Source organism: Thauera sp. JM12B12 (assembly GCF_039614725.1).
Classification (GTDB): domain Bacteria; phylum Pseudomonadota; class Gammaproteobacteria; order Burkholderiales; family Rhodocyclaceae; genus Thauera.
The window spans coordinates 4,035,826-4,088,805 of sequence record NZ_CP154859.1 but is presented as its reverse complement, the minus strand read 5'-3'; the positions used below and the strand labels follow the sequence as shown (position 1 = coordinate 4,088,805).

Below are 52,980 nucleotides of genomic sequence, written 5' to 3'. Positions count from 1 at the left end.
GCAGGGCGCCTTCTATGCCCTGCTCGGACGCGCCTCCGTGCTCAAGGTGTCTGCAGCCAAGCGCAGCGCCTGCAACGACTGCATGGACTGCTTCGCCGTCTGTCCCGAGCCGCAGGTGATCCGACCTGCACTCAAGGCGGTGGGCCAGGACCATCCACTCATTCTCGATGCTGATTGCACCACCTGCGGACGCTGTGTGGATGTATGCGGCAAGGACGTTTTCCGTATTACGACCCGATTCAACAGGAGCGAGTCATGAAAAAACAAACCCGCAATCTCGTGATCGCGCTCGTCGCCGCACTCGGCATCGGCGCCGCACTGCCCGATGTCGCGGAGGCCCAGAGCGTCCGCAGTATCCGTGGCGCCGACGTCGCCGACCCGGAACTGGCGGTCGGCAACTTCAAGCCCATCCCGGACCAGGCGCCCCTGCCGCGCGACTACGTGCAGCAACCGCCACTGGTGCCGCACAAGGTCGATGGTTACGAGGTCTCGATCAACTTCAACAAGTGCATGGACTGCCACTCCTGGACGCGCTACCGCGAGACCGGTGCAACCAAGGTCAGCGTCACCCACTTCAAGGATCGCGAGGGGAGCGAGCTTTCCAACATCTCGCCGCGGCGCTACTTCTGCCTGCAGTGCCATGTGCCGCAGACCGATGCCCGCCCGCTGGTCGAAAACCAGTTCCAGCGCGCCCAGGGCCTGCGCTGAGGACGTCTGAACGGGGTATGAAATGACCGACAACAAAAAGAGTCTGATGCAGCGCATCCGTGGCGCCGGTTGGGGCGCGGTGGTGCTGCTGTTCGCGGCCGGTGTGGTGTTCTGGGGTGGCTTCAACTGGGCCCTGGAGATGACCAACACGGAGAAGTTCTGCATCTCCTGCCACGAGATGCAGGAGAACGTCTTCAAGGAGTACCGCAACACCATCCACTACCAGAACCGCACCGGCGTGCGCGCGACCTGCCCGGATTGCCACGTGCCCAAGGAGTGGGGCCCCAAGATGATCCGCAAGGTCAAGGCCTCGCGCGAGCTCTACGGCAAGGTCATGGGCACGATCGACACACCGGAGAAGTTCAACCAGGAGCGCCTGCGCCTGGCCGAGAACGAGTGGCGCCGGATGAAGGCGAACAACTCTCAGGAGTGCCGCAACTGCCACAACTACGAGTACTTCGACTACTCGGTGCAGGGCCGTCGCTCCAACCAGATGCACCAGGCCGGCTTCGCCGAGGGCAAGACCTGCATCGACTGCCACAAGGGCATCGCCCACTCGCTGCCGCCCGTGGTCCAGAACATCGGTGCCGAGCGCAGCGGCGTGGCGCCGGAGATGCTGCATCCGCGGCCGCCTGCCGCCCAGCAGTAATCCGCGCGCTCCTCAGGGCCGCACCGGGTGCGCATGCGCACGGTGCGGCCCGGTTCGCCCTGCGCCCCGGGCGATGGGGCGCCTCACTCGGCCAGCCCTTTCGCGCCGTGCCGGGATGGCGCTCACTGCCGTGGCTGTGGTTCAATCCGTCCCCATGCTCGAAGTCCGACAACTCGCCTGCCTGAAGGGCGATCGCCTGCTTTTCCGCGACCTCGCCTTCCGCCTGCCGGCAGGTGAGCTGTTGCGCGTGGCCGGTCCCAACGGCGTTGGCAAGACCAGCCTGTTGCGGCTGGTCACCGGCCTGGCCATGCCCGAGGCGGGCGAGGTGCAGTGGCGCGGGCACTCCATCCGCCGCGAGCGCGAGGCCTTCCATGGCGAGTTGCTATATCTCGGCCACGCTGCCGCGCTCAATGACCTTCTCACGCCGCTCGAGAACCTGCGCTTCGCGTGTTCGGCTGCGGGCGATGAGGTCGATGCGCAGCGCTGCGTCGATGCGCTCGTGCGCATCGGTCTCGCCAACCAGCTCGACCTGCCTGCGCGCGTGCTGTCGCAGGGACAACGCCGCCGCGTCGGTCTGGCGCGCCTGTTCCTGTCCGCCAACCGGCCGCTGTGGGTGCTCGACGAGCCCTTCACCGCGCTCGATGTGCATGCGGTCGCCGACCTTGCCGCGACCCTCTCCGATCACTGCGATGCAGGCGGAATGGTCATGCTGACCACGCACCAGGACGCACCCTTCCGGCGTCCGCCCGCGGTGCTCGACGTCGGGGCCTTCGCATGCTGAGCACCTTCTTCGCGGTGCTGCGGCGCGACCTGTTGCTCGCCTGGCGTGGCCGAGCCGACGTGCTGGTGACGCTGGCCTTCTTCATCATCGTCGTGTGCCTGTTCCCGTTCGGGGTCGGCGCCGAGCCCAACCAGTTGCGTGCGATCGCGCCCGGCGTGCTGTGGGTCGCCGCCTTGCTGGCCTGCCTGCTGTCGCTGCACCGCCTGTTTGCCCAGGACTACGCGGACGGAACTCTCGAGCAACTCCTGCTGTCCAGGGAGCCGGCAGCACTGTGGGTGATGGCCAAGGTGCTCGCGTTCTGGATCAGCACCGGATTGCCGGTGGTGGCGGTGGCGCCGGCCATGGCGCTGCTGCTTGACCTGGAGCAAGGCGGTCTGCCGGTGCTGATACTAAGTTTGGCGCTCGGGACGCCGATCCTGGCATTGCTGGGCGCGGTGGGCGCAGCGCTCACGCTGGGTTTGCGTGGCGGCGGGATGTTGCTGGCGCTGCTCGTCCTGCCGCTGTTCGTTCCGGTGCTGATCTTCGGCGCAGGGGCGGTGGAGGCGGAGCTGTCCGGCTCCGGGGCGGTTGCGCACCTGCTGCTGCTGGGTGGTGGCCTGGCAGGGGCGATCGCGCTGGCGCCGGTGGCCTGTGCGGCGGCACTGAGAATTTCGACCGACTGAGTTTCGACCGATTGACAATGGTTTCGCGCCCGCGGCCCGGGTGCGGCGCAACGTAGATACGAACCTTCAAAGCATGACGAATCCCGAACGCGGTCGCAGCCTGTTGAGGTTTGCCTCGCCGCAGCATTTCTACCCCCTAGCAGGCCGTCTTGCTCCCTGGTTCGCCGCCATCGCCATCGTCCTCACCGTCATCGGCCTGTGGCTCGGATTCTTCGTTGCGCCCACCGACGCGACGCAGGGCCAGGTGTATCGGGTGATCTTCATCCACGTGCCGGCGGCATGGATGTCGATGTTCATCTACCTGGTGATGGCGTTCTGGTCGGCTGTCGGCCTGGTCATGAACACCCGGCTGTCCTTCGTGATGAGTCAGGCGCTCGCGCCCACCGGGGCGATGTTCTGCTTCGTCGCGCTGTGGACCGGCGCGCTGTGGGGCAAACCCACCTGGGGCGCCTACTGGGTGTGGGATGCGCGCCTCACCTCGCAGCTTCTGCTGCTCTTCCTCTACTTCGGTTTCATCGCGCTCACCCGGGCGATCGAGGACCCGCGCCGCGCCGATCGCGCGGGGGCGATCATCGCGCTGGTCGGCGCGGTCAATGTGCCGATCATCTATTTCTCGGTGCAGTGGTGGAACACCCTGCACCAGGGCGCCTCGGTGAGCCTCACCAAGGCGCCGTCGATGGCCGCGACCATGCTCGCCGGCATGCTGGTGATGGCCTTCGCGTCCTGGGCCTACACGCTGGCGGTGGTGTTCTGGCGGGTGCGGCCGATGATCCTCGAGCGCGAGCGCCACACCGAGTGGGTCGCCGCCGAGCTCGAGCGCAGCGCGCCGGCTGCGATGAGCAATCTCGGAGGTCGTGCCTGATGTCGCAATGGGAGAGCTGGTCCGCGTTCTGGGACATGGGAGGCGCAGCCTTCTTCGTCTGGGGCAGCTACGGCGTCACGTTCGCCCTGATCGCGCTGGAACTCGCGCTCGTGTTCCAGCGTCGGAAGGACACCGTTCGCCGTCTGCTGCGCTGGCGGCGAGCGGTCGGCAAGGATTCGAGCAAGCGTACAGGCGATGGCTTCGCGCCCGCCATGGAGTCGGAACAATGAAAGCCCGTAGCAAGCGTCTGATGCTGGTCGGCGGCGGGGTGGCCCTGCTGTTCGCCGCGGTGGCACTGGTGTTGAGCGCCTTCCAGCAGAACCTGGTGTTCTTCCACACGCCGACCGAGGTCTCGGAGGGCAAGGCGCCCACCGGCAAGACCTTCCGCATCGGCGGCATGGTCGAGGATGGCTCGATCCAGCGTGAGGCGGACGGGATCACCGTGCGTTTCGCGATCACCGACACCGCCAAGGTGATCCCGGTCACCTACAGCGGCACGCTGCCCGACCTCTTCAAGGAGGGCAAGGGCGCCGTGGTGCAGGGCAAGCTCGAGGGCGGCGTGTTCCGCGCCACCGAGGTGCTCGCCAAGCACGACGAGAACTACATGCCGCCGGAAGCCGCCCACGCCGTGGAGCAGGCGCAGAAGGCCGCACAGACGGTGAGCCAGTGACATGATCCCCGAACTCGGACACTTCGCCCTCATCCTCGCCCTCGTGCTGTCGCTGGTGCAGGCGGTGGTACCGCTCATCGGCGCCCAGCGCAACAGCATGGCGCTGATGGCGGTCGGCCGGCCCGCGGCGCAGGGGCAGTTCTTCTTCATCCTCTTCAGCTACGTGTGCCTGACCTGGGCCTTCGTCACCAGCGACTTCTCGGTGCAGCTCGCGGCCTCGAACTCGCACAGCGCGACGCCGCTGATGTACAAGATCACCGGCGTCTGGGGCAACCACGAAGGCTCGCTGCTGCTGTGGGCGATGTCGCTGTCGCTGTGGACGGTCGCGGTGACGGTGTTCTCGCGCCATCTGCCCGACGCCTTCCTCGCCCGCGTGCTCGGCGTCCTGGGTCTCGTCAGTGCCGGATTCATCTCCTTCACGCTGGTCACCTCGAACCCCTTCGAGCGCCTGCTGCCGGGCGTGGGCGAAGGCCGCGACCTCAATCCGCTGCTGCAGGACCCGGGGATGATCATCCACCCGCCGCTGCTCTACATGGGCTACGTCGGGTTCTCGGTCGCCTTCGCATTCGCGATCGCTGCGCTGCTCTCCGGGCGCCTCGACGCCGCCTGGGCGCGCTGGTCGCGGCCGTGGACCACGATCGCCTGGGTGTTCCTCACCGCGGGCATCGCGGTCGGCTCGGGCTGGGCCTACTACGAACTCGGCTGGGGCGGCTGGTGGTTCTGGGACCCGGTCGAGAACGCCTCCTTCATGCCGTGGCTGCTCGGCACCGCGCTGATCCATTCGCTCGCCGTCACCGAGAAGCGCGGCGCCTTCCGCAGCTGGACGGTGCTGCTGGCGATCGGCGCCTTCTCGCTGTCGCTGCTCGGCACCTTCCTCGTGCGCTCGGGCGTGATCACCAGTGTGCACGCCTTCGCCACCGACCCCAAGCGTGGCCTCTACATCCTCGCCCTGCTGGTGATCGTGATCGGCTTCTCGCTGCTGCTGTACGCGATGCGCGCCAACAAGCTGATGGGTGGCGGCAGCTTTGCCTTCGTATCGCGCGAGACCGCGCTGCTCGGCAACAACGTGCTGCTCACCGTGGCCTCGGCCTCGGTGCTGCTCGGCACACTGTATCCGCTGTTCCTCGACGCGCTCAATCTCGGCAAGATCTCGGTCGGCCCGCCGTACTTCGAGGCCGTGTTCGTGCCGCTGATGACGCCGGTGGTGGTGCTGATGATGTTCGGCCCCTTCCTGCGCTGGAAGGACGATGATCTCGCCGCGGCTGCACGCAAGGTGGCGCCGGCCTTCATCGCCAGCATCCTGATCGGCGTCGGTACCGCGATGGCGGTCGATCACCTGACCTGGCGCACCGCGCTCGGACTGTCGCTCGCGGCCTGGGTGGTGCTGGCGAGCGTCCAGCTGCTCTACGGTCGCCTCAAGGAGCGTGCGGGGGCTGCCGCCGGCGCGCGCCTGCGCTCGATCACCGCCGCCTGGTGGGGCATGTGGCTCGCCCACCTCGGCGTCGGCGTGTTCATCATCGGGGTGACCCTGGTCGGCAGCCTGGACCGCAGCCTGGACGTCAAGATGAAGGAGGGCCAGCGCGCCGAGCTGGCGGGCTACAGCTTCCTGTTCCGCGGCGCGGTCGATGCCGACGGACCCAACTACGACGCCGCGCGCGGCATCATCGAACTGAGCCGGGACGGCCGCGTGCTCGACACCCTCACGCCGGAGAAGCGACTCTATCGTGCGCAGGGCATGCCGATGACCGAGGCCTCGCTCGACATTGGCGTGTTCCGCGACGTCTATGTATCGCTCGGCGAGCAATTGCCCGACGGTTCCTGGATCGTCAGCCTCTACTACAAGCCTTTCATCAGCTGGATCTGGATGGGGTGCGTGCTGATGGGCCTGGGCGGCGTGTTTGCGGCCGCAGACCGGCGTTACCGCCGCCTCGCGGCTCGTGAGGCCGCCACCGGCGGCCAGCGCGTGGCGGCTTCGGCCTGAGCACGCGGACAAGGAAATCCATGAAAGCGAAGTTTCTCGTTCCCCTGCTGTTGTTCTTCGGCCTTGCGGGTTTTCTCGCCTTCGGCCTCACGCTCAACCCGCGCGAGGTGCCCTCGCCGCTGATCGACAAGCCCGCTCCCGACTTCAGCCTCGCCCGCCTCGACCAGCCGGAGCAGACCTTCAGCCTCAAGGAGATGCAGGGCCAGGTGTGGATGCTCAACGTGTGGGCGTCCTGGTGCGTCGCCTGCCGCCAGGAGCATCCGCTGCTGGTGCAGATGGCGAAGCAGAAGATCGTTCCGGTGGTCGGCCTCAACTACAAGGAAGTGCGCGGCGATGGCGCCATCAACGCGCGCGGCATGGCGCTCGAGGCCGAGACCGGGATGGCGATCGAGCGCGCGCGCCGCTGGCTCACCGACCATGGCGACCCCTATGTGTTGTCCGTGCTCGACATCGACGGCCGCGTCGGCATCGACTTCGGTGTCTATGGCGTGCCCGAGACCTTCCTGATCGACCGTGACGGGCGCATCCGCTACAAGCACATCGGGCCGATCACGCCGGATGCGCTGCAGAACGTCCTCATCCCGAAGATCGAGGAGTTGCGCCGTGCCGGTTGATGCCGTTTTCGCAAGCCTGCGCCGGCCCGTGCGCAACGCCGCCGTCGCGCTCGCGCTCGCTTGCGCGTTGCCGGCCTGGGCCGAGACGACCACGCCCGCGACCGACCCCGCGCTCGCGCCGGCTCTCGCCGCCGATCCGGCGCTCGAGGCCGACGTCATGGAGCTCTCGCACAAGCTGCGCTGCCTGGTTTGCCAGAACCAGTCGATTGCCGAATCGAACGCCCCGCTCGCGCTCGACCTGCGCAACCAGGTGCGCGAGCAGCTGGCTGCCGGCAAGGACAAGGACGATGTGGTGGATTACCTGGTGGAGCGCTACGGCGACTTCGTGCTCTATGAGCCGCCCTTCAAGGCGGTGACGGTGCTCCTCTGGCTGGGCCCGATGGCGCTGCTGTTCGGCGGCGCGGGCTGGCTCGCCTTCCGCCTGCGCCGGCGTCGCGACGAGGTCGCCGCAGAGGGCGCACTTTCGGCGGCCGAGCGCGCGCGCGCGCGCGAGCTGCTCGCCGGTGGCGGGACCGGCACCTCTCATCCCGAATCTCCGGAGTCCCGCTCGTGACCGCGTTCATCGTCTTTGCCGGCCTGCTCCTGGCCGGCGCCCTGCTATTGATCCTTCCGCCCCTGCTGGGGGTGGGTGCTCGCCGTCGGCGCGAGCAGGCGCGCCAGAGCACGATGGCGCTGACCGTGCTGCGCGAGCAGCTCGCCGAGCTCGATGCCGAGCTTGCCAGCGGCCAGATCGACGCCGCCAGCCACGCCAAGAGCCGTGAGGAACTCGAGCGCCGCGCGCTCGAAGAGGGCGAGGCTGCCGCGGAGGTGGCGGAGAGCGCGGATGTAAAGCCGAGCAAGGCGTGGGCACTCGGCATGGCGCTCACGATCCCCGCGCTGGCCATTGCCGGCTACCTGATGATCGGCGAACCGGACGCGCTCGACCCCAGGAATCACCAGACTCAGCAGGGCTTTACGCAGGCGCAGGTCGAGGAGATGGTCAGCGCCCTCGAGACGCGCCTCCAGCAGGAGCCCGACAACGCCGAGGGCTGGGCGATGCTGGCGCGAACCTACATGGTGCTGCAGGACTTTCCCAAGGCTGCGGGTGCCTACGAGCGCCTCGACAAGCTGAACCCCAACAACCCCGACGTGCTCGCCGACTGGGCCGACGTCACGGCGGCGATCCGTGGCAGCGTGGTGGGCGATGCCGAAGCGCTCGCCAAGCGCGCCCTCGAGGTGGCGCCTTCGCACCCCAAGGCGCTCGCGCTCGCCGGTACGGCGGCCTACCAGCGAGACGACTTCGCCACGGCGGCGGCGCTATGGGAACGCATCCTCGCCCAGATCCCCGCGGGCGACGACGTCGCCAAGGGCGTGCGGGCGAGCATCAACGAGGCCCGTGGCAAGGCAGGCATGCCGCCGCTGGCGGCGGACGAGGGCGCGGCGCCGGCCGCGGCGGCTGGTCCGCTCACGGTCGCGGGGCGCCTGGAAGTGGATGCGGCGCTCGGCAGCCAGGTCGCCGCCGAGGACGTCGTGTTCGTGTTCGTGCGTGGTGAAGCTGGCGGGCCGCCGCTTGCAGCGCTGCGCTTCAAGGGCAGCGAGTTGCCGCTCGATTTCAGCTTCGATGGCGCGACCATGATGATGGGCGCAGCGGCGCTGCCCGAGCGCGTGGTGGTGGCGGCCCGCGTCGCCAAGGGGGGTGATGCCACCGCGCGTCCGGGTGACCTCGAGGGCGCCAGCGAGCCGGTCGCGGTCGATGCAACCGGTGTCCGTCTGCTCATCGACCGCGTCCGCGACTGATCTCGTGCCACTGGCCGGCCCGGCCTTTGGGGTGCTCAGTCGGTGTAGCTGAAGCGCACGCGCTTGACGTTGCACAGGAGCTCGTAGGCGATCGTGCCGGCCGCCGCGGCGACGCGATTGACCGCCACCTGGCGTCCCCAGAGTTCGACCCGGCTGCCGATGCCGCTGTCCGGCAGCTCGGTGAGATCGACGGTGAGCATGTCCATGGACACCCGTCCGATCAGTCGGCCCGGCTGGCCGTCTATCGTGACCGGCGTCCCGTCCGGAACCGTGCGCGGATAGCCGTCCGCGTAGCCCATCGCAACCAGGCCCACCCGCGTCCGGCGCTCGGCGACGAAACGCCCGCCATAGCCGAGCGCCTCGCCGGGGCCGATCTCGCGCACCGCCATCACCGCACTCTCGAGCGTCATCACCGGCTGCAGGCCGTTGTCGGCGGCGGGCATCGGGTCGGCGCCATAGAGCAGGATGCCGGGCCGCGCCCAGTCGCGGCGCGCCTGCGGCCAGCCCAGGATCGCGGCGGAGTTGGCCAGGCTGCGTGCCCCTGGAAGGTGCGCGGTGGCGGCATCGAAGTGCGCCGCCTGCTCGAGCGTGGTCAGGACATGCGGCTCGTCGGCGCGGGCGAAGTGGGTCATCAGCGTGATTTCGCGCACTTTGCCGCTGGCCTGCAGCCGGCGCCAGGCCGCGTCTGCGTCGGCGGGCAGAAAGCCGGCGCGGTTCATCCCGCTGTTGACCTTGAGCCACACGTTCAGCGCAGCGCCCGCCGGGAGCGCCTCGATCATGTCGATCTGCGCCGCATGGTGTACGACGGTCCACAGCCCGAGGCGCACCACCTCGGCGAGCTCCCGGCCGTCGAACACGCCCTCGAGCAGCAGGATCGGCCGGGTGATGCCGGCCTCGCGCAGCGCCTGGGCCTCGTCGAGGAAAGCGACGGCGAAGCCGTCGGCCTCGGGCGCGAGCGCGCGCGCGCAGGCGACGGCGCCGTGTCCGTAGGCGTTGGCCTTGATGACGGCGAGTGCGCGCCCGGCATGCATGGCACGAGCGAGGCGGTAGTTGTGCCGCAGGGCGGCGAGATCGATGATGGCGCGGGCGGGACGCATGGCGACGGGGCGGGGCGGAGAGGCGTGATGGTGCGGCCAAAGGCGGGCGACTGCAATGCCGGCGCTGCACGCGCGCCGATCAACACCGCGCACGACGGCGCTGCCGGCGCCTTGCGATCAGGGGCGGCGCCGGCTGCGGAGGACCGAGTGTGCGCTCAGGCAGTATGCACCGGGCGCTGCAGACCGGCTTGCGCGCCCGCATGGGCGCGTTGGGGCGCATAGCGTTGAAGTCCGAGGTCGTCGTGGCGGATCGCCGGCTGGCGTCCGCTCACCAGGTCCGCCACCAGCCGACCGGCGCCGCAGGCCATGGTCCAGCCCAGGGTGCCATGGCCGGTGTTGAGGAAGAGCTCGGGGAAGGGCGTGGCGCCGATGATCGGCGTGGAGTCGGGGGTCATCGGGCGCAGGCCGGTCCAGAACTCGGCGCGCGCCACGTCGCCGCCGCCGTGGAAGAGGTCATTGACCACCATCTCCAGGGTAGCCCGCCGGCGCGGATCGAGGCGAAGGTCGAAGCCGCCGAGCTCGGCCATGCCGCCGACGCGGATACGGCTGTCGAAGCGGGTGACCGCGACCTTGTACGTCTCGTCGAGCGCGGTCGATACCGGTGCGCGCGCCGCATCGGTGAGCGGAACGGTCAGCGAGTAGCCCTTGACCGGATACACCGGCAGATCGAGGCCGAGGCTGGCCGCGAGCGGGCGTGAGTAGCTGCCGAACGCGAGCACGTAACGATCGGCACGCAACAGCTCGTCGCAACCATCTTGGCCGGCGATGCGCACGCCCTCGATGTGGCCGCCGCGATGCACCAGCTCGCGCACCTCGGTGCCGAAGCGGAACTGCACGCCAGCGGCCTGCGCGCGCTCGGCGAGCTGCGCGGTGAAGCGCTGACAGTCGCCGGTCTCGTCATTGGGCAGGCGCAGCCCGCCGGCGAGCAGCCCCGGACGGTGCGCGAGCGCCGGCTCGGCGCAGGCGACCTCCTTGCCGGTCAGCAGCTCGTAGGGCACGCCGCACTCCTCGAGCACGGCGATGTCGCGCGCGGCGGCATCGAGCTGGGCCTGGGTGCGGAAGAGTTGCAGCGTACCGCGGCTGCGTTCGTCGTAGCGGATTGCGGTGTCGTCGCGCAGGGCGCGCAGGCAGTCGCGGCTGTACTCGGACACGCGCATCATGCGCTCCTTGTTCACCGCATAGCGTGCGCTCGAGCAGTTGGCGAGCATCTGCGCCATCCAGCGCAACTGGAACAGGCTGCCGTCGGCCCGAATCGCCAGCGGCGCATGGCGCTGGAACAGCCACTTGATGGCCTTGAGCGGAATGCCGGGCGCGGCCCAGGGCGTGGAGTAGCCCGGCGATACCTGGCCGGCGTTGGCGAAGCTGGTCTCCAGCGCCGCACCCGGCTGGCGATCGATCACCGTCACCTGAACGCCGTTCTGTGCCAGATACCATGCCGTGGTGGTGCCGATGACGCCACTGCCGAGTACGATTACGTGCATTTCGAGCCTCCTGCCCAATATTGCGTAGAGTTAATAAAGTTTATGGGCAGTTAAGTGGTGATTTACGCTAAAATGCGAGTCGAAAGCAGTGAAAAGCAATACAAGAAGCCGCGTTTTCCTTGGAGGGCAGTGACTTGCGCGAACTCGACCGCACCGACCTGAAGATCCTCGATCTTCTGCAGAAGGAAGGCCGTCTGTCGATGACCGAGCTGGCCCAGCGCGTGGGCCTGTCGGCGACGCCGTGCACCGAGCGTGTGCGACGCCTCGAGCGCGATGGCGTCATCACCGGCTATCACGCGCGCGTCGATCCGCGCGCGCTCGGCAGGCCGTTGCTGGTGTTCGTGGAGCTGAAGCTGGCCGCGAAGTCGAACGATGCCTTCGAGCGCGTCAAGAAGGAGCTCGCCTTCGTGCCCGAGGTCATGGAATGCCACCTCGTGTCGGGCGACTTCGATTACCTGATCAAGGCCCGCATCGCCGAGATGAGCGACTACCGCCGGCTGCTGGGCAATATCCTGCTCAAGCTGCCTTCGGCGACCGAGTCGCGCAGCTACGTGGTGATGGAGGAGGTGAAGGAGAGCCTGTACCTGCCGCCCCAGGCCTGAGCCAGCGGGCGTGAGCCGGATGCACGCCTCGTGCGCTGCGGGTCAGGTCCCGGGAGGCTCTTCATGACCGGCGGGCTGGCGCGCGGATGCCGCGCCGAGCCAGCGCAGCGCACCCCGCGCGGCGGCGACGCCGCTCGCGAAGCAGGCGGTGAGCAGGTAGCCGCCGGTCGGTGCCTCCCAGTCGAGCATCTCGCCAGCGACGAACACGCCCGGACGGGCGCGCAGCATCAGGCCGCCATCGAGCGCCTCGAAGCGCACGCCGCCGGCGCTGCTGATCGCCTCGTCGAGCGGCCGAGGTGCGACGAGCGTCAGCGGCAGGGCCTTGATCCCGGCGGCGAGGCGGGCGGGGTCTTCGAACTCCGCGCGGGCGAGGCATTCGCGCAGCAAGCCCGCCTTCACGCCCTTGATGCCGGCCTGGCTTTGGAGATGACTCGCCAGCGAGCGGCTGCCGCGTGGGCGGGCTAGATCGGCGGCAAGACGCGCGAGGCTGCGGCCAGGGGCGAGATCCAGATGCAGAGTGGCGCTGCCGTGGGCGAACACGCTGTCCCGCAGCGCCGCCGACAGCGCGTAGATCAGTCCACCCTCGATGCCGGTTGCGGAGATCAGGCACTCGCCGGCGCGCTCGAACCGTCGACCGTCGGCAGCGGTGAAGTGTGCCACCACCGACTTCAGCGGCTGGCCGCGAAAGCGCTCGCCGAAGTGCTTGCTCCAGCCCGGGGCGCGCGCCGCCTGGGCGTCGGGGGGCGGCGGAGCTGCGACGTCGAAGCCGCAGTTGGCGGGGACCAGATCCGACACCTCGGCGCCCGCCGCGCGCAACAGGGGCACCCAGGCGCCGTCCGAGCCGAGCTTCGCCCAGCTGCCGCCGCCGAGCGCGAGCACCACGGCGTCGGCAAGCACCTCGTGCGCGCCGTCCGGGGTGGCGAACAGGAGGCGCTGCGCTCCGTGGCCATGCAAGGGGGCGGTGGCTGCTGCTGCGGCGGTCATGGTCGCGGCAGGGGCAGTGGCAGGGGACGGCACCCAGCCCTGCCAGCGATGGCGGACGGCGAAGTGCACGCCCGCCGCGCGCAGGCGCACGAGCCAGGCGCGCAGCAAGGGCGCTGCCTTCATCGCGGTCGGAAAGACGCGCCCCGAGGTGCCGACGAAGGTCTCGATGCCCAGGTCGTGTGCCCAGGCGCGCAGTGCGCCGGGGCCGAAGGCGGCGATCATCGGCGCGAGCTCGTCGCGGCGCGCGCCGTAGCGCTCGATGAACGCCTCGAGAGGCTCGCCGTGGGTGAGGTTGAGTCCGCCGCGCCCGGCGAGCAGGAACTTGCGCCCGACCGAGGGCATCGCGTCGAAAACGGTGACCTGGGCGCCTCCCGCGGCAAGTACCTCGGCCGCCATCAAGCCGGCTGGGCCGCCGCCGATGACGCATACACGGGCACGGCGGGACCGGTCCGCGTCGGGGAGGTGGGCGTCGGTCATGGGCAGGCGCGGGGCAGGGCGGTCACGGGATGCGGGGGCGATGGCGCCGGCGTACCGGCGTCGATGCGCCCGTTCAGGCGAATCGAGCGCGAAAACCCGGGGGAACCGCGACCTTGCTGCGGCTGCGGTAGTCGAAGAAGACGATGCCGGTCTTGCCGCGCGCCACCTCGCGCCCGCTCTCCGCCTCCGACATCCGCCAGACCAGGTCGCAGCCGAAGTCGTGGAAGTCGATCGCAGCCATCTCCACCTTCATGGTTTCGCCGTGAAAGGCCTCGGAGCGGTACTGCAGCGCGGCGTCGGCCACGATGATGCCGGCCCCCTCCACGTCGAGCTCGGAGTAGCCCATGGACTTGAGCAGGCGCAAGCGCGCCTCGGAGACGACCCCGAGGAGTTGTGCATTGTCGAGGTGGTTGCCGTAGTTGATGTGCGACAGCAGCAGGGTGATCGCGGTGCTGAAGCCGAAGTGGTCGGGCAGGTCGATCCTGATGCGGGCCATGGCTGCGGTCCGGTGAGGACGTGATGAAGGAGGGGCCCGAGCGTAATCGCCCGAGCCCCTGTGCGGCAAGCGCCGCCGTGCCGGGTCAGCGGAGGGCCGGGATGCGCAGGACCTGGCCGGGGTAGATCTTGTCCGGATGGCTGAGCATGGGTTTGTTGGCCTCGAAGATCGCCGGATACTTGTTGGCGTCGCCGTAGAACTTCCTGGCGATCGCCGACAGCGTGTCGCCGCGTGCCACGGTATGGAATTGAGCCTCCGGCTCGGCGCGGGCCACCGACATCCGGTTCTCCACCTCGGCCACGCCGGCGACGTTGCCGGCTGCGAGCAGGATCTTCTCGCGCGTCGCCTGATCGGGAGCCGTGCCGGTCACGGTGACCAGCGAACGGACACCGTCGAAGCTCACGCCGAGATCGGCGGGCGCGAGCTTGAGGGCGACGATGTAGTTGTGAATGGCCTCGGCTGCCTTGGCGTTGGCGGCTGCCGGATCGGCGACGGACTCGCCGGCCTTCGCCTCGCCGGTCCCGAAGAGCTTCTCGCCCGCCTCCTTGATGAACGCGAACAGACCCATGTGAACCTCCTGTCGGTTGGGAATTGTTGCCGCAAGCATAAACGCTTGGGGGGCAGGGGGTCCATGCGCGCGTCCGGCAGGGACGAAGCTGCGGCAGGCTGCGTCTGGGAATGCACCGTCACGGTGCATAGCTCATGCATTTGTCGTGATCTGCGTGCTTTTGAGGTGGATCATGCACCGAAAGCGTGAATCTGATGCACAATATTGGGAAATCGCGATGGCCTCGGTTCAACCGAGGCCATCGCGTGTGCGTGTCCGCTCGCTTTTCTTGTTCTCACTCAAACCACGGGTCCAACATCATGAAATATCAGTCCCTCGAGGAGTTCCTGGCCTACGTCGAACAGCGCAATCCAGGCCAGCCCGAGTTTCTGCAGGCGGTCAGCGAGGTCATGGAGAGCCTGTGGCCCTTCATCTCCGCGAACAAGCGCTACGCCGAGCATTCGCTCCTCGACCGGCTGATCGAACCCGAGCGCGTGATCATGTTCCGCGTGTCGTGGGTGGACGACAGGGGCGAGGTGCAGGTCAACCGCGGCTACCGCATCCAGCACAACTCGGCGATCGGCCCCTACAAGGGCGGCCTGCGCTTCCACCCCTCGGTGAACCTGTCGATCCTGAAGTTCCTCGCCTTCGAGCAGACCTTCAAGAACGCACTTACCACGCTGCCGATGGGCGGCGGCAAGGGCGGCTCCGACTTCGACCCCAAGGGTCGCAGCCCGGGCGAGGTGATGCGTTTCTGCCAGGCCTTCATGAGCGAGCTCTATCGCCACGTCGGCCCCGACACCGACGTGCCCGCCGGTGACATCGGCGTCGGTGGGCGCGAGGTCGGCTTCATGGCCGGCATGATGAAGAAGCTGTCGAACAACGCTGCCTGCGTCTTTACCGGCAAGGGCCTGCCGTTCGGCGGCTCGCTGATTCGTCCCGAGTCGACCGGCTACGGCACCGTGTACTTCGCCAACGCCATGCTCGAGCATGCCGGGCGCGACTTCAAGGGCCTGCGCGTCGCCGTGTCCGGCTCGGGCAACGTCGCCCAGTACGCGATCGAGAAGCTGATGCAACTCGGCGCCAAGCCGATCACCTGCTCCGACTCCAGTGGGACGGTGATCGACGAGGCCGGCTTCACCCCCGAGAAGCTCGCGATCCTCATGGAGATCAAGAACCACTACTACGGCCGCGTCTCCGAATACGCCGAGCGCGTCGGCGCCCGCTTCGAGCCGGGCGTGCGCCCGTGGCACGTGCCGGTCGACGTCGCGCTGCCGTGCGCGACCCAGAACGAACTCGACGCCAACGACGCCGCTACCCTGGTCAAGAACGGCGTGGTCGCCGTGGCCGAGGGTGCCAACATGCCGAGCACCATCGAAGCGGTGAAGATCTTCGAGCACAACGGCGTGCTGTACGCGCCGGGCAAGGCCTCCAACGCCGGCGGCGTGGCCACCTCGGGTCTGGAGATGAGCCAGAACGCGATGCGCATGTCGTGGACGCGCGACGAGGTCGACGCCCGCCTCAAGGAGATCATGCTCGGCATCCACGCCGCCTGCCTGAAGTACGGCAAGCGCGAGGACGGCACCGTGAGCTATGCCGACGGCGCCAACGTCGCCGGCTTCGTCAAGGTGGCCGAGGCGATGCTGGCCCAGGGCGTGATCTGATCGCTTGCCCGCAGTAGTTCGGTAGCAGTGGGAGCGGGCTTGCCCGCGAATCGGCGCTCGTGCGCAGGCTGATTCGCGAGCAAGCACGCTCCCGCGTTCACGCTCCGGGCCTTCGTGCCTCGGGCCCATTGCGCTCATCGGCTAAACTCCGGGCCGAATCCACATCCTCAGGAGCTTTTCCCGTGATCCAGGCCACCATCGTCCCCGTCACCCCCTTCCAGCAGAACTGCAGCATCCTGTGGTGCGAGCGCACGCGCAAAGCGGCAGTGGTGGATCCCGGTGGCGACATCGACCGCATCCTCTCCGCGGTCGCGAAGCTGGGCGTGACGGTGGAGAAGATCCTGATCACCCACGGGCATATCGACCACGCCGGCGGCACGGCGAAGCTGGCGCGCGAACTCGGCGTGCCGGTCGAAGGGCCGCAGGAGGAAGACCGCTTCTGGATCGAGGGCATGCCGCAGCAGAGCAAGATGTTCGGCTTCCCCGACGTCGAATCCTTCGAGCCGGACCGCTGGTTGCACGACGGCGACGCGGTCACCGTCGGCGAGGAGACCCTGCGGGTCATCCACGCGCCGGGCCACACCCCTGGCCATGTCGTCTTCGTCCATGAGGGCGCGCGTCTCGCCGTCGTGGGCGACGTGCTGTTCGCCGGTTCGATCGGGCGCACCGACTTCCCGCGTGGCGACCACCAGACGCTGATCCGCTCGATCCGCGAGAAACTCTTCCCGCTCGGCGACGACATCACCTTCATTCCCGGCCACGGCCCGACCTCGACCTTCGGCGAGGAGCGCGACAGCAACCCCTTCGTCGGCGCCTACGGCTGACGCGCTGCCCAGCCTTGGCAAGTGCCGTGCCCGGCAGATTGTTCGCGGCCCGATTCCGGCGCAATATTCCGCCCGTCAAGCATCCCCGGGGCATCTCCGGAACCGTTCGATCAGGGAGCATTAAATGGGCAGCGACAACAACAAGGTTTATCAGTGGCGGTTCTTCCGCTCGGGCGGCTTCGATCAGGTTCGCATCGAGACGGCGGACGACCTGCGCCACCTCGGCGAACTCGACCAGAAGCTGTGGTCCGTGCTTGCCTGCCCCACCTCGGGGCTCGAGTTCGACACCCGCACGCTGCAGCTGCTGGATGGCGACGGCGACGGACGCATCCGCGCGCCAGAGATCGTCGCTGCGGCGAAATGGGTGTGCGCCGTACTGAAGGATCCGGGTGTGCTGTTCAGCGCTGCCGACGCGCTGCCGCTGGCGGCGATCGACGCCGACCATCCGGAAGGTGCGAAGCTGCTCGCCACCGCGAAGAAGGTGCTCGACTACATCGGCAAGGCGGATGCGCAGGAGATCGCCGTCGCCGACCTCGCCGACACCACCTTGCTGTTCGCGCCCGAGCACTTCAACGGCGACGGCATCGTACCTGCCGAACTGGCCGGCAATGCCGAGCTCGCGAAGACGATCGGCCTCGTCATCGACGGTTTCGGCGCCGCCGAGGATCGCAGCGGCAAGCCGGGCGTGGATCAGGACCGCGTGGTGGCCTTCTTCGCGGCCGCCCAGGCCGTCGTCGACTGGCATGCGCAGGCCGAGGCCGACGCCGCCAACGTGCTGCCGCTGGGCGAGGGCACGGGTGCGGCCGCAGCGGTGTTCGACGCCGTGCGCGACAAGGTCGAAGACTACTTCACCCGCTGTCGGCTGGCCGCCTTCGACGAGCGCGCCGCCACTGCGCTCAACCCGGCCGACACCACCTATGCCGGCCTCGCCGTGCAGGCCCTGGGTGGCGACGTGGAGGGCGTGGCCGCGCTCCCGCTCGCGCTCGTCGGTCCGGGCCGCGGCCTGCCGCTCGACGCCGGCCTCAATCCGGCATGGGAGGCGCGCATCGTCGCCCTGCGCGACGAGGTGATCGCGCCGATCCTCGGTGCGCGCAGCGAATTGTCGTGGGCGGAGTGGCAGGATCTTGCCGGCCGTTTCGCCGCCTACCGCGCCTGGATCCTTGCGCGGCCCGCCAATCCGCTGGTGGCGATGGACGTCTCGGCCTTGCGTGCGCTGCTCGCAGGGTCCGCCCGCGCCGAACTCGACGCGCTCATCGCGCAGGATCTCGCCGCGGAGACCGCCGCCGCGCAGGTCGATGCGCTCGAGCGCCTGGTGCGCTACAAGCGCGACCTCGTGCAGCTGCTGCGCAATTTCGTCACGCTCAGCGACTTCTACGGCCGTCACGACAAGGCCATCTTCCAGGCCGGCACGCTGTACCTCGACCAGCGCAGCTGCGAGCTCTGCCTGCGCGTGGCCGACATGGGCCGCCACGCCGCGCTCGCGCCGCTGTCGGGCACCTACCTCGTCTATTGCGAGTGCGCGCGCCAGGGCGAGGCGCCGATGACGATCGTGGCCGCGATGACCGGCGGCGACGCCGACGAGATGATGGTGCCGGGCCGCAACGGCGTGTTCTACGATCGCCAGGGCCGCGACTGGAACGCGAGCGTGGTCAAGGTGGTGGAAGCGCCGATCAGCGTGCGCCAGGCCTTCTGGTCGCCCTACAAGCGCATCGGGCGCATGATCGGCGACCAGATCCAGAAGTTCGCCGCGGCGCGCGACAAGGCGGTCGACGCCAAGGCCGCCGCCGGCGTGGCCGAGGCGGGCGCCAAGGTCGAGGCGCCTGCCGCGGCGCCCGCGGCACCGCCGGCGCCCTTCGACATCGCCAAGTTCGCCGGTATCTTCGCCGCCATCGGCCTCGCCCTCGGCGCCCTCGGCACCGCGCTGGCCGCGGTGGTGTCGGGCCTGCTGTCGCTGCCGGCCTGGCAGATGCCGCTCGTGATCGTCGGCATCGTGCTGCTGATCTCCGGGCCGTCGATGCTGCTCGCCTGGCTCAAGCTGCGCCAGCGCAACCTCGGTCCGCTGCTCGACGCCAACGGCTGGGCGGTCAACACTCGCGCGCGGATCAACATCCCGTTCGGCGGAGCGCTGACCGGCGTTGCCGCCTTGCCGCCGGGGGCCGCGCGCTCGATGGCCGACCCTTACGCCGAGAAGGAGACGCCCTGGGGAACCTGGCTGTTCCTGCTCATCGTGGTGGTGGCCGTGGTCGTGGTCTGGCAGCAGGGCTACCTCGACCGCTTCCTGGGTTGAGAGAACGCTTGCCGCCGCGTGGCGGCATCATCGGGCCGGCCGGTCGCGAGGGGTGAGTCCCCCGCGGCCCGCCGGCCCGATCCGTTCGTGGCGCGCAAGCGTGGCGTCCGCTCCCCGCCGGCGCGCTCGTCGTCGCTGCCCGATCGGCTATCCTTGCGCCCCATGCTCGCTCTCCTTCAGGTTCTCGCCAGCGGTGTCGCGATCGGCTGCGTCTATGGGCTGGTCGCGTTGTCCTTCGTGCTCATCTACAAGGCCACCGAGACCTTCAGCTTCATGCAGGGCGACCTGCTCATGCTCGGCGCCTTCGCCGCGCTCGGCCTCCACCTCTACGCCGGCTGGCCGCTGCTGGTCGCTGCGCTGGGCGCGCTGCTCGCGGTGGGCCTGCTGGGCGCCCTGCTCGAGCGCCTCGTGCTGCGGCGCGCACTCGGTCGCCCGCATCTGGTCGCGGTGCTGCTGACCTTCGGCCTGGGGATGATGATGCGCGGCGGCGTGGCCTCGGTGCCGGCCGCGGCGCAGGAGGTTCACCGGCTGCCCTTCGCCGCGGACACCGTGGCCATCGGGCCGCTGGTGCTGGCGGCGAGCCACATCTGGGTGGTGGTGGCGACGGTGGTGCTGTCGGCGCTGCTCGCCGCCTTCTTCCGCTATACCCGCACCGGGCTGGCGCTGCGCGCCTGCTCGGAGGATGCCCGCGTTGCCGCGCTGATGGGCGTCCCGGTCGCGCGCATGCACACCCTGGCGTGGGCGCTCGGCGCGGCGCTGGCGGCCTGCGCCGGCCTGCTGCTGGCGCCGGTGACCTTCGTGCATCTGAACATGGGCTTCATCGCCCTCAAGGCGTTTCCCGCCGCGGTGCTAGGCGGGCTGACGAGCCTGCCCGGCGCGCTCGTCGCCGGCGTGTTGCTGGGCGTGGCCGAGGCGCTTGCCGGGCTTGCGCTGCCGGAAGGGTTCAAGGATGTCGTCCCCTACGCCTTGCTCATGGCGGCACTGCTGCTTTTCCCGCAGGGCCTGGGTGGCGGGCGTGCAGGGCGCGGCGGGGCATGAGCGGGCAGGCGGCGAGCGGTGGGCCGCAGCGGTCCCGTGCTGCAACGCTGTCGCGCAGGCTGGGGCCGTGGCTGCTGGTGCTCGGCCTTGCCGTCCTCGCGCTCGGACCCGACTACGCGCTCGGCAAGGCGAGCCTGGTGGCGACCTATGCGATCGCCGGCCTCGGCGTGGTGATCATCGTCGGCCAGGCCGGGCAGATCGCCCTCGGTCAGGGCGCGCTGCTCGCCCTCGGGGCCTACGCCCAGGCGCTGTGCGTCGCTCACGGGCTGCCCGCCCCGCTCGCGCTGCCGCTTGCGGCTGCGGCAGGGGCGCTCGGCGGCGCGCTGGCGAGCCTGCCCGCGCGCCGGCTCGGCGGGCTCTATTTCGGCATGAGCACGCTCGCCTTCGCGCTCATCGTCGAGGAGGCCCTCGTGCGCTGGGAGTCGGTGACCCATGGCGCGGCTGGCATGGCGGTCGGCGGCTTCGCCGCCTTCGGCTGGCGTGCGGAGTCGACCTTTGCGCAGGCGGCGATCAGCCTGCTCGCGCTCGCGCTCGCGCTGCTCGCCTGCGCGCGCCTGCTCGACTCGCGCCATGGGCGGGCCTGGCGCGCGGTGCGCGACGACGAGATTGCCGCGGCCGCCTGCGGCATCGCGCCGGCGATGGTGAAGACGCAGGCCTTCGTCGTCGGTGGTGCGCTGTCCGGGCTGGCCGGCGGCCTCTATGCGCACTGGATCGGTTTCATCAGCCCCGAGCAGTTCGGCCTGGTGCTTTCCTTCGAGCTGCTGATGCTCGCCTTCATCGGCGGCGCGCGGCGGCCCGCAGGGGCGGTCTGGGGGGCATTGGTGATCGTCGTCATCCCGCAACTGATCGCGCTTCTGCGCGACCTCCTGCCGGGCGACTGGGCGCGCGCCGCCGGGCTCGAGCTGCTGCTCTTCGGCGCGGTCATCGTGGCCGTGGTGCTGCTGCGCCCGGCGGGGCTGGCGGATCGGCGCTGAATCTTGATTCTTGCGCGGCAGCAGTCGATAGTAGCGGCCTCGTCGCCGCCCCCTTTCCGTGGAGCTCGCCCGCCACGGTGATGCCTGCGCGTGGGCGGCGACCGTTCTGATCGGGAGAGTCCCTCATGTTCGTTCTTCGTATCCTGCGCAGCCTCGTGCTCGCCGCCAGCGCTGCTGCCCTGCCGGCCACCGCTGCCGAGGTGGTCGGCAAGGAGATCGTCGTCGGCACGGTGTCCGACCTCTCGGGGCCGATCGCAATGCTCGGCGTGCCGGTGCGCGATGGCATGCTGATGCGCTTCGACGAGGCCAACGCCGCCGGCGGCGTGCATGGTCGCACGATCCGTCTCGCGGTCGAGGACGCGGGCTACGATCCCAAGCGCGCCGTGCTTGCCGCGCGCAAGCTGGTGCAGCGCGACCGGGCCTTCGCCTTCCTCGCCAACATGGGCACGCCGGTGGTGATGGCGACCATGCCGATCATCGTCGACGCCGGGCGGCTGCACCTTTTCCCGTTCTCGCCGCACCGCGCGACCTACGAACCCCTGCATCCGCTCAAGTTCCAGAACTTCGCGCCCTACCAGGACTACATGGAAGCGGCCACCCGCCACATGGTGCAGCAGCGCGGCCATGAGCGCAGTTGCCTGCTCTACCAGGACGACGACTACGGCCTGGAGGTCATGAAGGGGGTGGAGAAGGCGCTCGCCGGCCTCGGCCAGGAACTCGTGGAGCGCACCAGCTACAAGCGCGGCGCGACCGACCTCTCCAGCCAGATCGCCCGCCTGCGCGCTGCGCGCTGCGACTTCGTGGTCCTCGCCACCGTGGTGCGCGAGACCGTGGCGGCGATGGCCGAGGCGCGCAAGATTGGCTGGGACGTGGACATGCTCGTCACCGCCTCCGGCTACTCGGCGCAGACCCACGAGCTCGGTGGCGCCGCGGTGGAGGGCCTGTACGGCGTGTCGGTGCTGCCGCACCCGTATGCCGAGGGGGCCAACAGCCAGCTCGCGGCGTGGATCGAGCGCTATCGCGCGCGCTTCAATGCCGAGCCCAACGTATGGAGCGTGATGGGTTACACCCTCGCCGACATGTTCGTGCGCACCGTCGAAGCCGTCGGCCCGGAACTGACGACGGAGGCCTTCGTCCGCACGCTCGAGCAGACGACCTTTCCGCGCGACTACTTCGGTAGCCCGAACTACCGCTTCACGCCCGAGGACCACCTCGGCAACCGTCATGGCCGCCTCGCGCAGATCCGCAACGGGCGCTGGGAGCTGATCACCGACTACCTGCAGTGAGTGCTCGACCGGCCGCCCCCGTGCGCATGCACGCCTGGCGACCGATGGGGTACGCTTGCGGCTCTCCCCAAGTCCGACGTCCATCATGAGTTCCCCGCGCACGATCACCGTTGCCTTCACCGGCGCTTCCGGCCTGCCTTACGGCGTGCGCCTGGTCGAATGTCTGCTGCGGGCGGGCTGCCGGGTGTGGCTACTGTATTCGCAGGTGGCGCAGATCGTCGCCCGCCAGGAGATGGACTGGAACCTGCCGGCGCGTCCGGCCGAGGTCGAAGCCGAGCTGTCGGCGCGCTTCGCCGCGGCGCCGGGGCAGCTGCGCGTGTTCGGCCGCGAGGAGTGGTTCGCGCCGCCGGCCTCAGGCTCCAATCCGCCCGACGCCATGGTCGTGTGCCCATGTACCATGGCCACGCTGGCTGCGATCGCCGGCGGACTGAGCCAGAACCTTATCGAACGTGCCGCCGACGTCGTCATCAAGGAAGGCCGCAAGCTGGTGCTGGTGCCGCGCGAGACGCCGTACTCGGCGATCCACCTCGAGAACATGCTCAGGCTCGCCCGCCTGGGGGTCTGCATCCTGCCGCCCAACCCCGGCTTCTACCATCACCCGCAGAGCGTGCAGGACCTGGTCGACTTCGTCGTCGCCCGCATCCTCGACCAGCTCGGCGTGCCACATGCGCTGATGGCGCGCTGGGGCGAGGATCGCGCCGGCGAGGCCGGGCCGGTCGCAGGCGCGCCCTGATCCCGTCCGCCGCGCAACCGCCCGAGACCAGGAGCACCCGATGAGCACGCCACCGCCCGACCGCCTGCCCCTCTTTCCGCTCAAGACCGTGCTCTTTCCCGGCGGCGTGCTGCCGCTGCGCGTGTTCGAGGCGCGCTACATGGACATGGTGACGCGCTGCATGCGCGAGGACGCCGGATTCGGCGTGTGCCTGATCGCCGCGGGCGAGGAGGTGGGCGAGACGGCGGTGCCGCATCCGGTGGGCACCGAGGCCCGCATCGAGCAGTGGGACATGGCGCAGGCCGGCGTGCTGAACCTGCTCACCCGGGGTGCGAGGCGCTTCCGGATCGAGGACCATGAGGTGGAGCGCGATGGGCTGCTCGTCGCCCGCGTGCGCTGGCTGGAGGAGCTGCCCGCGGAGGCGGTGCCCGAGGCGCAGGCCGATCTGTTGCCGCTGCTGAAGACGATCGTCGCCGAGCTCGGCGAGCGCCTGCCACCGCCGCACCTCTTCGACGACGCCGCCTGGGTCGGCGCGCGCTACACCGAGCTGCTGCCGATCCCGCTGCTGGCCAAGCAGAAGCTGCTCGAGCTCGACGACCCCCTGAGCCGGCTCGAGATCCTGCAGAAGTACCTGCGCGAACACGGGCTGCTGCCCAATCGCGCCTGAGCCGGCGTGCGGGCATCCCGGCGACTCGGCCCGCACATGCGGGCGGCGTTTCAGTCGCCGCCGAACAGGTCCGGTGCCGCGAGCGCATCGAGGATGCGTCGCACCGGCGCCGGCAGCGCGGCGCTGGCGCGCTCGCCGAGCGCCAGCCAGCGCAGATCGCCGTCGTCGGCCGCGCTGGTCGCCGGTGCGAGCCCGTCCACCGGCAGCAGCACCGGCGTGAGTTCGAGCACGAAGTGGGTGAAGGCGTGGCGCAGGGGCGTCAACGGCTCGGGTGCGGCGACGGCGAGGCCGAAGCGCTCGCGCGCCCAGCATGCAGGGTCGCGCGCCGCGGGCGGAATCTCGGGCAGCGCGAGCAGGCCGCCCCAGATTCCGGTGGGGGGCCTGCGCTCGAGCAGCACCGCGCCCGCGTGCAGGATCACCGCATGGCGGGCGCTGCGGTGTGGAACGGCCTTGCGCGGGCGCGGCGTCGGCAGTTCGGCGATGCGCTGGTCGCGGTAGGCGACGCAGTCGTCGGCGAACGGACAGCGGCGGCAGTCAGGGCGGCTGCGGGTGCACAAGGTGGCGCCGAGGTCCATCTGCGCCTGGATGTAGCGGCCCACGTCGGTGGCCGGCAGCAGCGCCTCCGCGCGTTCCCACAATGCCTTCTCGACCGCCTTGTCAGCGGGATAGCCTTCGATGCCGAAGATGCGGCACAGCACGCGCTTGACGTTGCCGTCGAGGATGGCGGCGCGTTCGCCGAAGGCGAAGGCGGCGATCGCGGCTGCGGTCGAGCGCCCGATCCCGGGCAGTTCGGCGATCGCCGCCGCGGTGCGCGGGAAGCGGCCGCCGTGCGTGTCGACGATCATCTGCGCGGCGCGGTGCAGGTTGCGTGCGCGGGCGTAGTAGCCGAGTCCGCTCCACAGCGCCATGACCTCGCCGACCGGGGCGGCGGCGAGGGCGGCGACGTCCGGGAAACGCTCGAGGAATCGGGTGTAGTAGGGGATGACCGTGTCGACCTGGGTCTGCTGCAGCATGATCTCGGACAGCCAGATGCGATACGGGTCGTGTCCGCCCTGCCAGGGCAGGTCGTGACGGCCGTGCTGCCGCTGCCAGGCGACGAGACGCGTTGCGAACTCACTCATGTCGCGGTTTTTCCGATGTTTTTTTGCCTGCATCAAGGCCTTCGCCCTCGACGCTGGAAGCCTGCGCGAGGATAATCCGCGCTTCGATTGCACTGCAACAGAGCGCGGATCCACCGCGACGCCCCATCCCATGACCCAACAGCGCTTCCCGGCCGAGGACTTCTCGCGCCGCTTCCGCAACTCGCTCGGCATGTTTGCCACCGGCATCACCGTGGTCACCACGCGCACGCCTGCGGGTGTGCCCATCGGTCTCACGGTCAATTCCTTCAACTCGGTTTCGCTCGATCCGCCACTGATCGTGTGGAGCCTGTCGAACGACCTGCCCAGCCGGCCCTTGTTCGAAGGCTGCGAATACTACGCGATCAACGTGCTCGCCGAGGACCAGGCCGATCTTTCGCAGCGCTTTGCCAGCCGCGGGGAGGACAAGTTCGTCGGCCTCGAGTTCGACACCGGGGCCGGTGGAGTGCCCCTGCTGCGTGGCTGTTGCGCGCGCTTCCAGTGCCGCAATACGGTGCGTCACGAGGGCGGCGACCACATTGTCTTCATCAGCGAGGTGGTCGACTTCGATCGCGCCGAACGCCCGCCGCTGATCTACTTCGGCGGTGCCTACCGCCAGCTCAAGGCCTGAGCCCAGGGGGGCGTGACCTGGCGCGCTAGTCGCGCTTGCGGGCGGCCGGGCGTTCGGTGATCTCCACCACGTGCTCGATCGAGGGGTCGAGCGCGAGCGCGAGCACGGTGAGCCGCTTGTGCGCGCCGGCGAGGTCCTCGCCCTGCGCGGGCGCGCACACCGCCTCGCGGCAGAACGGCCCTTCCGGATGGAAATTCCACGCGCCGGCCGGAATCATCACGCAATCGGCGATGACGCCGTCGGCCATCCGCACCCAGCACAACAGCGCGCCGCGCGCCGTGGCCACGCGCGCCATGCCGACCCCCGGGCTGGCGAGCACGGCGTCGATCAGCGGCGGCACCTCGTCGGTGTGGGGGTGGCGCATGCGACTGGCGCAGTCGGCGACGTCGATCGCCTTGGCGAACAGGCGGGCGGAAACCCGGTGCCCGCGCTCGAGCAGCAGGCGCACCAGCGGCGATGGCGCATGACGGGCAACGGGCCCGGTCTCGGCGGGAGCGCCACAATAGGTGGGACGGCGCACGAACTCCGCGCTCGGCCAGGTGCCGACGCTGCCCACCCAGGCCGCGGCGCTGAGCGTGCCGAGGAGCTGCGTCGGCTTGCCGGGCAGCGTCGATGCGCCCATCGCGATCAGGCTGCTCATCACCGAACTCAGGCTGCCGCCGGCGTTGAGGCGGTCGATGAACTCGCCGATGCCATGCGGCATGCGGATCTGGTTGAAGAAGCCGGCGAGCATCTCGCGCGCCACCAGGTCGAGCACCTCGCCGCCGAGGGCGAAGGCCGTCTCGGCGTCGGTTTCCGCGTCCAGCCGGCGGTGGAATTCCGCGTAGCGGTTGTAGCGTGGCTCGAAGCCGAACTGCGGTGGCCAGTCGATGAGCAGTCGCCGCAGGTGAGCGTCTGCCATCTCGGCGGCCAGGCGGCGCTCGATGGCGACGCGGGCTTCGTCGTCCGTGTCCGCGCCGGTCTGGCCGAGGGCGAATGCGCACGCCTGCTCGAGCGCACACGCATGCGCGCGCGGGCTGTGGCTGGCATGGGCGAGCAGATGCGCCGTCGCGGCCGCAGGCGTCATCCCGATCACCTGGTCGCCCATCCATGCACGTGCCGGAATGTGCACCTTGACGCGGGAGATTTCGCCGCCCTGGCGGTTCGCCGTGATGCGGATGATGTCGTCGCCGGCGGGGTCTTGTGTGTTCATCGTAGTGTGTTTCGTCGACTTCTGGCTGAGGAGGATAACGCCTGTTGCTGCCGGTGGCGGGATTTCGCCATGGTCATGGCCGGACGAGGGGTACGTGATGCGTGTCATGGCCTACGTCACGCGCCGCCATCACGAAACGCCCCAGAATCCGCGACGGTGCTAGAATCCGCCGCGTAGACCGGACTTTCCAAAATCCCACTCACACCAATCGAGGAAAAGCATGAATAAAGGTGAATTCGTCGAAGCCCTGGCCGACCGTCTTGATGTTTCCCGCGCTCAGGCCGATCGCGCGCTGTCCGCCGTGCTCGACATCATCGCCGAGCAGCTGGGCAAGGGCGAGAAGGTCGCCTTCACCGGTTTTGGTTCCTTCGAGGTTTCCGAGCGCGCTGCCCGCACCGGCCGCAATCCGCAGACCGGCGCCACGATCGAAATCGCCGCCTCGAGCGTGCCCAAGTTCACCGCCGGCGCCACGCTGAAAGCCGCGGTCAACAAGTAATTCCGCCGCTTGCGGCTCCCCGGGGCACGGCCCCGGCAGGAACGGGCCGGTACGGTGCGTACCGGCCCGTTCTTCATTCGGGCGTGGCTGGCCGTTCGAAATAATGGGCGACAGCACGCGCGAAACGGATTATACTACTCGCCGTTGTGCAATGCAGCATCAGGGCCATCAAGGTTTTCGGCGCGGACAAGGACGCCCGCCGACCGGCCCCAGGGACTGTAACCACAGCCCCATCGCCCCCGACCTCCCGCCGAACCCCATTCGTTCTTCCGATCGTCTGGCATCGTGACAACCGGTTGGTGCCGATGCGCGGTCCTTCCACCGCGGTTTCGTGACCGCGTGCCGAAGCGACCGGCCACGCCCATCGCGCGTTCGTCGCCCTTGCGATTCCGTGTGCCTTGCCTGCCCCGCAGGCCCGGCACACCGCGATGCCATGCGGCCCGATTTTCACGGGCCCGAATCCGTCCGCCCCTCATCCACGGGCCGGACAGCAAGACACAGGAAGAACCCCATGACGTTCCAAAGCCTCGGCCTCGCCGCAGAACTCCTCAAGGCCGTCGAGCAGACCGGCTACACCACGCCCACCCCGGTGCAGATGCAGGCCATTCCCGCCGCCATCGCCGGTGAGGACCTGCTGGTGTCCAGCCACACCGGCAGCGGCAAGACCGCCGCCTTCACGCTGCCCGCCCTGCACAAGATCATCGATCGCCGCCCGGCGCCGGGAAGCGGCCCGCGCGTGCTGGTGCTCACCCCCACGCGCGAGCTCGCGCTGCAGGTCGAGAAGGCCGTGCAGACCTACGGCAAGGCGCTGCGCTGGCTCAACACCGCCTGCCTCGTCGGCGGCGCGCCGATGTTCGCCCAGATCAAGCAGCTGCAACGCCAGTGCGACGTCGTCGTCGCCACCCCCGGCCGCCTGCTCGACCACCTCAATCGCCGCAAGGTGAAGCTGTCGGACGTCGAGGTGCTGATCCTCGACGAGGCCGACCGCATGCTCGACATGGGCTTCGCCGAGGACATCGACGCCATCGTCGCCGCCACCCCGGCCAAGCGCCAGACCCTGCTGTTCTCGGCCACCCTCGACGGCGTGGTGGGCAGCATGGCCTCGCGCATGACGCGCAACCCGCAGCGCATCGAGATCGAGGTCGCCAAGGAAGACCGTGGCCAGATCGAGCAGCGCCTCATGTTCGCCGACGACCTCGGCCACAAGAACCGCTTGCTCGAAGCCCTGCTCGGCAGCGACGGCATGAACCAGGCCGTGGTGTTCACCGCCACCAAGAAGAGCGCCGACGAGCTGTCGCTGTCGCTGCAGGAGAAGGGCATCGCCGCCGCCGCGCTGCATGGCGACATGCACCAGACCCAGCGTAACCGCACCCTCGACCGCCTGCGCCAGGGCCGCATCGGCGTGCTGGTGGCGACCGACGTGGCCGCGCGCGGCATCGACGTCGCCGGCATCAGCCACGTCATCAACTTCGACCCGCCGCGCCAGGCCGAAGACTATGTGCACCGCATCGGCCGCACCGGCCGCGCCGGTCGCGACGGCGTGGCGATCACGCTCTCGGGGCCGCGCGAGACCGGGCTGATCCGCGCCATCGAGCGCTTCACCGGCGGCCGCCTGGAAGTGCACACCATTCCGGGCATGGAGCCCTCGCCGCGCAAGCCCTCGGGTCCGCGTCCGGCTGGCAATGGCGGACGTCGCTTCGGCAGTGGCGGTGGCTTCGGTCGCCCTGGCGGTGAGGCCCGTCGCAGCGGTGGCGGCTTCAACCGCGACGGTCACCCGTCGCGCAGCGAACGCAGCCACGGCGACCGCCGTTCGCGCGGCTGATCGCGCGCCCGGCTCGGCCGGCGTTCGCGCCGGCCCGGTAAAGGCCACGGCCCCCGCGCAGCGCTCGCTGCCGGGGGCCGTGCCACGTTCACGGTCGAGCGGCTGCCGTATGCGACGGCGCGACATGCAACGCTCGGACCCGGTGCGCGAAGCTCAGTCTGGAATCGCCTTGCCGTCGGGCACCACCACCGCGAACAGGTCGGCGAGCGCAGCCAGCGCCGCGGACTGCAGGGCGGCGGCTTCGAGCACGCCGCCGTCGGGCGCCGGCAGCGCGCGCGTGGCGGTGGCCGCAGCAGGCACGGTCACCGCGTAGCCCAGATTGAACGCACCGCGCGCGGTGGAGTTGATGCACATGTGGGTCATGAAGCCGACCACGACCAGGTTCTTGACGCCGGCGGCCTTCAGACGGGCGTCGAGTTCGGTGCCGACGAAGGAATTGGGGTAGTGCTTGACCACCACCGCCTCGCCCGCCGCCGGCGCCACCTTGTCGGCGATCGCCCCGCATTCGGCATTGAGGTCATAGGGCGAGCCGGGGCCGGCGTCGTGCTGGATGTGCACCACCGGAATCTTCAGCGCCCGCGCGCGCGCCAGCAGCTGCGCGCATTCGTCGAGCGCCGGTTCCACGCCTTCGAGCTGCATCACGCCGCTGCGGTAGGCGTTCTGGGCGTCGACGATGACCAGCGCCGACTCGGTCAGGCGGGGCGGGGTGGCGGGCAGGCCGGACAACTGGCGCAGGGTGGTCGATGCGGTGCTCATGGGCAGTCTCCTGAGAGTGTGGGAAAGGAAGTCACAAGGTGCTGCGGGAGGCTACACGCCGCCGCCTGCCTGCGTAAATGTGGATTCTTGCCGTACACTGCTGCAGATTTGCAGGGGCGGGCATACATGAACTGGGATGATCTGCGCTTTTGCGTCACCCTCGGCCGCGAGGGCACCCTGGCCGCCGCGGCGCGCCGGCTCGGCGTCGACCAGACCACCGTCGCTCGCCGCCTGCGCGCGCTCGAGGACAGCCTGGGGACGCCGCTGTTCGAGCGCAACGACGGGCTGTGGCAGCCGACCGCGGTCGGTGGCCGGGTGCTGGAGCGGGCTGTACGGATCGAGGAGGACGTGGCCGGGATCGGCCGTCTCGCCGAGGCCGGCGCCGGCACGGTGGGCGGCGTGGTGCGGATCACCGCGGTCAGTGCCCTCATCGGCGACTGGCTGGTGCCGCACCTGCCCGGGCTGTATGCCCGCTACCCCGAACTGTGCGTGGACCTCGTCGCCAGCAACGACAACCTCAACGTCGCCCGCCGCGAAGCCGACATCGCCATTCGCCTTGCGCGCCCAGCGAGCGGCGACTTCCTGATCCGCAAGCTGGCGGACGTGGGGTTTGCGCTCTACGGCGCGGCGCGTGGTGACCTGCCGGTCAGCGCGGGCGACTGGGTGGCCTACAACGAGGACCTCGAGCACACGCCGGAGATGCAGCGCCTGCACGCGATGCGCGGCGGCGGCCGCATCCGCCTGCGCGCCAACAGCCTGCGCGGCCTGATGCAGGCGGTGGCCGACGGCATCGGTCACGGGCTGCTGCCCTGCTTCCTGGCCGAGGCGGACGTCCGTCTGACACGCCTGTCGGGCCCGGCGCCGATCCTGAGCCGCGAGCTGTGGATGCTGATCCATCCCGACGCCCGCCCCGTGGCCCGCGTCTCGGCGACGGCGGACTGGCTGGTGGAGCGTTTCGGCGAAGAAGCCGGACGGCTTGCGGGCACCCCGGCGGCGCGCCCGTAGCGCCGACGGCGCAGCCTGCGTCGGGTCCAGGTTTCAGAGCATGCTGTCGAGGAAGGCGCGCGTGCGCGGATGCTGCGGGCTGGCGAAGAATGCCGCCGCCGGCCGCGACTCGATGAGTTCGCCGCCGTCCATGAACACCACACGGCTCGCCACCTCGCGCGCGAAGCCCATCTCGTGCGTCACCACCAGCATGGTCATGTGCTCGTCGGCGAGCTGGCGCATGGTGCGCAGCACCTCGCCGGTGAGCTCGGGGTCGAGCGCCGAGGTGGGCTCGTCGAACAGCATGATGTCGGGCTCCATCGCCAGCGCGCGCGCGATCGCCACGCGCTGCTTCTGCCCGCCTGAGAGCCTCGAGGGGTAGGCGTCGCGCTTGTCGAAGAGACCGACCTTCCTCAGCAGTTCCTCGGCCTTGGGCAGGATGGCCTCGCGCTTGATGCCCTTCACGGTGATCGGCGCCTCGATCACGTTCTGCAGCACGGTCAGGTGCGGGAACAGGTTGAAGTGCTGGAACACCATGCCCATGCGGCGGCAGATGCGGCGCACCTCGGCGTCGGCGACGTAGCGCGCGTGGCCATGGGCGTCGTTGTCGGCGAGCACGTCGCCCTCGATGACGATGCGCCCGGCATCGATGGTCTCGAGGTGGTTGAGGCAGCGCAGGAGGGTGCTCTTGCCCGAGCCCGAGGGGCCGATTACGGCGACCACCTCGCCCTTGGCCAGCGTCAGCGACACGCCCTTCAACACCTCGTTGGCGCCGAAGCGCTTGCGGATGCCGTCGGCGAGAATCATCGGACTCGTCATCGCAGCGCTCTCAGTCATAGACGGCATGGCGTTTCTCCAGGCGCTGGAACAGCCAGGTCAGCACCAGCGTCATCAGCAGGTAGAAGCCGGCGGCGACGATGAAGGGCGTGATCGTGAAGTCGCGCTGCACGATGCCGCGCGCGGCGCGCAGCAGGTCGTTGAGCGCCAGCACGTAGATCAGCGAGGTGTCCTTGACCAGGGTGATGGTCTCGTTGCTCATCGGCGGCAGGATGCGCTTGACCACCTGCGGCAGCACGATGCGGCGCATGGTCTGGCCGTAGGAGAAGCCGAGCACCTTGGCGCCCTCGTACTGGCCGCGGTCGATCGACTGGATGCCGGCGCGGAAGATCTCGGCGAAGTAGGCCGCGTAGTTGAGCGCGAAGGCAACGATCGCCGCCGGGAAGTCGGGCAGGCGGATGCCCACCACCGGCACGAAGGGCAGCGCGTAGTAGATGAACAGCAACTGCAGCATCAGCGGCGTGCCGCGCATCAGCCAGATGTAGCCATTGACCGCCTGGCTGGCGACGGTGAAGCGCGAGATGCGGATCAGCGCCAGCGCGAGGCCGAGCGGCACCGCGAGCGCGAGCGTGATGACGAAGAGCTGCAGCGTGACCAGCGAGCCCTCGGCGAGCGGGCCGAGGATGCTGAGGATGTAGTCCATGAGGGGTGCCCGGACGCTGGAGGGTTGAGGCCCGGATGGGCTGGAGGCTGAGCCGGCGAGGCCTGCGCCTGTGGGAGGGTGCATGCCCGCGAAAAAGGCCTGCAGCGGCGCCCATTCGCGGGCAAGCCCGCTCCCACAGTGTCTGTGCTTTCGGCGGGGGACTTACTTGATGATGTCCTTGCCGAACCACTCGGTGGAGATGCGCGCCGCGCTGCCGTCGGCCTTCATCTCGTCCATCGCCTTCTGCAGCTTCGCCAGCAGCTCGGTGTCGTCCTTGCGCGTGCCGACGCCGTATTCCTCGGTGCCGAAGTGGTCGTCGAGCACCACATAGTCGTTGGGTTTCTTGGCGGTGTAGTAGCGGCCCACGACCTCGTCGAGCACCACGGCGTCGAGGCGGCCGGTGGTGAGGTCCATCAGCGCGGTGACGTTGTCGCCGAACTTCTTCAGCTCCTTGAACGAGGCGGCGACCGGATCCTTCTGCACCGCGTCGATCGCGCTGCTGCCGTCCTGGATGCCGATGACCTTGCCGGCGAGGTCGGCCTTGGTCTTCACGGTCGAGTTGGCCGGCACCACGATGATCTGGTGGTTCTCCATGTAGGCGCTGGTGAAGCCGATGTTCTTCCGGCGTTCCTCGGTGATGGTGAGGCCGTTCCACAGCGCATCGACACGCTTGCCGTTGAGCTCGGCTTCCTTGGCGCTCCAGTCGATCGGCTTGAACTCGACCTCGATGCCGAGGCGCTTGGCGGCTTCCTTCGCCAGATCGATGTCGAAGCCGACGAGCTCGTTCTTCTCGTTGCGGAAGCCCATCGGCGGGAAGTTGTCGTCGAGGCCGATGACGATCTTCGCCGGAGCGGCCGGGGTAGCCGGGGCTGCGGCGGACTGGACGGCAGGTTCGTTCTTGCCGCAGCCGGCGAGCAGCGCGCCGGCGGTGAGGGAAAGCATCAGCAGCGAGGAGAGTTTCATCATGGTTTTGCCCGGAGGAGTGGTCTTGAACGGACCGGGTGGGTCCGTCGCGGGAGGAGCCGCCGGGGTGCCGGCGGACAAACCGTGATTTTCGCTGCGATGCGGAAAGGGAGCAACCTCGGGCGCTGCGTCGGCAGCAGCTCGCCCCGGCGAGCTGGGGGGCCGCCGGGGGGGGCCGCCGGCGCGGCGAGCGCTTCAGTTCGTGCCGGTCTCGCGCAGGCGGTCGCGCCACGGCGGACGGCCGTCGTCGTGGCGCCGCCGCTCGCCGCGGTCCTCCGTGCCGGGCGCAACGCGCCCGTCCGGACGTCCGTCATCACGGCGGTAGGGTGTGCGCGTCTCGCGATCGCCGCCGCGTGCGCCATCACGCCCGCGTGGACCATCGCGTTCGGCGCTTGCGGTCGGCGGCCGGCGCGCGTCGCCTGCAGGCGCCGCTTGCGGCGCGATCGGCCGCCCCTCGAAGCGGCGTGGTCCTTCGCTGTCGCGCGTGCGCCGGCGCTCTGTCTCCTGGTGCAGGCGTTCGCGCGCGTCGCCGCGTCTCGGCCAGCCGTCGCGGTCGCCTTCGCGCCGTGCGTCATCGCGCCAGCGCTTGCGGTCGGCGTGGTCGTCCCGGCGGTCGGCGTCTCGCGTGTTGCGGTGTTCGCGCCACCATTGCCCGCGGCGATCGTCGTCGCGATCGCGCTCGAAGTGGCGGTGGCGGACGATGGGACGTGCGCCTGGCGGCGACCAGTAGCCCGGCACCCAGTCGTGGCGGTGGCCTATCCAATTCCAGTAGCCATCGATCCAGATGTAGCCGGCGGCGGGTGGCAGGCCGCGGTATTCCACGCGCGGCGGCGGGGTGACGATGACGGTCTCGCGCGCGTAGTAAGGGGCGTCGTCCTCGTAGTAGCCGTAGTCGTCGACCGGCACGACCGCGCAGCCGCCGAGCGCGAGGGCGGCGGCGAGCATCAGGGACCACGTGCGGGATCGGGAAGTCATGGCGGCGTCCTGCAAAAAGGGACACGGAGGCGGGGCGGGCGCAGGCCGCACCGGCCCCTTCCGTGTTTCTGCTGTCTCCGCTGCAACGATAGGTGAAAGCCCCTGGCGCAGGTGTTTCGCGCGGTAATGAGTTGTAAGGGCGCGTTGTTGCGCGCGTCCTGAAGGCCGTGTCGCGGCCGTCGCCCGGGCCTCAGCAGATGCGCGGCAGCTGTTCGCCCGCCAGCCAGTCGACCATGCGCCGGCCGCCGAGCGTGGTGCGCAGCTGTACGAAGCAGCGGCTGTCCGCGCTCACCTCGCCGATGCGCGCAGCCGCCGCGCCGAGCGGGTGGGCGCGCAGGGCGGCGAGCGCGGCCTCGGCGGACTCGGTGGCGCAGATCACCACCAGCTTGCCTTCGTTGGCGACGTTGAGCGGATCGAGACCGAGCAGCTCGCAGGCCGCCTGCACCTGCGGCGCCACCGGGATCGCGCGCTCGTCAAGCATCATGCCGACGCCCGACTGGGTGGCGATTTCGTTGAGCGTGCTGGCCAGCCCGCCGCGGGTGGGGTCGCGCAGCACGTGGATCGCCTCCGCCGGCACCGCGGCGTAGAGCGTCTCGACCAGGCCGTGCAGGGCGGCGCTGTCGGAGACGATCGCCGACTCGAAGCCGAGCGCCTCGCGCTGCGCCATGATCGCCATGCCGTGGTCGCCGAGGGTGCCCGACACCAGCACCGCGTCGCCGGGCCGGGCGCGCGCGCCGCCCGGGTCACGCCCGGCGGGCAGGGCGCCGATGCCGGTGGTGGTGATGAACACGCCGTCGCCCTTGCCCTGCTCGACGACCTTGGTGTCGCCGGTGACGATGCGCACGCCCGCTGCCCGTGCGGCGCCAGCCATCGAGGCGACGATGCGGGCGAGGTCGGCGAGCGGAAAGCCTTCCTCGAGGATGAACCCGGCCGCCAGCCAGAGCGGGCGCGCGCCCATCACCGCGAGGTCGTTCACCGTGCCGTGCACCGACAGGCTGCCGATGTCGCCGCCGGGGAAGAACAGCGGGCTGACGACGTGGCCGTCGGTGGCCATCACCAGGCGCTCGCCGGGTGCCGGTGCGGGCAGCACCGCGCCATCGTCGCCGCGGCCGAGCTCGGAGTTGTCGAAGGCGCGCGCGAAGAGCTGGGCGATGAGCTGCTGCATGGCGCGGCCGCCTGCGCCATGGCCGAGGTCGACGCGGCCATCGCGCAGGTCGAGCGGCCGCGCGTAAGGGGGGCAGGACATGCGGATCAGGCTCCGGCCGGGTCGCGGAAGCGACCGTAGTTGTAGTGCGCCGCGCAGGCGCCCTCGGAGGACACCATGCAGGCGCCGAGCGGCGTCTCCGGTGTGCACGCGGTGCCGAACAGCTTGCAGTCGGTCGGCGCCTTGGCGCCGCACAGGATGGCCGCGCACGCGCAGGACTTGTGATCGGGCACCGGGCGGTCCTCGAGGCCGAACTTCACTTCTGCGTCCCAGGCCGCGAACGCCGGGCGGATGCGCAGCGCCGAGGCGGGCAGACTGCCGAGGCCGCGCCAGTCGAACTGCGGCCGCGGCGCGAGCACCGCGTCGATGAGTGCCTGCGCCTTGCGGTTGCCCTCGGGGGTGACCGCGCGTGTGTATTCGTTCTCGACCTCGGCGCGGCCCTCATTGACCTGGCGCACCAGCATGCGCACCGCCTGCATGACGTCGAGCGGCTCGAAGCCGGTGATGACGACCGGCATGTGGTGGCGGGTCGCGGCGAAGGCGTAGGGCGCGCTGCCGATGATCACCGACACATGGGCGGGGCCGAGGATGCCGGCCAGGCGCGGGCGCCCCGGACTGTCCGCCGCCGGCGCGGCGAGCAGGGCCTCGATCGCCGGCGGCGTGAGCACGTGGTTGCAGATCACGCTGAAATTGGCGAGCCCGCGCTGCGCGGCCAGCTCGATGACGCGCGCGGTGGGCGGCGTGGTGGTCTCGAAGCCGATCGCGAAGAACACGACTTCGCGCTCGGGCATGCGCTCGGCGAGGGCGAGCGCATCGGCGGCGGAATACACCATGCGCACGTCGGCGCCACGGGCGCGTGCCTTGAGCAGCGAGAGGCCGTCCGAGGCCGGGATGCGCAGGCAGTCGGCGTAGGTGCACAGCGTGACCTCCGGCCGTGCCAGCGCGAGGCGGATCGCCATGTCGATGCGGCCGACCGGTAGCACGCATACCGGGCAGCCGGGACCATGGATCAGGCGCACGGTGCGCGGCAGCAGGTCGGCCACGCCGTAGCGCGAGATGGCATGGGTGTGGCCGCCGCAGAACTCCATGAAGGCGTAGTCGCGGCCGGGCTCGACCTCGCGCGCGATCGCCTGCGCCAGTCCGGCGGCGAGTGCGCCGTCGCGGAACGCGTCGACGTATTTCATGGCGCGGCCGAGCCGGCGCCGGTCGCGGCGAACAGCGCGAGGGTCTGCGCGGCTTCCTCGGGGTCGAGCCGACCGAGGGCGAAGCCGACATGGACGATGACGTAGTCGCCCACCGCGACATCGTCCACGAGCGCGAGCGAGATGGTCTTGCGCACGCCGTCGAGCTCGACGACGGCGTCGTCGCCCTCGAGGCGTTCGATCACGCGGGCGGGGATGGCGAGGCACATTTTCAGGTGTCCTTGTGGGTGAGTTGGTGCAGCGCGACCCAGGCCTGGCCGAGGGCGAGCGCGGCGTCGCCGGGCGACAGGCTGCGCGCGCCGAGCACCTTGAATCCGTGCGCGGGCAGGCCGGCGTGCAGGGCGTCGGCGAGCAGCCGATTGTGCAGGCAGCCGCCGCCCAGCACCACGGTGTCGCAGCCGGTGAGCGCGCTGGCCCTGCGCACCCAGTCGATGAGCGCGGCGGCGAGGGTGGCGTGAAAGCGTGCGGCGCCGCGCGCGGCGTCGGGCGCGTCGGCGAGGCGGCGCAGCAGAGGGTGGAGATCGAGCTCGAACGGCACGGCGGCGGTGCCGACGCCGTTCCCGTCGGGGCGCCCGACACCGGTCGCCGACGCGCTGACGGCTTCGATGATGTGCCAGTCCGCCGGATCGACCGCGGGCGCGGATTGCCGCGCAGCCAGCCGCTCGAGCGCGATCGCCGCCTCGGCCTCGAACCGCATCCGCTCGCAGATGCCGAGCAGGGCGGCGGCGGCGTCGAAGTGGCGGCCGAGGCTGGAGGTCGGCGGGCTCAGCGCGGGCCGTGCGAGCACCTGCGCCAGCATCGCCGCGGCGGGATGGTGGGCGAAGCGGTCGGCGATCTCGTCGCCGCGGCCACAGGCGTGCAGCAGCGCCGCCGCCATGCGCCAAGGCTCGCGCGCGGCGCGGTCGCCGCCGGGCAGGCGCAGCGGGCGCAGGCGGCCGAGGCGCTGGAAGCGTGCGCCTTCGACCAGCAGCAGTTCGCCGCCCCAGGCCTCGCCATCGCTGCCGAGCCCGACCCCGTCGAGGGCGAGGCCGAGCACCGGGTGGGCGTCGAAGCGCGCATGCTCGGCCAGCACCGCGCCGATGTGGGCGTGATGGTGCTGCACGCCGATCGCCGGCACGCCGAGCCGGTGCGCGGTGGCGAGCGCGACGCGGGTGGAGTGGAAGTCGGGGTGGAGGTCATGGGCGACTGCGCGCGCCTGGCCGCTTGCGGCCGCGAGCAACGCGTCCACCGCCGGCTCGACGCCGGCGCAGGCCTCGGCGTTGTCGAGGTCGCCCAGATTGGGGCCGAAGGTCAAGCCGTCCGAATCCAGCAGGCAGGCCGCGTGCTTGAACCAGGCGCCGAGCGCGAGGATGGGATGCCCCGTCCGCATACCGGCAGCAACACCGGCACCGGCGCGGTCGGAGCGGCCTTGCCCGCGAAGGATTTCCTCCGGGCGGGCATCGAGCTTGGTGGGCAGGCGTTCGCGGGCAAGCCCGCTCCCACAGGGGACGGTGGCCGCGGGCGCGGTTCCGGATGGGGGGCTCATGCCGGCGGGCTTGAGTGCTGGGAGTCGATCCGGCGCGTATTCGCAAGCCGGGTCTCGAGCCAGGCGAGCCATTCGTCCAGCCCGTCGCCGCCGGTGGCCGAGGTCTGGATCACCTGCAGGCGCGGATTCACCCGCAGCGCGTAGCCGATCGCGCGCGCCAGGTCGAACTGCAGGTAGGGCAGCAGATCGACCTTGTTGAGCAGCATCAGGTCGGCGGCGGCGAACATGTCGGGGTACTTCAGCGGCTTGTCCTCGCCCTCGGTCACCGACAGGATCACCACCTTGTGTGCCTCGCCGAGGTCGAACGCGGCCGGGCAGACGAGGTTGCCGACGTTCTCGATGAAGAGCAGGCCGCCATCGGCGAGCGCGAGCCGGGGCAGGGCGCGGGCGACCATGTCGGCGTCGAGGTGACAGCCCTTGCCGGTGTTGATCTGCAGCGCCTCGACGCCGGTGGCGCGGATGCGCTCGGCGTCGAATTCGGTCTGCTGGTCGCCCTCGATCACTGCGGCCGGAATGCGGCCGGCGATCCGCTGCAGCGTGCTCACCAGCAGCGCGGTCTTGCCCGACCCCGGGCTGGAGACCAGGTTGAGCGCCAGGATGCCGCGCGCGGCGAGGCTGGCGCGGTTGTGCGCGGCGAGGGCGTCGTTCTTGCCGAGGATGTCGCGCTCGATGCGCAGCATCTCGGTCTGGCCGAGGCCGGGGACGTGGGCGCGTGCCGGGCCTGCGCCGAAGTGCAGGTGCTGGTGGCCGGCGGGGCGGGTTGCGGGCGCGGGATTCCCGAGTGCGCGCCATTGGTGCGGCGCGTCCGCGGGCTTCGTCGCGGCGCGCTTCGCACGCACGCCGCGCGCGCCACCATGGGCCAGCCCGACCTGTCCTTCACCCCCGCAGCCGCATACCGTGCACATTTCTTCCGATCCTCCCTCGTGGCACCGTCAATCGACGTCGAGCGCGCTCACCCGCATCTGCGCCCCGGCGCGCACGTCCAGCCCGTAGGCGCCGCAGTGCGGGCAGGGGTCGTAGCGTTCGTGCAGCGCCACCGTCCGCGCGCAGGCCGCGCACCAGCCCGCACCGGGCGTGCGGACGAACTCCAGCGCCGCGCCCTCGGCGACCGAGCCCTCCAGCACGACATCCAGACAGAACCGCAATGCATCGGCTTCGACCGCCGCCAGCTCGCCGATCTCGAGCACGATCCGGCGCACATGGCGGAACCCCTGCGCGCCAGCGGCGTCTTCGACGATCTCGCGCACATTCTCGGCGAGTGACATTTCGTGCATTCGGGTGCTCGGGCGTGCGTGCTAGAGTCGGCGCCGCTGTGGTAGCGCTTGGCGGCGTTGGCTGGGTCACGGCGTGCGCGGGCAGGCGTGCCCGCCGTCAATTCGATATGGAAGGGAGTTTACTCCATGGTGCTTCGTCCGCTTTTTCTCCTTCCGCTCGCGCTGGTGCTGGGTGGTTGCTCGCTGTTCGGCGATCGCGCCGAATCGTCCGCGATCTCGGCCACGAAGTCATCGTCGGCCGCCTCGCCCACGCCATCGGCCGACAGCGGCGAGGCGCCCGGACGCGCGGCCGTGCTGCCACTCGATCCCCAGCCGCCGGTGCAGTTCCGCTGCGGTGAGCAGACCGTCACCCTACGCCATTTCGGCGAGCTCTCGACCCTGCAGGCGGCTGGGCGCACCTACACGCTGCATCCGGTACGTACCGCGTCCGGCGTAAAGCGGGTGTCGGTGGATGACGAGCGCACATCGATCTGGGTCAAGGGCGACGCGGCGAGGCTGGAGCTGGCCGGCGTGGCACAGCCCGAATGCCGCCTGGTCGCGGAGAAGCCCGTGTTCCGCGCCGTGGGCAACGAGCCCGGCTGGCGGCTTGACGTGCGCGCCGATGGGCTGTCGCTGCTGCTCGATCATGGCGACACGCACGTGTTCGCCCCTGGTCCGCTGGTGGTCGACGGCGACGGCATGCGCAGCTACGAGGCCGTGTCCGCCGGCGGGCCGCTGACGGCGGTCGTGTTCGCGCGCCACTGCGTCGACAGCATGAGCGGCATGCCGCACCCGCGGACGGTGGCGGTACGCTGGCAGGGCCGGGTCCTGAAGGGCTGCGGCGGAGACCCGGCCGAGCTGCTGCAGGGTGGAGCGTGGGAGGTGGTGGAGATCGACGGCAGGGCGGTGGCGGACCCAACCCGCGTTACCGTGAACTTTGCGCCTGAAGGTCGGCTCGCCGGTATCGCGGCGTGCAACCGCTACTTCGGCCGCTATGCGCTCTCAGGCGAGGGCTTGCGGCTGTCGCCGCTGGGGGCGACGAAGATGGCGTGCGAGCCGGGCGCGATGGAGGAGGAGCGCCGCTTCATCGAAGCCGCCGGCCGCGTCACCGGTTTTGCGCTCGCGCCCGACGCGAGCCTGCAGCTCCTTGCCGGCGAGCGCGTGTTGCTGCGTGCGCGGCGGCCCTAGGGGCCGAGGCTTTCGCGGAGCGGCTTTCGTGGGAGCGGGCGTGCCCTCGAAAAGGGGGTCGCGTCCGCTCCATTCGCGGGCAAGCCCGCTCCCACGGCAATCTCGCAGGCTGCCGCGCCCGCCTGGCTTGCCGTGATCAGCGCCGCGCCTGGCGCGCGGCTTCGACTTCTTCCGGCCGGATGCGTGCGGCGAGCTTGTCGAGCACGCCATTGACGAACTTGTGGCCATCGGTGCCGCCGTAGCCCTTGGCGAGCTCGATCGCCTCGTTGATCACCACGCGATAGGGCGTCTCGATGTTGTGGCGCAGCTCGTAGCTGCCGAGCAGCAGGATGGCGTGCTCGATCGGCGACAGCTCGGCGAGCGGGCGCGACAGCAGCGGCTCGAAATCGCCGCGCAACTCGTCGGCGCTGCCGGCCGCGCCGCGCAGCAGGGTGACGAACAGCTCGCGGTCGATGCGGTCGAGGTTCTCGGTCTCGGACTCCAGGTGACGCTGCACGGTGGTCGTCGAGTTGCCCGACAGCAGCCACTGATAGACCCCCTGCAGGGCCAGCTCGCGCGCGCGGCGGCGGGCCATCTTGCTGGTCGGGTTGGGGGCGCCGCTACCCTCGGGCGCCGGGCTGGTGTTGTCGACGTCGCTCATCGCACCACCTTCAGCAGGTTCGCCATCTCGACCGCGGCGCGGGCGCAGTCGGCGCCCTTCTCGCGCATGCGCGCGATCGCCTGGTCTTCGTCCTCGGTGGTCAGCACGCCGTTGGCGATCGGCAGGCCGGTGTCGAGGCCGACGCGGGTCACGCCCGCGCCCATCTCGTTGGAGACGAGCTCGAAGTGGTAGGTCTCGCCGCGGATCACCGCACCGAGCGCCACCAGCGCGTCGTACTGGCCGCTCTTCGCCATGGTCTGCAGCACCAGCGGGATCTCGAGCGCGCCGGGCACGGTCACGATGCGGATGTCGCTGCGTGCGACGCCGAGCGTGATCAGCTCGTCGGTGCACGCCGACAGCAGGCCCTCGCAGATGTCGAGGTTGAAGCGCGCCATGACGATGCCGACGCGCACGCCGGCGCCGTCGAAGCTGGGGTCGATCTCGGCGATGCCGTCGTAGCGGGCGCCCTGGCGGGCGTTTTCGGGTTGGTTGCGTTGCATGCGGTTCTCTGTGATTCGGTCAGTTCTTGTCGACGAAGCCGGTGATCTCCAGCCCGAAGCCGGTCATGCTCGGGATCTTGCGCGGGCTGGCGAGCAGGCGCATCTTGCCGACGTTCAGCGCGCGCAGGATCTGCGCGCCGACGCCGAACAGGCGCGCGTCCCATTTCACCGGGCGGTCCTGCGTGCCGTTGAGGCTGGCGAGCAGCTCGCGGCCCGACATCGGGCGGTAGAGCAGCACGATCACGCCGGCCTCGGCTGCGGCGAGGGTCGCGAGCGAGTCATTCACCGGGAAGCTGTGGCGGCCGCTCGCCGGGTCGAGGAAGTCGACCACCGAGATCGGCTCGTGCACCCGCACCAGGGTCTCGCGCTCGGGTGCGATGTCGCCGCGCGACAGCGCGAAATGCACGTCGCCCGAGGTCTTGTCCTCGAAGGCCGACAGCGTGAAGCGGCCGTGGGCGGTGTCGACGTCCTTCTCGCTGACCTTCTCGATCAGGTGCTCGGTGGCGGCGCGGTATTCGATCAGGTCGCGGATGGCGCCGATCTTGAGACCGTGTTCCTTGCCGAACTCGATGAGGTCGGGCAGGCGCGCCATGGTGCCGTCGTCCTTGAGGATCTCGCAGATCACCGACGCAGGCTCCAGCCCGGCGAGCTGGGCGAGGTCGCAGCCGGCCTCGGTGTGGCCGGCGCGGATCAGCACGCCGCCCTTCTGCGCGGTGAGCGGGAAGATGTGGCCCGGGGTGACGATGTCCTCGGGCTTGGCGTGGCGGCCGACCGCGACCTGCACGGTGCGCGCGCGGTCGTGCGCCGAGATGCCGGTGGTGACGCCGGTGGCGGCCTCGATCGACACCGTGAACGCGGTGCCGTGCGGCGTGCGGTTGTCGCGCACCATCTGCTGCAGGCCGAGCTGGCGGCAGCGCTCGTCGGTGAGCGTGAGGCAGATCAGGCCGCGGCCGTGCTTGGCCATGAAGTTGATCGCCTCGGGGGTGACGAATTCGGCCGCCATCACGAGGTCGCCCTCGTTCTCGCGGTCTTCCTCGTCGACCAGGATGACCATGCGGCCGGCCTTGATGTCGTCGATGATCTCGGTAATCGGCGCGAGTGCGCTCATGCTGTGTCCTTTGTGTGCGTTCTTGCGGGCCGTGCGGCGTGGCATGGGGGCCGGGCGGTGGCGATGGTCAGGCCTGCGCCGCCTCGTCCCGTTTCCACTCGAGCATGCGCTCGACGTAGCGGGCGATGAGGTCGATCTCGAGGTTGACCTTGCTGCCGGCGGCCAGATGCTTGAGGTTGGTCATCGCCACGGTGTGCGGGATCAGGTTGATCCAGAAGTCTCGGCCTTCGACGCGATTCACGGTGAGGCTGACGCCATTGACGGTGATCGAGCCCTTCCTGGCGATGTAGCCGGCGATCGCCGCCGGGGCGCGGATCACCAGTTCGTGGCTCTCGCCGATGGGGGCGAACTTCATCACCTCGCCCACGCCGTCCACATGGCCGGTGACCAAGTGGCCGCCCAGGCGGTCGGCCAGGCGCAGCGCCTTCTCCAGGTTCACCTCGTTGCCGACGGCGTCCAGGCCCACGGTGCAGTTCAGCGTCTCGCGCGAGACGTCGTACTTGAGCAGCGCGCCGTTCATCTCGACCACGGTCAGGCACACCCCGCTGTGGGCGATGCTGTCGCCGAGGATGACGTCGGACAGGTCCAGGCCGTTGGTGTCTACGCTGAGGCGGATGCCGTCCGCGAGTGGCTCGATGTGTTCGATGCGGCCGACGGCCGCGACGATGCCGGAGAACATGAAGGGTTTGAACGGTAAGGGGAAAGCCGGGATTGTAGGGGAAAAACCCCGGACTCGCTCAGAGCGCCCGATCCAGCACCGTCGCGAACGGCTCAGCCTTCATGAAGCCCACCACGCGCAGGCCTTCGCGCTCCTTGCCTGCGGCGTCGAAGAAGATGATGCCCGGCGGGCCGAACAGGCCGAAGCGCTTGAGCAGCGCCTTGTGCTCGTCGTTGTTGGCGGTGACGTCGGCCTTGAGCAGCAGCATCTGCCCCATGCGCTCGGCCACGCGCGCGTCGCTGAAGGTGAAGCGCTCCATCTCCTTGCACGACACGCACCAGTCGGCATAGAAGTCGAGCATCACCGGGCGGTCGGTTTGGGCCAGGCGGGCGTCGAGTTCGGCGATGGAATTCACCTTCTCGAACTGCGGCACGTTCACCGTCGCCGCAGCCTGCGCGCGCAGCACCGACAGCGGCTGCAGCGGATCGCGCGAGCCGGCGAGCGCGCCGATCAGGATCGCCGCGCCAGCCAGCAGCAGCACCACGCCCACGCCCTTCCAGAAGCGCTGCCAGCCCTTCGCGTTGTGCGGCAGCGGATCGATGGCGTGCAGGAAGATGGCCGAGAACAGCAGCAGCGCCGCCCAGCCCAGCATCATCGCCAGCGCCGGGATCACCGGGGTGATCATCCACAGCGCCACCGCCAGCAGCATGACGCCGAAGGCCTTCTTGACCCCTTCCATCCACGGCCCGACCTTGGGCAGCAGGCTGCGCGAGGCCACGCCCACCGCCAGCAGCGGCGCGCCCATGCCCAGGCCCATCGCGAACAGCGCCCAGCCGCCGAGCACGGCATCGCCGGTCTGCGCGATGTAGAGCAGGGCGCCGGCCAGCGGCGCCGCCACGCAGGGGCCGACGATCAGCGCCGACAGCACGCCCATCAGGGTCACGCCGCCGAGGTGGCCACCCTTGCCGTGGCTGGCGGTGTCGGCGAGCCTGCTCTGCAGCGCGGTGGGCAGCTGCAGCTCGTAGAAGCCGAACATCGACAGCGACAGCAGCACGAACAGCACGGCGAAGGCCGACAGCACCCACACGTTCTGCAGCGCGGCCGACAGCATGGTGCCGGTCATGCCGGCGGCGACCCCGGCGAGCGCATAGGTCGCCGCCATGCCGAGCACGTAGGCGAGCGACAGCACGAAGGCGCGCAGGTGCGAGACCTTGTTGCCCTGGCCGACGATGATGCCCGACAGGATCGGAATCATCGGGAAGGTGCAGGGCGTGAAGGCGAGCAGCAGGCCGAAGCCGAAGAAGCTCAGCAGGATGATCGGCACGCTGGCGCCCGCGAGCATGCGGGCGATGTCGCCGGTTTCGTCGCTGGAGACGTCGACCCCGGCAGACGCCGAGGTCGCGCTGGAGGCGGGGGTCGCGGAAGCTGCGGTCGGCTCGGCCGTGCCCGAGCCCCCGCCGAGCACGCTGGCGAGGAAGCCGCCGCCGGCCTTCTTCGGTGGCGCGGTGAGGTCGATCGCAGCCTGCTGCGTGGTCGGCGGGTAGCAGATGCCGCCGTCCCAGCAGCCCTGTACGGTGGCGAACAGCTCGAACCGGGTCACACCCGGCGGCGCCTGTACCGGCAGCAGGATGCGCAACTCGTTGCGGTGGGTCTCCACCTCGCCGAAGAAGTCATCCTTGTGCTTCTTGCCGATGGGTTTTTCCGGCGTCCCGAACGTCACGCTGGCGGGTTCGGCCTCGAAGCGGAACTTGTCGCCGTAGAGGTAGTAGTCCTTGGCGACCTCGAACACCACCTCCACCGTCTGCGCATCGAGCGCTTGCGCGCGCATCGCGAAGGCCTTCTCGGGCTCGATCGGGTTGGCGCGGGACAGCGTGGGGGCGAGGAGACTCGCGACCAGCGCGAGCAGGAGCAGCAGACGATGCATCGTGATCTTCATGAAGGTTTGCGCGCGGCGCTCATTCTGCGGCTGCGGTTTCGGCAGCGACCCAGTCGATATACGCGGGCAGGCCCTGCGTCACAGGGACTGAGACGATCTCGGGAAGTTCATAGGGATGATGTGCGCGGATCGCGGCCTCGAGTTCGGCGTAGCGCGCCGGCGTGGTCTTGATCAGCAGCGGCACCTCGGTCGTGGTCTCGACCGCGCCCTGCCAGCGGTACACCGAGGTGCAGGGAGCAAGGATGTTCACGCAGGCCGCCAGACGCGCCTCGACCAGCGCCGCGGCGAGCGTTTGCGCGTGCGCGGCATCGGGCAGGTTGGTGAGGACGAGCAGGGCGCGCGGGGCGTCGGCCGCGGGGCTGGGGGCGGAGGGGGGCTCGGACATGGTCGGGAGATCCATCGTGGCACGACCGCCATTGTCCCAGACCTGGGTCGCCAACGCCCTGTGCCGGATCAAGCCGCGCGCGCGTACGCCGGCCTGGCTGCGAGCGCATGGGCGGGGCGCCCTCGCGCAGCGCCTGCGACCGAGGGCGTGGGCGGTCGCTTCAATCGGTCCGGATGCGGCCTGCGAGGCTCAGCGTGGCGCCGTGGAGCCGCATCACGATGATCTCGCCCGAGGCCGGGAACACCCCCGACAGCGCGGTGATGTTGACCTGGTGCGTCACCAGCACCAGCGGCACGGGGCCGTGCGCGCGTTCCGCGATCAGCGCGCGCGCCGCGGCGGTGTGCCACGCCTCCTCGCCGCGGTCGGCGAAAAAGGAGTTCAGCCCCGGAAAGGCCACCGCTTCGCCCAATCCCATCTCGCGCGCGGTATCCAGGCAGCGGCACCACTGGCTGGAGAAAATCGCCGCGGTGGCGATGCCGTTGGCGCGAAAGCGCTCGCCGATCGCACGCGCCTGCGCCCGCCCTGCCGCCGACAGGTTGCGCTGGGTGGCGCAGTCATCGACCCGGAAGCCGGGCGGGTCGCCGGTGCCGGGGGCGAGCGCGTGGCGGATCAATGCGACGTGGCCGCCATCGCGCAGGGCTGCCCACAAGGCCGCTTCGCCCGTCTCGGCGCGCGCGGCGGCAAAGGGCAGCAACAGGCACAGGCAGGCGAGCAGGGCGCGCATCACCGGCCGGTCACAGCTTGGCGTGGGTGCCGTCGCAATACGGCGCGTTGGCCGTGTGCTTGCAGCCGCACAGATAGACGGTGCCCGATTGCTCGGCGGTAAAGGCGACGGGCGCGAACCCGGTGCCCTTGTGCGAGCCGTCGCAGAAAGGCTGCTTCTTGCTGTGGCCACAGGCGCACCAGAAGTACTTCCCGCCCGCCTCGACCTCGACGGCAAAGGGCGATTTCTGCGCGATGTGGGGTTCGAGCTTCTCGGCCATGTTCCGGTCTCCGTTGTCGTTGTGCGAGGCCGGCGTGGCGCGGCGTGCCGGTGCTTTCACTGTAGACGAGGGCATGTCGTGCGCAAGCGTGGGCCGCTGATCGACGGCGTCCGAGGTTTCCGGATACGAGCGGCAAGCGGGCAGGATGCGCCTTGGCGTGCGATATCCGGCTTCAGGGACATCCTGGTGCAGGACTTTCTGGCGGTCGACGTCGATGTGGTGTGGCTGGTCGTGGATCAGGAACTGTCGCGGCTGCGCGCGGCGCTGCCGTGGATGCAGACGGGCTTGCCGCTGGTATGAAGGACGAGCTGGGCGGCAGTCGGGCCAAGAAAGAGAAAGCCCGCCGGGCGTGAGCGCGGCGGGCTTGAGGGCGAGGTGAGGTGAGGTGAGGTGAGGTGAGGTTAGCAGCGTGATGCAAAAGCCGGCGGTACCGCGCCAGCACTGAGGTTCAGGTCGAGTTTCATCGTGACATCGTTTTCCGGAATCGCCTTCGCTCCGCGTTCGAATTGTCTTCGTGGCCGCAAGGGCGACCACGAAGGCCCGTTTGCGCACCTGCGCTCATGCCTTCACCTCCGAAACGCTCAATTTCGCGATTCGGAGCAGGTTGTATGCAGCACCAGAAATGAAGGCCGCCATCTGGGTCTTCGCCTGGCCGATGAAACGGGTCTTTCGCAATCCGCCGACCGTTTTCAACCAACCGAAGATCTCCTCGACGCGCTTTCGCTTTCGCTGGCTGACCTGGTAACCCTTGGTTCGGGTGGTTCGCCCATCCAGGCCGGGCGTCTTCCGATCCTTGATGCGCGCGATGTGCGGTCGCACCGCGTGCTCGCGCAAGTGCGCGACAAATTCCTTCACGTGGTAGCCCTTGTCGGCGCCGAGCGTCTTGGGGTGAATGTGCCGTCGTCGTGCGCGAGTGAGCAGCTGCCGCGCGGCACGGTGCTCGGCCTGGGTCGATTCGGTGATGAGGATGTCGACGCACAGCCCATTGCGGTTCTCCATGAGCACATGCCCGCCATAGCTGAGCTTGGCCGGCTGGCCGTTGCCCTTGCGCATGAGTCGAGACTCGGGATCGGTCGTGCTTTGATGCGTGGCGTTCGAGCGCTTCTCGCCCTTGAAGTCGACCATCCCGGTGCCGTCATCACCGTCCTTGGGCGGGGTGCCACCCTTGGGCTTGAAGCTCTTGAACGAAGCCCAGGCATCGATCAGCGTGCCGTCGACCGTGAAGTGGTCCGAGGACAGCAGCTTCTGCTTGCGGGCCAGATTGACGACCTCATCGAAGAAGCGTCGGGCCACGTCGGTGGCAACCAGGCGTTCGCGCAGGCGGCTGAAGTTCGACTGGTCCAGCGTCGGGCTCTCGAGATCCATGTCGAGAAACCAGCGGAACAGGATGTTGTGGTCGAGTTGTTCGCAGAACTGCCGGTCCGAGCGAACCGAATACAGCGCAATCAGCAATTGCGCCTTGAGCAGTCGCTCTGGCGGAATCGATGGGCGACCGACCGAGGAGTACAGCGCGTCCAACTCCCCAGAAATTGCGCCCAGGGCACGGTCGGCCAAACGCTTCACCCGTCGCAGCGGATGATCCGCCGGCACACGCGACTCCGGCGAGAAGTAGTGGAACATCGAGGACTGGGGGTCGAGTTGGCCGCGCATCGTTGCAGGACAAGGAGTCTGGAGATAGGTCTATGACATACAGCTTTTCGGATCGTTCACAGCCTTGTGCATCACGCTGTTAGGTGAGCAAATGAAAGACCTGACCCCTGACCCCTGGACCCCTGACCCCTGAGTGAATGAAAGACCTGACCCCCTATTCACTCTCTCCTTTCACCATTCACAAGCCTGCACCAGACTGACACTGCGAGTTCGTCGCTCCCGATCCCGTACTGGCTGCCGCATAGGAAATACCGCCTTGTGGGGTTATCGTCGCCGTAACCGAACAAGTACCCGTATCCCATACCAGCGTAGATGCGACTCCATCCGAAATTGCCGAAGAGCCTGCCAGTTGTGAAACGGTTGCAAGTTCGGCTGAGAGCGAAACACATCCAAGCCCAGTCATAACACATGCTTGCGCTTTAGCAGCCCAACTCAGAACACCTTTCATAGCTGCCGCACCTTGTGCTTGGGCAACGTAATTACGGTAACTCGGTAGAGCTACTGCCGCCAGGATCCCGATAATCGCAACAACAATCATCAGTTCGACAAGCGTGAATCCTTGTTGGACTCTTTTCATCACGACTTCCTCAAGCTGAAGAGAAGCATAAGGCTCAGTTTTACTTGGTGAGTCTTCAGCACGCTGGAACACCAGTTGAGCCATTTTGAGATCAGAGCATTACTTGCGCTGCCAAGTAAAAGAGCCCGCCAAGCTGTTCATGGCGGGCTCCTTTAAGGGGGCTGCTACTGCGCTACTGCTATCCTTTATCAACAGCCTCGGTCATATTTATCGACAGCAATACATCAGAGGCCTGCGCCTGCGGTGCAAAGAGCATTGTTAGCAGCATCCACGCCTACTGCTCCGTAAGTGAGGCCGCCATCGGCACCGAGGGTGGCAGTCACCACGCACTTGTCATTAGTCCAGACGGCGGTGCCACCAACACCATCTGCAATGGCGGCTGCTACGACTAGTTCAGCCGGCTTAGCCTCAGCATGCATCTCTGCACATCCAACTCCAGCTTGAACACAGACCTGCGCCTTCGAAACCCAAGCACTAACTCCCTTCATCGCTGCGCCGCCCGCAGCCTGAACGACATAATCCCGGTACGCCGGCAGCGCCACCGCCGCCAGAATGCCAATAATCGCAACGACGATCATCAGTTCGATCAGGGTGAAGCCTTGCTGCATCTTTTTCATTTCAGTTCTCCTTGATGGGAAACCACGGAAAGATCCGCTTGCGTACCCATCTGCAATCCCCGTGCCAGTCTCAAAACCCCAGTTTTCCGTGAACTAGTTCCGCTGAGTTGACACGATCCGGGGGCGGAATCTGACAAGTGCTCCGGATCGGCTTGTCAACATGTGACAAAGGGGTGTGGTGGTTGGGATCCCGTGCTCAGATCCCGCACGTGCTCAGATCCCGCAGATCCCGGGGTCAGGTCTTTCATCTGCTCACGCGCTCGCGCCACGCCGCGGGTGCGAGCGCGTGAGGGTTGTGCTGAACGTTGTACAAAGTGGAACCTGGAGACCGCGATGGAAGCCCTGACCTACAACTACACCCGCACGCACCTGGCGCAGGTGATGCGCAGCGTCAACGAGGACTGCGCGCCGGTGCTGCTGACGACGCAGCGCGGCAAGCCAATGGTGATCATGTCGCTGGACGATTACAACGCGCTCGAAGAGACGGCGTATCTGCTGCGCTCACCGAAGGGTGCGAAGCGCCTGATGGAGTCGGTGGAGCAGTTGCGCGCAGGCGGTGGCGAGCCGCGCGCGCTGATCGAGACGGACGATGCAGTCTAGGTTCTCGGATCACGCCTGGGAGGACTGCCTCTACTGGCACGAGACCGACCGCAAGCAGCTCAAGCAGATCAATACGCTGATCGAGGACATCCGTCGGCATCCCTTCACGGGCATCGGCAAGCCCGAGCCGTTGAAGCACCAGCTAGCGGAGTTCGGGTCGCGCCGCATCGATGACCGCCACCGGCTGGTGTATGCGGTCGAGGGCGAAGTCTTGCTGATCGCGCAGTGTCGTTACTGACAGCGTGAGCCTGAGGTCAGGTCTTTCATTGGCTCATGCCCTCACCCCGCCGGCGGCTGCGTGCGCTTGAAGCTCTCGCGCCCGAACATCCTTTCCGCAAACGGCACCAGCCCCGGATGCCGCCCGCGCCAGTCCAGAGCGGCGAAGCGCAGGTCGAGGTAGCCGAGGGCGACGGCGGCGGCGATGTCGCCGAGCTGCATGGCGTTGCCGTTGAACCAGTGGCGATCGTCGAGGCGGCGCTCGAGCTCGGCGAGGCCGCGGTCGATCTTGTCCTTCTGGCGGGTGATCTCGCGGTCGCTGCGCTCGCCGTCGGGGCGGCGCGATTCGAGCAGCGCGGCGACGGCGGCGTCGGTGACGCCGTCGGCCAGCGCCTCGGTCTGGCGCACGCGCACGGCGTCGAGGCCGCTGGCGGGCAGCAGCGCGGGTGCGGTGTCGAGGGTTTCGAGGTAGCCGGCGATGACCGGCGAGTCGAAGAAGGTCTCGCCGCTGTCGGCGATCAGCACGGGCACCTTGCCGAGTGGGTTCAACTCGGGGATGCGGGTGTTGGCCTCCCAGGGGGAGTCGACGACGAGCTCGAAGGGCAAGCCCTTCTCGTCGAGGACGATGCGGATCTTGCGTGCGTAGGGGCTGGTGAGCGAGGCGAGCAGTTTCATGGCGGCGTGTCTCCCGTGGCGTGCAGGAGACGATACGCCGCGCGCGCCGCGCCCGAAATTAGGGAAAGCGGTCGGTGCGGCTCAGGCAGGAGCGACGTTGCGCGCGATCAGCTCGCGGATCAGGTGCAGCTTGCCGTGGAAGAAGTGGTCGGCGCCGGGGATGACGATGACCGGCTGCTCCTGCGGGCGCGCCCAGTCGAGCACGTTGGCGAGCGCCACGGTGTCGTCGTTCTCGCCGTGAATGACCAGCGCGGGGATGCCCTTCGGCAGCGCCGGGGTGTCGTAGCGGCGGCCGCTGCCGGTGGTGTCGCCGGCGGCCATGCCCACCAGCACGAGCTGACGCGGCGGCGCGATGCCCTCGGCGAGGCGGTTGGCCACGCGCACCTGCACGTAGCCGCCGAAGGAGAAGCCGCCAAGCGCCAGCGGCAGCGCGCCCCAGCGCGACTCGGCCCAGCTCAGCACCGACAGCATGTCCTCGGTCTCGCCCTCGCCGTGGTCGTGCTCGCCCTCGCTCTTGCCGACGCCGCGGAAGTTGGGCCGGATCACCGCGAAGCCGAGGTCGCGGTAGGCGCGCGCCAGCGTGTGCGCGACCTTGTTGGTGTTGGCGCCGCCGAACAGCGGGTGCGGGTGGCAGACCAGCGCGATGCCCTTCACGGCTTCCGGGGCGTCGATCAGCACCTCGATGGCGCCGGCAGGGCCGCGTAGCAGGGCGGCTTCGGTGGGCAGCGGGCGGCTCATGCGGCGTCCTCCGGCAGGCGCAGGCGCTCGACGACACGGCCATGTACCAGATGGCTGTCGATGATCTCGTCGACGTCTTCCTTGTCGATGTAGGTGTACCAGACGTTGTCGGGATAGACGACGATCACCGGGCCGTCGTCGCAGCGTCCGAGGCAACCCGCCTTGTTCACCCGCACGCTGCCCTTGCCCTTGAGGCCGAGCGCGGCGGTGCGTTCCTTGGCGTAGGTCTGCAGCGCGCTTGCCTGATGGTCGTTGCAGCAGGACTCGCCGGCGGCGCGCTGGTTGCAGCAGAAGAAGACGTGGTGCTTGAAGTAGCTCATGGGGGCTCCCGGGGGTGGGGGCACCGCCCACCGGGGCGGGGGTGCGGGTGGCCGGATTATAGGCGCGGCCCGCGGCGCGAGGGCGGTCCGCCGAGGTGCTCGCCGCGCCACAGGCCGAGCGCCGACAGGTAGGCCAGGGCGACGTAGGGCCACAGGCCATCGACCAGCCCGGTGAGGCCGTGGAAGTTGAGCACGTTGCTGAAGGCCGCCAGCTGGCGGTCGTAGGGCAGGTAGGGGTTCTCGGGGATGAGGTTGGCGAGCGCGGTGGCCAACAGCAGGCTCGTGCCGGCAATCGCGTGCTGGGCCAGCCGCGGCAGCAGCAGGCAGGGCAGCAGCAGCGCAGCGCCGATGGCGAGGCCGCGCTCGGCGCCGGGGGTGAGCCAGGCCAGCGGCGCGGCAGGCGTGAAGAAGGCCCAGGTGGCCAGCGTCTTGGCGCCGATGCCCAGCGCCAGCGTGAGCAGCACCGGCAGCGGGTTGGCGCCGCGCGTCATGCAGCGGGTGAACAGGCCCACTGCGAGCAGGGCGCTCGCGGTCAGCGCGGTGTCGAAGGCGATGAAGCGGTCGGCGCGGAAGGGCAGCGGGGTCGGGACGTCGAGCAGGCTGCGCAGGTCGCCGCTGGAGAACAGCAGGTCGGTGGCGCTGAACTGGCCCAGCAGCCAGAGCGCCAGCAGCACCAGCCCGGCCTCGCCGCTGCCCCCGCCGATCACATAGCGCGCCCGCCAGCGCTGCAGCTGACCCAGCGGACCGAA

The 52,980-nt window shown here is 69.3% G+C and carries 62 protein-coding genes (2 of these 62 cut by a window edge); 29 read left to right on the top strand and 33 right to left on the bottom strand.

The window, feature by feature from the left end; all coding sequences use genetic code 11:
* From napH to ccmI, 12 genes are all read left to right on the top strand, one after another.
* A protein-coding gene (gene napH / locus AAG895_RS18560) for a quinol dehydrogenase ferredoxin subunit NapH (protein ID WP_345793447.1) crosses the window boundary here: on the top strand, positions 1–259 show its final stretch. 686 nt of this gene lie to the left of the window's left edge; only the last 259 of its 945 coding nucleotides appear in the window; its start codon lies off the left edge, out of view; its stop codon occupies positions 257–259.
* On the top strand, positions 256–708 hold the full coding sequence (locus AAG895_RS18555) for a nitrate reductase cytochrome c-type subunit (protein ID WP_345793446.1): 453 nt from the start codon (positions 256–258) through the stop codon (positions 706–708). The genes napH and AAG895_RS18555 overlap by 4 nt, the downstream gene beginning before the upstream one ends.
* Before the next feature lie 22 nt (positions 709–730).
* The gene (locus tag AAG895_RS18550) at positions 731–1,357 is read left to right on the top strand and encodes a NapC/NirT family cytochrome c (protein WP_345793445.1); all 627 of its coding nucleotides are present in this window, start codon (positions 731–733) and stop codon (positions 1,355–1,357) included.
* Between the two features lie 154 nt (positions 1,358–1,511).
* Entirely contained in the window at positions 1,512–2,138 is a 627-nt protein-coding gene (ccmA, locus tag AAG895_RS18545) for a cytochrome c biogenesis heme-transporting ATPase CcmA (RefSeq protein WP_345793444.1), read from the top strand.
* A complete protein-coding gene (gene ccmB, locus AAG895_RS18540; protein ID WP_345793443.1) occupies positions 2,132–2,800 on the top strand; it encodes a heme exporter protein CcmB in 669 nt (222 codons plus the stop codon). Before ccmA ends, ccmB begins: the two co-directional genes overlap by 7 nt.
* A 73-nt stretch (positions 2,801–2,873) precedes the next feature.
* Positions 2,874–3,662 carry a heme ABC transporter permease CcmC gene (ccmC, locus tag AAG895_RS18535; RefSeq protein ID WP_345793442.1) on the top strand — a complete coding sequence of 263 codons (789 nt, stop codon included), beginning with the start codon at positions 2,874–2,876 and terminating at the stop codon, positions 3,660–3,662.
* Entirely contained in the window at positions 3,662–3,892 is a 231-nt protein-coding gene (gene ccmD / locus AAG895_RS18530; RefSeq protein WP_345793441.1) for a heme exporter protein CcmD, read from the top strand. Before ccmC ends, ccmD begins: the two co-directional genes overlap by 1 nt.
* A complete protein-coding gene (gene ccmE, locus AAG895_RS18525; RefSeq protein ID WP_345793440.1) occupies positions 3,889–4,332 on the top strand; it encodes a cytochrome c maturation protein CcmE in 444 nt (147 codons plus the stop codon). Before ccmD ends, ccmE begins: the two co-directional genes overlap by 4 nt.
* Position 4,333: 1 nt before the next feature.
* On the top strand, positions 4,334–6,313 hold the full coding sequence (locus tag AAG895_RS18520) for a heme lyase CcmF/NrfE family subunit (RefSeq protein ID WP_345793439.1): 1,980 nt from the start codon (positions 4,334–4,336) through the stop codon (positions 6,311–6,313).
* Positions 6,314–6,333: 20 nt separating this feature from the next.
* Complete coding sequence (locus tag AAG895_RS18515; protein WP_345793438.1) at positions 6,334–6,927, top strand: DsbE family thiol:disulfide interchange protein; 594 nt, start codon at positions 6,334–6,336, stop codon at positions 6,925–6,927.
* Positions 6,928–6,994: 67 nt separating this feature from the next.
* Complete coding sequence (locus tag AAG895_RS18510) at positions 6,995–7,480, top strand: cytochrome c-type biogenesis protein (protein WP_345795339.1); 486 nt, start codon at positions 6,995–6,997, stop codon at positions 7,478–7,480.
* Entirely contained in the window at positions 7,477–8,703 is a 1,227-nt protein-coding gene (gene ccmI, locus AAG895_RS18505) for a c-type cytochrome biogenesis protein CcmI (protein ID WP_345793437.1), read from the top strand. Before AAG895_RS18510 ends, ccmI begins: the two co-directional genes overlap by 4 nt.
* A gap of 35 nt (positions 8,704–8,738) precedes the next feature.
* Here the strand turns inward: ccmI and alr are convergent, their stop codons facing one another.
* Complete coding sequence (gene alr, locus AAG895_RS18500; protein WP_345793436.1) at positions 8,739–9,800, bottom strand: alanine racemase; 1,062 nt, start codon at positions 9,798–9,800, stop codon at positions 8,739–8,741.
* Between the two features lie 155 nt (positions 9,801–9,955).
* Positions 9,956–11,281 carry a D-amino acid dehydrogenase gene (locus AAG895_RS18495; RefSeq protein WP_345793435.1) on the bottom strand — a complete coding sequence of 442 codons (1,326 nt, stop codon included), beginning with the start codon at positions 11,279–11,281 and terminating at the stop codon, positions 9,956–9,958.
* A gap of 134 nt (positions 11,282–11,415) precedes the next feature.
* Between AAG895_RS18495 and AAG895_RS18490 the strand changes: the two genes are divergently transcribed.
* On the top strand, positions 11,416–11,883 hold the full coding sequence (locus AAG895_RS18490) for a winged helix-turn-helix transcriptional regulator (RefSeq protein ID WP_345793434.1): 468 nt from the start codon (positions 11,416–11,418) through the stop codon (positions 11,881–11,883).
* 42 nt (positions 11,884–11,925) lie between these two features.
* Here AAG895_RS18490 and AAG895_RS18485 read toward each other — a convergent pair whose 3' ends face one another.
* From AAG895_RS18485 to lysM, 3 genes are all read right to left on the bottom strand, one after another.
* Positions 11,926–13,344, bottom strand: coding sequence for a TIGR03862 family flavoprotein (locus tag AAG895_RS18485; RefSeq protein WP_345793433.1), 1,419 nt, complete (start codon positions 13,342–13,344; stop codon positions 11,926–11,928).
* A 73-nt stretch (positions 13,345–13,417) separates the two neighbouring features.
* Positions 13,418–13,840, bottom strand: coding sequence for a thioesterase family protein (locus AAG895_RS18480; protein WP_345793432.1), 423 nt, complete (start codon positions 13,838–13,840; stop codon positions 13,418–13,420).
* Positions 13,841–13,925: 85 nt separating this feature from the next.
* Complete coding sequence (gene lysM, locus AAG895_RS18475) at positions 13,926–14,408, bottom strand: peptidoglycan-binding protein LysM (protein WP_345793431.1); 483 nt, start codon at positions 14,406–14,408, stop codon at positions 13,926–13,928.
* A 299-nt stretch (positions 14,409–14,707) separates the two neighbouring features.
* Here lysM and gdhA point away from each other — a divergent pair, with 299 nt between their 5' ends.
* The 8 genes from gdhA to AAG895_RS18435 all read left to right on the top strand — a co-directional run bounded on the left by gdhA (position 14,708) and on the right by AAG895_RS18435 (position 23,839).
* Positions 14,708–16,051, top strand: a complete 1,344-nt coding sequence (gdhA, locus tag AAG895_RS18470) for an NADP-specific glutamate dehydrogenase (protein WP_345793430.1) — start codon at positions 14,708–14,710, stop codon at positions 16,049–16,051.
* 182 nt (positions 16,052–16,233) lie between these two features.
* Entirely contained in the window at positions 16,234–16,875 is a 642-nt protein-coding gene (locus tag AAG895_RS18465; RefSeq protein WP_345793429.1) for an MBL fold metallo-hydrolase, read from the top strand.
* Positions 16,876–16,999: 124 nt separating this feature from the next.
* Positions 17,000–19,162 (top strand): hypothetical protein, encoded by a 2,163-nt coding sequence (locus tag AAG895_RS18460; protein ID WP_345793428.1) that lies wholly within the window; start codon positions 17,000–17,002, stop codon positions 19,160–19,162.
* 162 nt (positions 19,163–19,324) lie between these two features.
* A complete protein-coding gene (locus AAG895_RS18455; RefSeq protein ID WP_345793427.1) occupies positions 19,325–20,200 on the top strand; it encodes a branched-chain amino acid ABC transporter permease in 876 nt (291 codons plus the stop codon).
* A complete protein-coding gene (locus AAG895_RS18450) occupies positions 20,197–21,174 on the top strand; it encodes a branched-chain amino acid ABC transporter permease (protein ID WP_345793426.1) in 978 nt (325 codons plus the stop codon). The genes AAG895_RS18455 and AAG895_RS18450 overlap by 4 nt, the downstream gene beginning before the upstream one ends.
* A 125-nt stretch (positions 21,175–21,299) precedes the next feature.
* Positions 21,300–22,460: an ABC transporter substrate-binding protein gene (locus AAG895_RS18445; protein ID WP_345793425.1), complete on the top strand. Its 1,161-nt coding sequence runs from the start codon at positions 21,300–21,302 to the stop codon at positions 22,458–22,460.
* A gap of 85 nt (positions 22,461–22,545) precedes the next feature.
* Complete coding sequence (locus AAG895_RS18440) at positions 22,546–23,193, top strand: flavin prenyltransferase UbiX (RefSeq protein WP_345793424.1); 648 nt, start codon at positions 22,546–22,548, stop codon at positions 23,191–23,193.
* Between the two features lie 40 nt (positions 23,194–23,233).
* Positions 23,234–23,839: an LON peptidase substrate-binding domain-containing protein gene (locus AAG895_RS18435; RefSeq protein ID WP_345793423.1), complete on the top strand. Its 606-nt coding sequence runs from the start codon at positions 23,234–23,236 to the stop codon at positions 23,837–23,839.
* 50 nt (positions 23,840–23,889) lie between these two features.
* Here the strand turns inward: AAG895_RS18435 and mutY are convergent, their stop codons facing one another.
* Positions 23,890–24,960 carry an A/G-specific adenine glycosylase gene (gene mutY / locus AAG895_RS18430; protein ID WP_345793422.1) on the bottom strand — a complete coding sequence of 357 codons (1,071 nt, stop codon included), beginning with the start codon at positions 24,958–24,960 and terminating at the stop codon, positions 23,890–23,892.
* A gap of 130 nt (positions 24,961–25,090) precedes the next feature.
* Between mutY and AAG895_RS18425 the strand changes: the two genes are divergently transcribed.
* The gene (locus AAG895_RS18425) at positions 25,091–25,588 is read left to right on the top strand and encodes a flavin reductase family protein (protein WP_345793421.1); all 498 of its coding nucleotides are present in this window, start codon (positions 25,091–25,093) and stop codon (positions 25,586–25,588) included.
* A gap of 25 nt (positions 25,589–25,613) precedes the next feature.
* Here AAG895_RS18425 and AAG895_RS18420 read toward each other — a convergent pair whose 3' ends face one another.
* Positions 25,614–26,780, bottom strand: coding sequence for a hypothetical protein (locus AAG895_RS18420; RefSeq protein WP_345793420.1), 1,167 nt, complete (start codon positions 26,778–26,780; stop codon positions 25,614–25,616).
* 220 nt (positions 26,781–27,000) lie between these two features.
* On the opposite strand from AAG895_RS18420, the gene AAG895_RS18415 reads away from it, so the two are divergent.
* Both AAG895_RS18415 and AAG895_RS18410 read left to right on the top strand, forming a co-directional pair.
* Positions 27,001–27,276 (top strand): HU family DNA-binding protein, encoded by a 276-nt coding sequence (locus AAG895_RS18415; protein ID WP_002931801.1) that lies wholly within the window; start codon positions 27,001–27,003, stop codon positions 27,274–27,276.
* Between the two features lie 511 nt (positions 27,277–27,787).
* The gene (locus AAG895_RS18410) at positions 27,788–29,098 is read left to right on the top strand and encodes a DEAD/DEAH box helicase (RefSeq protein ID WP_345793419.1); all 1,311 of its coding nucleotides are present in this window, start codon (positions 27,788–27,790) and stop codon (positions 29,096–29,098) included.
* A gap of 153 nt (positions 29,099–29,251) precedes the next feature.
* Here AAG895_RS18410 and AAG895_RS18405 read toward each other — a convergent pair whose 3' ends face one another.
* Positions 29,252–29,854, bottom strand: a complete 603-nt coding sequence (locus tag AAG895_RS18405) for a cysteine hydrolase family protein (RefSeq protein WP_345793418.1) — start codon at positions 29,852–29,854, stop codon at positions 29,252–29,254.
* A gap of 126 nt (positions 29,855–29,980) precedes the next feature.
* Between AAG895_RS18405 and AAG895_RS18400 the strand changes: the two genes are divergently transcribed.
* Entirely contained in the window at positions 29,981–30,859 is an 879-nt protein-coding gene (locus tag AAG895_RS18400; RefSeq protein ID WP_345793417.1) for a LysR family transcriptional regulator, read from the top strand.
* 33 nt (positions 30,860–30,892) lie between these two features.
* Here the strand turns inward: AAG895_RS18400 and AAG895_RS18395 are convergent, their stop codons facing one another.
* From AAG895_RS18395 to hypA, 10 genes are all read right to left on the bottom strand, one after another.
* Positions 30,893–31,645, bottom strand: a complete 753-nt coding sequence (locus tag AAG895_RS18395; protein WP_345795338.1) for an amino acid ABC transporter ATP-binding protein — start codon at positions 31,643–31,645, stop codon at positions 30,893–30,895.
* A gap of 22 nt (positions 31,646–31,667) precedes the next feature.
* On the bottom strand, positions 31,668–32,318 hold the full coding sequence (locus tag AAG895_RS18390; protein WP_345793416.1) for an amino acid ABC transporter permease: 651 nt from the start codon (positions 32,316–32,318) through the stop codon (positions 31,668–31,670).
* Positions 32,319–32,480: 162 nt separating this feature from the next.
* On the bottom strand, positions 32,481–33,281 hold the full coding sequence (locus AAG895_RS18385) for an amino acid ABC transporter substrate-binding protein (RefSeq protein ID WP_345795337.1): 801 nt from the start codon (positions 33,279–33,281) through the stop codon (positions 32,481–32,483).
* Positions 33,282–33,476: 195 nt separating this feature from the next.
* Entirely contained in the window at positions 33,477–34,256 is a 780-nt protein-coding gene (locus AAG895_RS18380; protein WP_345793415.1) for a hypothetical protein, read from the bottom strand.
* A 190-nt stretch (positions 34,257–34,446) separates the two neighbouring features.
* A complete protein-coding gene (hypE, locus tag AAG895_RS18375; RefSeq protein ID WP_345793414.1) occupies positions 34,447–35,502 on the bottom strand; it encodes a hydrogenase expression/formation protein HypE in 1,056 nt (351 codons plus the stop codon).
* Positions 35,503–35,507: 5 nt separating this feature from the next.
* Positions 35,508–36,644, bottom strand: coding sequence for a hydrogenase formation protein HypD (hypD, locus tag AAG895_RS18370; protein WP_345793413.1), 1,137 nt, complete (start codon positions 36,642–36,644; stop codon positions 35,508–35,510).
* Positions 36,641–36,871 (bottom strand): HypC/HybG/HupF family hydrogenase formation chaperone, encoded by a 231-nt coding sequence (locus AAG895_RS18365; RefSeq protein WP_345793412.1) that lies wholly within the window; start codon positions 36,869–36,871, stop codon positions 36,641–36,643. The genes hypD and AAG895_RS18365 overlap by 4 nt, the downstream gene beginning before the upstream one ends.
* 2 nt (positions 36,872–36,873) lie before the next feature.
* Positions 36,874–38,187: a carbamoyltransferase HypF gene (locus AAG895_RS18360; RefSeq protein ID WP_345793411.1), complete on the bottom strand. Its 1,314-nt coding sequence runs from the start codon at positions 38,185–38,187 to the stop codon at positions 36,874–36,876.
* The gene (gene hypB, locus AAG895_RS18355) at positions 38,184–39,092 is read right to left on the bottom strand and encodes a hydrogenase nickel incorporation protein HypB (protein WP_345793410.1); all 909 of its coding nucleotides are present in this window, start codon (positions 39,090–39,092) and stop codon (positions 38,184–38,186) included. The genes AAG895_RS18360 and hypB overlap by 4 nt, the downstream gene beginning before the upstream one ends.
* Before the next feature lie 27 nt (positions 39,093–39,119).
* A complete protein-coding gene (hypA, locus tag AAG895_RS18350) occupies positions 39,120–39,461 on the bottom strand; it encodes a hydrogenase maturation nickel metallochaperone HypA (protein ID WP_345793409.1) in 342 nt (113 codons plus the stop codon).
* 126 nt (positions 39,462–39,587) lie between these two features.
* On the opposite strand from hypA, the gene AAG895_RS18345 reads away from it, so the two are divergent.
* Positions 39,588–40,628: an META domain-containing protein gene (locus AAG895_RS18345; protein ID WP_345793408.1), complete on the top strand. Its 1,041-nt coding sequence runs from the start codon at positions 39,588–39,590 to the stop codon at positions 40,626–40,628.
* Between the two features lie 136 nt (positions 40,629–40,764).
* On the opposite strand, the gene nusB is transcribed toward AAG895_RS18345, so the two are convergent.
* From nusB to AAG895_RS18305, 8 genes are all read right to left on the bottom strand, one after another.
* The gene (nusB, locus tag AAG895_RS18340) at positions 40,765–41,268 is read right to left on the bottom strand and encodes a transcription antitermination factor NusB (protein WP_345793407.1); all 504 of its coding nucleotides are present in this window, start codon (positions 41,266–41,268) and stop codon (positions 40,765–40,767) included.
* Complete coding sequence (ribH, locus tag AAG895_RS18335; protein WP_345793406.1) at positions 41,265–41,768, bottom strand: 6,7-dimethyl-8-ribityllumazine synthase; 504 nt, start codon at positions 41,766–41,768, stop codon at positions 41,265–41,267. Before ribH ends, nusB begins: the two co-directional genes overlap by 4 nt.
* Positions 41,769–41,787: 19 nt before the next feature.
* Positions 41,788–42,876: a bifunctional 3,4-dihydroxy-2-butanone-4-phosphate synthase/GTP cyclohydrolase II gene (gene ribBA / locus AAG895_RS18330; protein WP_345793405.1), complete on the bottom strand. Its 1,089-nt coding sequence runs from the start codon at positions 42,874–42,876 to the stop codon at positions 41,788–41,790.
* A 67-nt stretch (positions 42,877–42,943) separates the two neighbouring features.
* On the bottom strand, positions 42,944–43,555 hold the full coding sequence (locus AAG895_RS18325) for a riboflavin synthase (protein WP_345793404.1): 612 nt from the start codon (positions 43,553–43,555) through the stop codon (positions 42,944–42,946).
* Positions 43,556–43,613: 58 nt separating this feature from the next.
* Positions 43,614–45,458: a protein-disulfide reductase DsbD gene (gene dsbD / locus AAG895_RS18320; protein ID WP_345795336.1), complete on the bottom strand. Its 1,845-nt coding sequence runs from the start codon at positions 45,456–45,458 to the stop codon at positions 43,614–43,616.
* A 31-nt stretch (positions 45,459–45,489) separates the two neighbouring features.
* Entirely contained in the window at positions 45,490–45,855 is a 366-nt protein-coding gene (cutA, locus tag AAG895_RS18315; protein ID WP_345793403.1) for a divalent-cation tolerance protein CutA, read from the bottom strand.
* Positions 45,856–46,015: 160 nt separating this feature from the next.
* The gene (locus AAG895_RS18310; RefSeq protein ID WP_345793402.1) at positions 46,016–46,579 is read right to left on the bottom strand and encodes a histidine phosphatase family protein; all 564 of its coding nucleotides are present in this window, start codon (positions 46,577–46,579) and stop codon (positions 46,016–46,018) included.
* Positions 46,580–46,589: 10 nt separating this feature from the next.
* On the bottom strand, positions 46,590–46,838 hold the full coding sequence (locus AAG895_RS18305; RefSeq protein ID WP_345793401.1) for a CDGSH iron-sulfur domain-containing protein: 249 nt from the start codon (positions 46,836–46,838) through the stop codon (positions 46,590–46,592).
* A gap of 78 nt (positions 46,839–46,916) precedes the next feature.
* Here AAG895_RS18305 and AAG895_RS18300 point away from each other — a divergent pair, with 78 nt between their 5' ends.
* Complete coding sequence (locus AAG895_RS18300) at positions 46,917–47,138, top strand: HepT-like ribonuclease domain-containing protein (protein ID WP_345793400.1); 222 nt, start codon at positions 46,917–46,919, stop codon at positions 47,136–47,138.
* Positions 47,139–47,396: 258 nt separating this feature from the next.
* Here the strand turns inward: AAG895_RS18300 and AAG895_RS18295 are convergent, their stop codons facing one another.
* The 3 genes from AAG895_RS18295 to AAG895_RS18285 form a co-directional block, all read right to left on the bottom strand.
* Positions 47,397–48,488 (bottom strand): IS5 family transposase, encoded by a 1,092-nt coding sequence (locus AAG895_RS18295; protein WP_345793399.1) that lies wholly within the window; start codon positions 48,486–48,488, stop codon positions 47,397–47,399.
* A 178-nt stretch (positions 48,489–48,666) separates the two neighbouring features.
* Positions 48,667–49,065, bottom strand: a complete 399-nt coding sequence (locus tag AAG895_RS18290) for a prepilin-type N-terminal cleavage/methylation domain-containing protein (protein ID WP_345795335.1) — start codon at positions 49,063–49,065, stop codon at positions 48,667–48,669.
* A gap of 224 nt (positions 49,066–49,289) precedes the next feature.
* Entirely contained in the window at positions 49,290–49,682 is a 393-nt protein-coding gene (locus AAG895_RS18285) for a prepilin-type N-terminal cleavage/methylation domain-containing protein (RefSeq protein WP_345793398.1), read from the bottom strand.
* Between the two features lie 333 nt (positions 49,683–50,015).
* Between AAG895_RS18285 and AAG895_RS18280 the strand changes: the two genes are divergently transcribed.
* Both AAG895_RS18280 and AAG895_RS18275 read left to right on the top strand, forming a co-directional pair.
* Positions 50,016–50,282 carry a type II toxin-antitoxin system prevent-host-death family antitoxin gene (locus tag AAG895_RS18280; protein ID WP_345793397.1) on the top strand — a complete coding sequence of 89 codons (267 nt, stop codon included), beginning with the start codon at positions 50,016–50,018 and terminating at the stop codon, positions 50,280–50,282.
* Entirely contained in the window at positions 50,272–50,520 is a 249-nt protein-coding gene (locus AAG895_RS18275) for a Txe/YoeB family addiction module toxin (protein ID WP_345793396.1), read from the top strand. Before AAG895_RS18280 ends, AAG895_RS18275 begins: the two co-directional genes overlap by 11 nt.
* A 41-nt stretch (positions 50,521–50,561) precedes the next feature.
* Here the strand turns inward: AAG895_RS18275 and AAG895_RS18270 are convergent, their stop codons facing one another.
* The 4 genes from AAG895_RS18270 to AAG895_RS18255 all read right to left on the bottom strand — a co-directional run.
* Complete coding sequence (locus tag AAG895_RS18270; protein ID WP_345793395.1) at positions 50,562–51,173, bottom strand: glutathione S-transferase; 612 nt, start codon at positions 51,171–51,173, stop codon at positions 50,562–50,564.
* An 81-nt stretch (positions 51,174–51,254) separates the two neighbouring features.
* A complete protein-coding gene (locus AAG895_RS18265; RefSeq protein ID WP_345793394.1) occupies positions 51,255–51,911 on the bottom strand; it encodes an alpha/beta fold hydrolase in 657 nt (218 codons plus the stop codon).
* A complete protein-coding gene (locus AAG895_RS18260; protein WP_345793393.1) occupies positions 51,908–52,231 on the bottom strand; it encodes a ferredoxin in 324 nt (107 codons plus the stop codon). Before AAG895_RS18260 ends, AAG895_RS18265 begins: the two co-directional genes overlap by 4 nt.
* A 56-nt stretch (positions 52,232–52,287) precedes the next feature.
* A protein-coding gene (locus tag AAG895_RS18255; RefSeq protein WP_345793392.1) for a VanZ family protein crosses the window boundary here: on the bottom strand, positions 52,288–52,980 show its 3' portion. It continues 408 nt past the right edge of the window; 693 of the gene's 1,101 nt are visible here — the last part of the coding sequence; its start codon lies off the right edge, out of view; the stop codon is at positions 52,288–52,290.

Coding starts and splice junctions, on each gene's coding strand:
- AAG895_RS18555 (WP_345793446.1), top strand. CDS start 256: ATGAAAAAACAAACCCGCAATCTCGTGATCGCGCTCGTCGCCGCACTC.
- AAG895_RS18550 (WP_345793445.1), top strand. CDS start 731: ATGACCGACAACAAAAAGAGTCTGATGCAGCGCATCCGTGGCGCCGGT.
- ccmA (WP_345793444.1), top strand. CDS start 1,512: ATGCTCGAAGTCCGACAACTCGCCTGCCTGAAGGGCGATCGCCTGCTT.
- ccmB (WP_345793443.1), top strand. CDS start 2,132: ATGCTGAGCACCTTCTTCGCGGTGCTGCGGCGCGACCTGTTGCTCGCC.
- ccmC (WP_345793442.1), top strand. CDS start 2,874: ATGACGAATCCCGAACGCGGTCGCAGCCTGTTGAGGTTTGCCTCGCCG.
- ccmD (WP_345793441.1), top strand. CDS start 3,662: ATGTCGCAATGGGAGAGCTGGTCCGCGTTCTGGGACATGGGAGGCGCA.
- ccmE (WP_345793440.1), top strand. CDS start 3,889: ATGAAAGCCCGTAGCAAGCGTCTGATGCTGGTCGGCGGCGGGGTGGCC.
- AAG895_RS18520 (WP_345793439.1), top strand. CDS start 4,334: ATGATCCCCGAACTCGGACACTTCGCCCTCATCCTCGCCCTCGTGCTG.
- AAG895_RS18515 (WP_345793438.1), top strand. CDS start 6,334: ATGAAAGCGAAGTTTCTCGTTCCCCTGCTGTTGTTCTTCGGCCTTGCG.
- alr (WP_345793436.1), bottom strand. CDS start 9,800: ATGCGTCCCGCCCGCGCCATCATCGATCTCGCCGCCCTGCGGCACAAC.
- AAG895_RS18495 (WP_345793435.1), bottom strand. CDS start 11,281: ATGCACGTAATCGTACTCGGCAGTGGCGTCATCGGCACCACCACGGCA.
- AAG895_RS18485 (WP_345793433.1), bottom strand. CDS start 13,344: ATGACCGACGCCCACCTCCCCGACGCGGACCGGTCCCGCCGTGCCCGT.
- AAG895_RS18480 (WP_345793432.1), bottom strand. CDS start 13,840: ATGGCCCGCATCAGGATCGACCTGCCCGACCACTTCGGCTTCAGCACC.
- lysM (WP_345793431.1), bottom strand. CDS start 14,408: ATGGGTCTGTTCGCGTTCATCAAGGAGGCGGGCGAGAAGCTCTTCGGG.
- gdhA (WP_345793430.1), top strand. CDS start 14,708: ATGAAATATCAGTCCCTCGAGGAGTTCCTGGCCTACGTCGAACAGCGC.
- AAG895_RS18460 (WP_345793428.1), top strand. CDS start 17,000: ATGGGCAGCGACAACAACAAGGTTTATCAGTGGCGGTTCTTCCGCTCG.
- AAG895_RS18455 (WP_345793427.1), top strand. CDS start 19,325: ATGCTCGCTCTCCTTCAGGTTCTCGCCAGCGGTGTCGCGATCGGCTGC.
- AAG895_RS18450 (WP_345793426.1), top strand. CDS start 20,197: ATGAGCGGGCAGGCGGCGAGCGGTGGGCCGCAGCGGTCCCGTGCTGCA.
- AAG895_RS18445 (WP_345793425.1), top strand. CDS start 21,300: ATGTTCGTTCTTCGTATCCTGCGCAGCCTCGTGCTCGCCGCCAGCGCT.
- AAG895_RS18440 (WP_345793424.1), top strand. CDS start 22,546: ATGAGTTCCCCGCGCACGATCACCGTTGCCTTCACCGGCGCTTCCGGC.
- AAG895_RS18435 (WP_345793423.1), top strand. CDS start 23,234: ATGAGCACGCCACCGCCCGACCGCCTGCCCCTCTTTCCGCTCAAGACC.
- mutY (WP_345793422.1), bottom strand. CDS start 24,960: ATGAGTGAGTTCGCAACGCGTCTCGTCGCCTGGCAGCGGCAGCACGGC.
- AAG895_RS18425 (WP_345793421.1), top strand. CDS start 25,091: ATGACCCAACAGCGCTTCCCGGCCGAGGACTTCTCGCGCCGCTTCCGC.
- AAG895_RS18420 (WP_345793420.1), bottom strand. CDS start 26,780: ATGAACACACAAGACCCCGCCGGCGACGACATCATCCGCATCACGGCG.
- AAG895_RS18415 (WP_002931801.1), top strand. CDS start 27,001: ATGAATAAAGGTGAATTCGTCGAAGCCCTGGCCGACCGTCTTGATGTT.
- AAG895_RS18410 (WP_345793419.1), top strand. CDS start 27,788: ATGACGTTCCAAAGCCTCGGCCTCGCCGCAGAACTCCTCAAGGCCGTC.
- AAG895_RS18405 (WP_345793418.1), bottom strand. CDS start 29,854: ATGAGCACCGCATCGACCACCCTGCGCCAGTTGTCCGGCCTGCCCGCC.
- AAG895_RS18400 (WP_345793417.1), top strand. CDS start 29,981: ATGAACTGGGATGATCTGCGCTTTTGCGTCACCCTCGGCCGCGAGGGC.
- AAG895_RS18395 (WP_345795338.1), bottom strand. CDS start 31,645: ATGATTCTCGCCGACGGCATCCGCAAGCGCTTCGGCGCCAACGAGGTG.
- AAG895_RS18390 (WP_345793416.1), bottom strand. CDS start 32,318: ATGGACTACATCCTCAGCATCCTCGGCCCGCTCGCCGAGGGCTCGCTG.
- AAG895_RS18385 (WP_345795337.1), bottom strand. CDS start 33,281: ATGAAACTCTCCTCGCTGCTGATGCTTTCCCTCACCGCCGGCGCGCTG.
- AAG895_RS18380 (WP_345793415.1), bottom strand. CDS start 34,256: ATGACTTCCCGATCCCGCACGTGGTCCCTGATGCTCGCCGCCGCCCTC.
- hypE (WP_345793414.1), bottom strand. CDS start 35,502: ATGTCCTGCCCCCCTTACGCGCGGCCGCTCGACCTGCGCGATGGCCGC.
- hypD (WP_345793413.1), bottom strand. CDS start 36,644: ATGAAATACGTCGACGCGTTCCGCGACGGCGCACTCGCCGCCGGACTG.
- AAG895_RS18365 (WP_345793412.1), bottom strand. CDS start 36,871: ATGTGCCTCGCCATCCCCGCCCGCGTGATCGAACGCCTCGAGGGCGAC.
- AAG895_RS18360 (WP_345793411.1), bottom strand. CDS start 38,187: ATGAGCCCCCCATCCGGAACCGCGCCCGCGGCCACCGTCCCCTGTGGG.
- hypB (WP_345793410.1), bottom strand. CDS start 39,092: ATGTGCACGGTATGCGGCTGCGGGGGTGAAGGACAGGTCGGGCTGGCC.
- hypA (WP_345793409.1), bottom strand. CDS start 39,461: ATGCACGAAATGTCACTCGCCGAGAATGTGCGCGAGATCGTCGAAGAC.
- AAG895_RS18345 (WP_345793408.1), top strand. CDS start 39,588: ATGGTGCTTCGTCCGCTTTTTCTCCTTCCGCTCGCGCTGGTGCTGGGT.
- nusB (WP_345793407.1), bottom strand. CDS start 41,268: ATGAGCGACGTCGACAACACCAGCCCGGCGCCCGAGGGTAGCGGCGCC.
- ribH (WP_345793406.1), bottom strand. CDS start 41,768: ATGCAACGCAACCAACCCGAAAACGCCCGCCAGGGCGCCCGCTACGAC.
- ribBA (WP_345793405.1), bottom strand. CDS start 42,876: ATGAGCGCACTCGCGCCGATTACCGAGATCATCGACGACATCAAGGCC.
- AAG895_RS18325 (WP_345793404.1), bottom strand. CDS start 43,555: ATGTTCTCCGGCATCGTCGCGGCCGTCGGCCGCATCGAACACATCGAG.
- dsbD (WP_345795336.1), bottom strand. CDS start 45,458: ATGCATCGTCTGCTGCTCCTGCTCGCGCTGGTCGCGAGTCTCCTCGCC.
- cutA (WP_345793403.1), bottom strand. CDS start 45,855: ATGTCCGAGCCCCCCTCCGCCCCCAGCCCCGCGGCCGACGCCCCGCGC.
- AAG895_RS18310 (WP_345793402.1), bottom strand. CDS start 46,579: ATGCGCGCCCTGCTCGCCTGCCTGTGCCTGTTGCTGCCCTTTGCCGCC.
- AAG895_RS18305 (WP_345793401.1), bottom strand. CDS start 46,838: ATGGCCGAGAAGCTCGAACCCCACATCGCGCAGAAATCGCCCTTTGCC.
- AAG895_RS18295 (WP_345793399.1), bottom strand. CDS start 48,488: ATGCGCGGCCAACTCGACCCCCAGTCCTCGATGTTCCACTACTTCTCG.
- AAG895_RS18290 (WP_345795335.1), bottom strand. CDS start 49,065: ATGAAAAGAGTCCAACAAGGATTCACGCTTGTCGAACTGATGATTGTT.
- AAG895_RS18285 (WP_345793398.1), bottom strand. CDS start 49,682: ATGAAAAAGATGCAGCAAGGCTTCACCCTGATCGAACTGATGATCGTC.
- AAG895_RS18280 (WP_345793397.1), top strand. CDS start 50,016: ATGGAAGCCCTGACCTACAACTACACCCGCACGCACCTGGCGCAGGTG.
- AAG895_RS18275 (WP_345793396.1), top strand. CDS start 50,272: ATGCAGTCTAGGTTCTCGGATCACGCCTGGGAGGACTGCCTCTACTGG.
- AAG895_RS18270 (WP_345793395.1), bottom strand. CDS start 51,173: ATGAAACTGCTCGCCTCGCTCACCAGCCCCTACGCACGCAAGATCCGC.
- AAG895_RS18265 (WP_345793394.1), bottom strand. CDS start 51,911: ATGAGCCGCCCGCTGCCCACCGAAGCCGCCCTGCTACGCGGCCCTGCC.
- AAG895_RS18260 (WP_345793393.1), bottom strand. CDS start 52,231: ATGAGCTACTTCAAGCACCACGTCTTCTTCTGCTGCAACCAGCGCGCC.